Below are 56,241 nucleotides of genomic sequence, written 5' to 3'. Positions count from 1 at the left end.
TGCTCGTCGAAGACGATGCCGAAGAAGTCATACGTCTCACGCTCATGCCAGTCGACCGTCGGGTACACCGAAAACAACGACGGCACATGCGGATCGGAGTCGGGGCAGGCCACCTCCACCTGCACCCGGCGGTTGTGCGTGATCGACAGCAGCGGGTAGAAGGCGTGCAGCTCCCGGCCCGCATCCTGCGGGTAGTGCACACCTGAAACCCCGCAACACAATTCGAAGCGCAACCGCTCGTCGTCGCGTAACGCCCGGGCGACGGTCAGCAGGTGTGCACGGCGGACCTCGATGGTGAGCTGGTTGCGGAAGACGATGATGCGCTCGACGGCCGCACCGAATTCGTCGTCGCCCAGTACCTCGGCCAATCGGTCGACCACGTCGTCGAAATAACCGCCATAGGGCCGTGGTGTGCTGCCGGGCAGGGCGACTTCGCGGACGAGTCGGCCATACCCGGAGGTGTCGCCACTGCCACTGATGCCGAACATGCCCCGGCGCACACCGATGACCTCACCGCCACTGTCTGTCGCCGGGTCGCTTCGCTCCTGATCGCTCACCGCAGCAGACCCTTGAGCTCCAAGGTGGTCGGCGCGGCCAGCGCGGCCTTTTCGGCCGCGGCGACGGCCTCGGCGCGGTGCACCCCCAACGGCATCTCGGCGATCTTGGCGTGCAACGCCAGGATCGCGTTCAACAACATCTCCGGCCGCGGCGGGCACCCGGGGAGATAGATGTCCACCGGCACCACGTGATCCACCCCTTGGACCACCGCGTAGTTGTTGAACATGCCGCCGCTGGAGGCGCACACCCCCATGGCCAGCACCCACTTGGGTTCGGCCATCTGGTCATACACCTGCCGTAGCACCGGCGCCATCTTCTGCGACACCCGGCCGGCCACGATCATCAGATCGGCCTGCCGGGGTGTGGCCGAAAACCGCTCCATGCCAAACCGGGCGATATCGAAGCGCGGGCCCGCCGTCGCCATCATCTCGATGGCACAACACGCCAACCCGAACGTCGCCGGCCACAACGACCCCTTGCGCACGAACCCGGCGACCTTCTCCACCGTCGACAGCAGAATGCCGCCCGGCAGCTGCTCTTCTAATCCCATTCCAGACCGCCCCGGCGCCACACGTACCCGTACGCGACGAACACCGTCGCCATGAAGATCAGCATCTCCACCAGCGCGAACGTCCCCAATGAATCGAAGGAGACCGCCCACGGATACAAGAACACGATCTCGATGTCGAAGACGATGAACAACATCGCGGTCAGGTAGTACTTGATCGGGAAGCGCTGACCAGCCGACTCTCCGGCCACCGGTTCGATACCGCACTCGTAGGCTTCCAGCTTGGCCCGGTTGAACCGCCGCGGACCGATCACCAATGCGATCACCACCGACACGATCGCGAACGCGGCCGCGATGACACCCAACACCAGGATGGGCAGATACAAATTCATAGAGCTGTGTCACTCCTCGCTGGGCTGGAGATGTGAGCTACGACACAGCCTAGCGATCTTGAGACTCGCTGTCGCGATTTCGTTAGGATGGCTTGAATAGCTGAGCGCGGTCCATCTCTGGTCGAGAGGGCAAGGGCGACAGCGTATTTGGCGTTTAAGTCACTGCACGGATGTGCGCAGCAAACCTACGACCGCCTCGCCGAGTCGCACCGGGTCGATCGGGTGAGGCACTGCGGCCTCGGCGCGCGACCAGTTGGCCAGCCACGCATCGTCGGATCGGCCGGTCAGCACCAGCACCGGCGGGCAGTCGTCGATCTCGTCTTTGAGTTGTTTGGCAATGCCCATCCCGCCGACGGGCGCCGCCTCGCCGTCGAGGATCACCAGATCAAATCCGCCGGCGTCCATCAGCTGGATCACCATCGGTCCGGTCGCCACCTCGGTGTAAATGAGATCCGGGAGTTCGGGGTGGACGCGCTTCCCCAGAGCCAGGCGCACCTCATCACGGGTGCGGGCATTGCTGCTGTAGACCAGCACGTGGAGGGGCTGTGCGCCCGGGCGAGACACGCAGCCGATGCTACTGCCGCATCTGTGATTTCGGCGCGGAAACGTTCGCTGGGCGAACGAACGCGCGTCCAGGTCACTCTTTGGCGAAGACGACGTCGGCCAGCAGGGTGGTGGTCGGGGGCATCATCCCGATCATGTTGCCGCTGACACCGAGTTCGGTGCGGTCGACCGTCGCCGTGGTGGTCAGCTGCACCGAGCCGTCACCGAGCGGGGTGATCGTGACCGACAGCGGCAGTGCAGTGCTGACTCCTCGGACGGTGAGCGTGGCGGTGAGATCGGCCGTGTCCGCGCCGGTGGGTTCCAGCCCGGTCACCTCGACGCGGATCTCGGGATGGTTCTCGACGTCGAAGAAGTCGGCCGAGCGCAGATGCTCGTCACGTTTTCCGATGCCCGTCTTCAGCGACGACGCTCCGATCTCCAGCCGCCCCGAGACCGCGCCGTTCGCGCCGACCTGCCCGGTGCCGCTCACATCGCCGAATGTGCCGGTGACGGTGGCCAACCCCCAGAACGTCTTGTTCTTGAACCGCACCGAGGAGCGCGCGGGAACCAGTTGCCACACTCCGGCGGCCCCGGGGTCGTTGAGTAACGCGTGCAGTGCGGACATGTGATGTGCCTTCTCTCAGGACAGCAGCGGTGCCAGGTCGGCGGGATCGAGGTATTCGTCGATTCGCCGGATGAGGCCGTCGTCTCCGACTTTCACGATCAGGCATACCCGCAAGGCCACGTCTTCACCGCGGGTGTTGGTGCACCGCAGAATGTGCTGCTGGACGAATCCGCCGTCGAACACCTGCCGGTCGAGCACGTCGTAGTGCCGGTAGGTGGTGGCGCCGACGTACCACCGGATCACCTTGAGAGCGCGCGTCTTGTCGCTGTCGCGCTCATCGCCGGTGTGCCAGACGGTGACATCGTCGGCCCACAGCTCCGCCACCGCGGCGACATCGCCCTGCGTGATCGCGGCGAACAGCCGGTCGGCGGCCTGCAGGATCTGGCTTTCGGTGGTCATGCCGGTGAACCTCCCTCGGGTGAGTCGTATCCGGGGTGGGCGATGGCCACCCGGTGCTTGACCACGGCGCGAAGGCACCTCATCACCTCATCGCCGCGGCCGTCGAGGTCCCCGGCGCGGATCGCCGCGGCCAGTGCGGCTTCGTCCCGATAGCCGAGTCCCTCGAGTGCGGCCTGCGGTTCGGCGGCGGTCTCGTCGAGCAACTCACGTTCCACGGTGCGCAAGACGTTGACCGCGACCAGGGCGTGGAAATTGACCGACCCGGTGGTGCTGGACCGGACGTCACCGGCGAGGAATTCGGCGACGGCAGCGACGAGTTCGGCGGCGGTGGGCCGTCCGTTGAGTCCGGTCACGAGGCGCCCTCCAGTAGGTCGAGAACATCCCATTCTGTCTCGCAGACCCGCCGGCCGATCGCGGCCAGCTCGACCGACCGGGTCTGGCCGCTCAGGTGCCGTTCGGCCTGGAAACGGCAGATCACTCCCCAGCGAAGGGTGGCCAGCACCAGCCACCACCGCAAGGTCGCGCGGTCGACGGGCGCGCCGCCGGCCTCCTCATAGGCCGCGACGAAATCGTCGATGCTGCCCAGACCGCCGGCCGCCATGCTGGACGGGGCGCCGAACCGCCAGGCCCGAATGCAGAACCAGGCGAGGTCTTCGTAGATCTCGCCGATGTGGACCAGTTCCCAGTCCAGGACGGCCGCCAGGTGCGAACCGTCCACGATGAGGTTGCCCATCCGGAAATCGCCGTGCACAAGCCGCAGCGGCGACGGCGGTGGCCGGTGGGCCGCCAACCATCGGAACGCCCACTCGAATGTCGCTGTGGTGTCGCCCATTTCATCGAGGCGCTGGTGCCACTCCGTCATCTGGTCCTGCTCGGCCAGCCCGGGCGCGTCGGCCGCGCCACGGTGAATCGCCGCCAGCGCCTGTGCGCACTGCCGCAGCAGCTTCGCCCGGCCGTCGTCGTCGAGGTGGCGCTGGATACGGCGCACGATGGTCTCGCCGGCGATCTCACCGCAGATCAGAAACGGATTGCCCAGCGCCTCAACCGAATCGGACGCAACCAGGATGTCGGGCACCGGCGCACCGGCCGCGGCGGCGGCCGCCTGGACGGCTGCCTCCAGTTCCATTCCGGCGTGGACGTCATCGGGCGGCCCGGTGCGCAGAATCAGTGCACGGCGCGCCGATCCGGTCACCGCGTCGAACGCCCAGGTGGTGCGGCTGGCCCCGCCGGTCAGCGCGCGCAAGTTGTCCACGTCGGTCTGCGGACCGAGCAGCGGGCGCAACACGTCGGCCAGATCCGCGGCCAGTGTCTCGGCGGCCACGTCAGCGAGCCGGCTTGCCGAACTTGAACATCCGCTGGGCCACGCGGCGCATCTGGATCTCCTCGGCGCCCTCGGTGATGCGGTACCGGCGGTGGTGCCGGTAAATGTGCTCGAACGGTTCGTGGCGGCTGTAGCCGACTCCGCCGTGCACCTGCATGGCCCGGTCGGCCGCCTCGCACACCAGCCGGTTGGCGCGGTAGTTGGCCATCGACACCTTGTCGGACACCTCGAGGTGATGGTTGCGGTCGAGTTCGGTAGCCGCGTAGCGCACCAGCAGCCGCACCATCTGGGCCTCGGTCTGCAGCTCGACCAGCGGCCACTGGACGGCCTGGTTGACTGCCAGCGGCTTGCCGAACGTCACCCGCTTGCCCGCATAGTCGACGGCGCGGTCGATGCAGTACTGGGCGGCACCGAGGCTGCTTGCCGCTTGCCGAATCCTGTTCTCGTGCAGGAAGGTCTGGGCGACCTCCAGGCCGTGGTCCACTTCGCCGAGGACGGCATCGGCGGGGATCCGCACGTCGCGCAGAACGACCTCGGCGTGGTCGGTCGGCATGTTGAACGTCCACCAGTAGTACGGCACCTCGAACCCGTCGGCGTCGCACGGAACAAGGAATGCGGTGATGCCGCGCGCCTGCCCGGCCTCGCCGGAGGTGCGCGCGAAGACCAGGTCGTGGGTGGCGCGGTGCACACCGGTGTTCCACCGCTTGTTGCCGTTGATCACCCAGTCGTCACCGTCGCGAACGGCGCGGGTCTCCAGCCAGGTGGCGTCCGAGCCGTGGTCGGGTTCGGTCAGTCCGAATGCCATGGACCGGGTGCCGGTCAGCATCGCCTCGATCCACTCGCTCTTCTGATCGTCGGTGCCGAACCGGTCCATCATGATGACCTGTGGGAAGTTCCCAACGATCGAGGACTCGTCCTGCAGATCGTTGTGCAGACCAAGTCCCTTGTGCGCCAGGTGTTCCCGAATCACCGCCATATCGAGATTGGTGCCATCCCGGCCGCCGAATTTCGACGGCAGGCCGTACCGCAACCACCCCGCTTTTTCGGCTCGCCGGCGCATCTCGTCGAGCAGATCCTCCCACTCCCGACGGGGGATACCGCCATTCTCGACATCGGTGCGGGCAAACTCGCGACGCTGATCGAAATACTGGATGTGTTCACGCTCGAGGGGCTTGATCTCGGCTTCGATGAACGCATCCATTTCGTCCAGCAGAGTCGTAAGATGTTCGGGCAGAGAGAAATCCACGCTGATCTCCTAATCAATCAAAAGCCGTAGAGCGTTTTTTTCCAAATAGTAGACAGGGTCGTCACGGCGTCGTCGTCCGACAGGCGCAGACCCAGGCCCGCGCTGTCGGGACGCAGGCACACGGTGGTGAACTGTTCGAACAACAGCGCGATCGCCAAGGCGGTGTGCTCGGGTTGCAGGCCGGCCGCGTACCCGTGTTCCTGGGCGCGCAGCACCGACGCGGCGACGATGTCGATGCCGAACTGACGGAATTGGTTCTGCAGGGCGGCGAACCGGGGTTCCGTGGCGGCGAGTTGGTCGACAGCGACCATGACGCCGATGCTCTGCTTGAACATGTCCCAGTAGGCGCTGACGACGGTGACGAAAAAGTGGGTGTCGTCCGGGGATTCCGGGAGGTGCAGTCGCAGACCGGACGGCAGCACGACGTCGTGCAGGAACGAACCTGCCAATGCGGCCAACAGGTCCTCTTTGTCGTCGTAGTAGCGGTAGAACACCGCGGGGGATCTACCCGCGGCCGACGTGATGTCGACCAGGGTGGTGCCGTGGAAACCCCGTTCGGCAAACAGTTTTCGAGCGGCGTCCTCGATGGCTTGGCGGGTTTGGCGCCCCTTGGAGCTCAGTTCGCGCGGGCCGTCGGCGGCCCCGTCCGCTTTGCGCGAACGGCTGGACGGTTCCATGGGCTGGCCCCCGTGCTTTCGGAAGGGAAACTAAAGCTGACGTTACTTTTCGTTTTAACGGTTGGCAAGACCTCTCGCGACGGCGAATTTCGAGCTGACCTGCCCCAACGCCATTCCTGGCAACGACAACTTGACATCGTTGCGTACTCTTACGAGTGGTCGGGGAGGCTCTTGAGCAAATGGAGCTGCACGAATGTCAGCCGAAAAGTCAAAGGCCCTTCCTTGTCACACCCAGCAAGCACCACCTCACACCTGAAGCCGCACTTCGAGGACGTTCAGTCGCACTACGACCTGTCCGACGACTTCTTCCGGCTCTTCCTTGATCCGACGCAGACCTACAGCTGCGCCTACTTCGAGCGCGACGATCTGACGCTGCAGGAGGCGCAGCTCGCCAAGATCGATCTGTCGCTCGGCAAGTTGGGGCTGGAGCCCGGAATGACCCTGCTGGACGTCGGCTGCGGCTGGGGCGCCACGATGCGCCGTGCGATCGAGAAGTATGACGTCAACGTCGTCGGGCTGACCCTGAGCCGCAATCAGCAGGCTCACGCCGAACGTGCGTTCGCCGAGATGGACACGCCGCGCAGCCGCCGCGTCCTGCTCTGCGGCTGGGAGCAGTTCGACGAACCGGTGGATCGGATCGTGTCGATCGGGGCCTTCGAGCACTTCGGGGCGGACCGTTACAACGCGTTCTTCGACTTCGCCTACGACGTCCTGCCCGACGACGGCGTGATGATGCTGCACTCCATCATGCAGATCCCGCGGGCCGAGATGGAGGCACGCGGGCTGCCCATCACGATGAGCCTGCTGCGATTTTTCAAGTTCATCTCGGTAGAGATCTTCCCCGGCGGCCACCTGCCGACCCGCGAGATCGTCCAGGACCTGGCCGGCAAGGCCGGCTTCACAACCGAACGTGTCCAATCGCTGGAACAGCACTATGCAAAGACCCTCGATTTGTGGGCGGCCGCACTCGAGGCACGCCGGGATGACGCGATCGCGATCCAGTCCGAAGAGGTCTACGAGCGCTACATGAAGTACCTGACCGGTTGCGCGGACCTGTTCCGCAACCACTACACCGACGTCTGCCAGTTCACCCTGAGTAAGTAGCGCGGCGGCTCAGCTCACCACTGACTCGCACGCCACTTGTCGAGAGCTCGGCGGTCCCGCTTCGTCGGCCGGCCGGCTCCGCGATCACGCGCCGCCACCGGCACGGCGGGAACACTTGGCGGCTTGGGCGTGCGGTCCAGGTAGCAGGTGACGGCGTCGGCGGCCCCGACCCGCTTGGCGATAACCCTGACGACCTCGACGATCCTCGTCGTGTCGCCGACGCGTGCGCGCACCTCGTCACCGGGGGAGATGGTCGTCGAGGGCTTGGCCAACCGGTCGTTGACCCGGACGTGACCGCCTCGGCACGCCGCGGCGGCATCCGGGCGGGTCTTCGCCAGCCTGACCGCCCACAGCCACCGATCCACCCGAGTCGATTCCATGAGGCGGTGTCAGCTCAGCTCAGTATCCGGTCGCCGGCGCGCAGCAGTGCGCTGGGCAGATCGTGGCCGACCACCGACCTCGCGACGGCTGCCGCGCTGATCGCCGCAGGCAGGTCGATGTCGACACTGATTCCGCTGTCGCGCAACAGGTAGACGAGATCCTCGGTGGCGATGTTGCCGCTCGCCCCCGGCGCGAACGGGCAGCCGCCCAACCCGCCCACCGACGAGTCGAGCCGCGTCACACCGGCGGCGACCGCGGCGTACGCGCTGGCCAACCCGGCGCCGCGGGTGTTGTGGAAGTGAGCACCCAGCGGCAGATCGCCGATGCGGGGCTTCACCTGGTTCATCAGCGCGGTGACCCGCCCCGGCGTGGTGGTGCCGATGGTGTCGGCGATGGCCAGCCGGTCCGCACCGAATTCGCAAGCGGCGTCGACGATGTCGAGGACACGCTGCGGCGGGGTCGGCCCGTCGAAGGGGCAGTCCCAGGCGGTGGCGATGATGACCTCGACGCTGACTCCCGAGTCGTGGGCGATCGCGACGATGTCGGCGATCTGCGCGGTGGCGTCCGCACTGCTGCGGCCGACGTTGGCGTGACTGTGGGCGTCGGCCGCCGACACCACGTACTCAACGGAACGCAGCCCGGCGGCGATGGCCCGCTTGGCGCCGTTCGGACTGGCCACCAGGGCGGAGAATTCGATGTCGGGGTAGTCGCCGAGATGGGCGGCCAGCTCCGGCGCGTCGGCCAGGGCGGGCACCTTCGACGGCGATACGAAGGCCGTCGCCTCCACTTCTCGTACCCCGGTGGCGGCGATCGCCGCGAGCAATTCGAGCTTGGCGGACAACGGAATCGGATCTTCGATCTGCAGACCGTCGCGCAGGGCGACTTCGCGGATCGTGACGTGGCCGGGCAGCTGGCTCATAGCACTCCCTGGGACTCCAACTCAGCGATCTCCTCCGACCGCAGGCCCAGAAGTTCACCGTACACCTCACCGTTGTGCTGTCCCGGTCGCGACGAGCCCGCGGATCGGATGGTGCCGGGGGACTCCGACAACACCGGAACCACGCCGGGGCCCTTCACATTGCGCCCGATGCGCTCGTCCCAGTGGTCAGCGATCATGCCGCGCGACAGCAGCTGCGGGTCGGTGACGACCTCGGCGACGGTGTTGATCGGTCCGCTGATGACGCCCGCTTCACTCAGCGTCTCGATGATGTCGGCGGGCTCGCGGGCCGCCGCCCAGTCACCGATGATGGCGTCGAGCTCGTCCTGATTACGGCCGCGCGCAACATGATTGACGAAGCGGTCATCCTGGGCCAGCTCGGGCCGGCCCATGGCTGCGCACAGTCGCCGGAAGACGGTGTCCTGGTTGGCGGCGATCACCACCCAGCTGCCGTCGGCGCTGCGGTAGATGTTCGACGGGGCGATGCCCTCCAGTCGGGTGCCCGACGGTCCGCGGACCACGCCGCCGACGTCGTAGTCGGGGATCGTCGACTCCTGCACGGCCAGACAGGATTCGGTCAGCGCCGCGTCGACGATCTGTCCCTCACCGGTGACGGTCCGCCGGTACAGTGCGGCCAGCGCGCCCTGCGCGGCGAACATTCCGGCCAGGCTGTCGCCGAGCGACAGCGCCAGCCGCGGCGGCGGCCCGCCGGGGAAGCCGTTCATGTGCCGCAACCCACTGGCCGCCTCGGCGACCGAGGCGTAGCCGGCCTTCGTCGACTCCGGACCGGTCTGCCCGTAGCCGGACACCCGGACCAGGATGATGCCCCGATTGTGTTGGCGCAGAACGTCGTAACCGAGGCCCCACTTCTCCAGCGTGCCGGGCCGGAAGTTCTCGACGATGATGTCGGAGCGCTCGACCAGGTCGAGGAACAGCTCGCGGCCCCGGGCTTCCCGCAGGTTGAGGGTGACGGCCTTCTTGTTGCGGGCGTGCACCGTCCAGAAGAAGTGGTGGCCGTCGAGTTCGGCCTGCCCCCAGGTGCGCAACGGGTCGGGAGCGCCAGGAGGTTCGATCTTGATCACCTCGGCACCCATGTCGCCGAGCAGCCGGCCCGCGAACGGCCCTGAGATCAGCGTGCCGACCTCGATGACGCGAATGCCGTCCAGCGGACCTGTGACCCTTCCCGGGTCGCTGCGCTCCTGCCCTCCGGTAGGGGCCATCAATCAGCCTTTGCGAAGTCGTGCCGAACCAGCCAGTCCGTGACGATCCCGACGGCCTGGCGCAGCGTCTCCTTCTGGTCGGGCCCGGAGTAGTAGTGGTTGGCGCCCGGGATTTCGTGCATCTCCTTGTCGGGATGCCCGATGGCCTCGAAGAGCCGCCGGGTATGGCTGGGTGTGCAGGCGTCGTCGGCGAGATTGCCGATGACCAGTGCCGGCACCGCGATGTCCGGGCCGGCCTTCACGGCGTCACCGTTGGCGTCGTCATAGCTCCACTGTGACAGCCAGCTGCGCAGGGTGCAGAACCGTGCCAGCCCGACGGGGCTCATGTTGACCACCTGCGGGTCGCCCAGATAGCAGGTGCCGGGGGCGCGCTCGTTGGGGTCGACGGTCGGGTCGAGCCAGCGTGGGTCGGCCATCGTGCCGTGCACGACGAAGCAAAATTCGTCATCCGGCCGTCCGTCGGCCTTGAGGGCCGCCAGTTTTTCCTTGACCCACTTGGTGATTCGTCGGTTCCGGGCGATCTGCGCCTGGTGGTAGCGCTCCAGGAACTCCGGGGTGTACGGCGGCTGATTGGGGTTGTCCGGGTTGTACAGGTCGAGTTCGGGATCCCGCTTGGTCGGGTCGTTCTCGTCGAGGATGGAGGCGTCCATCCATTCGGTCATCGTGCCGTGCCTGCTGATGTGCGCGGCCAAAAGCATGATCCCGTCGGCGGGCAGCAGGCCCAGTGTGGTCAGATCCGGACCGTCACCGGACGGGCTGGCGGTGATCGTCGGGTGCTGCGCCTGCTGCTGATAGAACACCGACAGCGACCCACCGCCACTCCACCCCGCCAGGACCACTTTGGAGTAGCCCAGCCGATTCTTGGCGTCCTTGATGCATTCGCCGAGATCCTCGACCACCTTCTCCATCAGCAGCCCTGAGTCGGTGCCCCGGAAACGGCTGTTGCAGTAGATGACGTGATGCCCGGCGCGGGCCAGTGCGTTGATCATCGGCAGGTAGGCGCCGCCGCCGATCGGGTGCATGAAGACCAGCACGGTGTCCGACGGTGTGGTCGGCTTGAGCAGATAGCTTTCCAGCACCACCAGCTCCGCGACCCCGCCGTAGACGTCCCGGACAGCGGACGTGTTCTGGTAGGCGATCAGATACGGGATGCGCTCGTAGGCGCGCTTGACCGGCGTGACCATCAGTGTTGCCCCAAATCGTTGGCCAGAACTTCGGGTGACGGCACCAGACGCCTCCGGGTGTCGATCGCGATGACCTTCCAATCCACGCGGGTGAATTCGTCGAACTTTCGCCGCGCTCGTTCGCGGGCCTTCTCCGGCGCCCCGTGGTGCACGCCCTGCGGGGCGTGGCTGATCAGTCCGGGTGGCATCGGGATGCCGTAGAGCGAGCCGCCGTGGAAGAAAGCGATCTCGTCGAAGTCGACATTGCGGTGGTACCAGGGTGTGCGTTCGGTGCCGGGCACCGATTCGGCCGGCTTCGGCAGGAAGTTGCACACGTAGACACCCGTCGCCTCCATGAACAGGTGGACCATCGGCGGCAGGTGCACGCTGTCGGAGGTGATGACGTTGTAGTCGTCGATGTTGAAGGTGAAGGCGTAGTTGTCGCCGCGCCAGCCTTCGACATCGATCGGGTTGTGTGGATAGCGCAGGGTGGTGGTCTCCACGCCGTCGATCGGGCGGTGATATAGCCGCACCTCGTACTCACCGTCGGTGTGGGGACCGTCGCCGTCGTCGATGGGCTCAGGGTCCGGTACGACGGCCTGGGACGGGTCGAAGGGCCAGTGCCGGCCCAGTGGGCCGGCGGGTGGGACCCGGAACTCGTCGGTGGCCTCGATCATCAGCCAAGTGCTCTCAGCTGGTTCTGTCCCGGAGTCGGGCACCTGCCGCCACGTGCACGCCTTCGGGATGTAGATCCAATCGCCGGTGCGGTAGTCCAACGGGCCGAATTCGGTTTCCAGGCGACCGCTGCCCTGATGGACGAAGGACAGCAGGTCGCCGTCGACGTAGCGCGTATAGAACGGCATGGCTGCCGAGCGCCGGCTCAGTGAGACGCGGCAGTCGTCATTGGAGAAAAGCAGCAGGGGAGCGCCCGTGGGGTCGGTCGCATCGCTCGGTTTGAGCTCACTGGACAACACATCGAGCGGACGCAGGGGGCCGTTGGCCCGAAATGTCGTGGGATCGTTCCGGCGGTAGATGTTGGCGGTGCGGCCGGTGAATCCGCCCCGGCCCAATTCGTCGTCTTTGAGGCCGTCGAGATCGGCGTGGATTCGCCTCGGGGTTGTGCCTTTGCGCAGGTGAGTGAACGATTCCATGGAATCTCCCGAGATCGGCGTCGAGGTACGGGCAAGCGGAAAACTAAAAGTGACATTAGTTTTTGTTTGACCCCGTGGCAACCCCCAACCAACGAGTTGGGTAACGTGGCGGACTTTCACAGGTTCGAGACGACGTGTTTTACTCAACTCTGAATCCGATAACCGGGGTCATAGAAAGCTGGGGTGGATTGGTGAAGTCCTTGTTTGACAAGGTGCGCGGGTGGCCGCGTCGATTGGCAGTCGCCGCAGTCGCGGCGGCGGTTCTTCCGGGCTTGATCGGCCTGGTCGGAGAATCGGCAACGGCGAGCGCGTTCTCCCGTCCGGGGCTCCCTGTGGAGTACCTGATGGTTCCGTCGCCCTCGATGGGTCACGACATCAAGGTCCAGTTCCAAAGCGGCGGCGCGAACGCTCCGGCGGTCTACCTGCTCGACGGCCTGCGTGCGCAGGACGACTTCAACGGCTGGGACATCAACACCCCCGCGTTCGAGTGGTACTACCAGTCCGGACTGTCGATCGTGATGCCGGTCGGTGGGCAGTCCAGCTTCTACGCGGACTGGTACTCGCCGGCCTGTAGCAAGACCGGTTGCCAGACCTACAAGTGGGAGACCTTCCTGACGCAGGAGCTGCCGCAGTGGCTTGCCGCGAATCGGGACGTCAAGCCCACCGGTAGCGCCGTCATCGGCCTGTCGATGGCCGGCTCGGCCTCGCTGATCCTGTCGGTGTACCACCCGGATCAGTTCATCTACGCGGGCTCGATGTCGGGCTTCCTGAACCCGTCTGAGGGTTCGTGGCCGTTCCTGATCAACATCTCGATGGGTGACGCGGGCGGTTTCAAAGCCAACGACATGTGGGGTCCGACGCAGGATCCGAACAGCGGCTGGAAGCGTAACGACCCGATGGTGCAGATCCCCAAGATCGTCGCCAACGGCACCCGCATCTGGATCTACTGCGGTAACGGCACTCCCAACGAGCTGGGTCACGGCGACCTGCCGGCCACGTTCCTCGAGAGCCTGACGATCCGTACCAACATCACCTTCCGCGACAACTACCTCGCCGCGGGCGGTAAGAACGGCGTGTTCAACTTCCCCGACAACGGCACCCATGACTGGGCCTACTGGGGTCGTGAGCTTCAGGCGATGAAGCCCGACCTGCAGAAGTACCTGGGCGCCGCGTAACGCGGACGTACGTCAACGAAGCGGGCCACCGGTGAAAACCGGTGGCCCGCTTTGTTGTTCGGTTCAGAAGCCGTCGGCGACCCGCACCACCGCGCGGCCCGAGTACTTGCCGGCCCGCACCTGGTCGATCACGTCGATGACGTCCTTGACATCGACCTCGTGGGTGACGTCGTCGAGGTGGCGAGGCTTGCGCGCACCGCCCAGACGCTCCCACAACGCGCGGCGCGGACCGATGGGCAGCAGCACCGAGTCGATGCCCAGCAGTGACACCCCGCGCAGGATGAACGGCAGCACCGTCGTATTGAGCGCCGGGCCACCGGTCAGCCCGCTGGCCGCCACGGCGCCGCCATATTCCAGAGTGCTGATCACATCGGCCAGGGTGGCCCCGCCGACGCAGTCGACGGCACCCGCCCAGCGCGCCTTGCCCAGCGGGCGCGGCTTGGCGTCGGGGTCCTCGGGCAGCCGTGCGATGACGTCCGCTGCGCCGAGGGCCTTGAGATGGTCGGCCGCCTCGGCCTTGCCGGTGGAGGCCACCACCTGAAATCCGGCGGCGGCGAGGAGGTCCACACTGACCGACCCGACACCCCCGGTGGCGCCGGTGACGACGATCGGACCGTCCTGGGGGGTGATGCCGTGGGCGATCAGCGCCTCCACGCTCAGCGCGGCGGTGAAGCCCGCGGTTCCGATCGCCGCGCCTTCCCTCGGCGTCAGCGTCCCCAACGCGACAACCTGGTCGGCGGGCAGCCGGACATATTCGGCGTAGCCGCCGTGGTGGCCGGTGCCGATCGCGTAGCCGTGCGCCAGGACCTGATCGCCGACGGCGAAGTCGGGGGAGCCGGACTCCACGACCTCGCCGGTGAGGTCGATGCCGGGCACGATCGGATAGTCCCGGACGACTCCGCCGCGGGGGGTCAGCGCGAGCGCGTCCTTGTAGTTGACGCTGGAATAGGCGACCCGGATCGTCACGTCGCCGGGCGGAAGTTCGGAGGCGTCGAGTGTCTCGATCGATGCGGTGATCTGATCGCCGTCCTGACGGGCCAGCAGTGCCTGATAAGAATCCATGCCAAGACGGTAGCGCCCACCGATGGGCCACAGACGGGCTACCGACGGCTCGCCTCGTAGCCGGCGGTGAACCACCGGACCGTACGTTCGATGGTGGGCAGGATGTCGGTGATGGCGATCTCGCCGGCGGCAAAGCGTCCGGACAGGCCGAAAATCACAGTGGCCAAGACGGTGTCGAGATCGGCGACGAAGTCCTCGTCGACGCCGTCGAGCACTTCCATGGCCGCGGGGACGACGTTGTCGAGCCCGCGATGTAGCAACAGTTCGCGCCCGGTGGCCGATCGGGAGCGGTAGTAGGCCTTGAGCATCTCTGGATGTCGTTCCCACGGTTCGAAGATGGTCCCCAGGACGCGCATCATCCCGTCGTAGAGCGACTCGTCGGGATCGTGGTGCTGAACAGTGAGGCCCGCGTACCGGTGCTCGTCCATCCACGACTCGAGCGCGGCGAGGATCAGGTGATCGCGGGTCGGGTAGCGCTTGTAGATCGTCGTGAGCGAGGTACGCGAGCGCCTGGCGACCTCGCGCAGCTGGACGGCGTCGTATCCCTGCGTCTCGAGGATGTCGACGACGATGTCGATGATGCGGTCACGTGTGTCGACCGCGGTGTCGATCGTCTTCTCAGTCCTGTACACGAATGCCCTTGCCGTAGCGGAGTAACGCGGTTACTCTACCCCAGTAACACGGTTACTGGGTGGAGGCGGAACAAGTGGGATCTCTCGACGGCAAGGTCGCGTTCATCACCGGTGTTGCTCGTGGCCAGGGCCGCAGCCATGCGATTCGCCTCGCCGAGCAGGGCGCCGGCATCATCGGTGTGGACATCTGTGCCGACATCCCTTCCAACGGTTACCCGATGGCCAGTCGCGCCGAGCTCGACGAGACGGTCGAGTTGGTGGAAGCCAAGGGGGGCAGGATGATTGCCTCGGTCGCCGACGTCCGCGACTTCCACGCGGTGAAAGCTGCGCTGGATGCCGGCGTCGATCAGTTCGGCCGCCTCGACATCGTGTGCGCCAACGCCGGCATCGCCACCATGGCCTTCCGCGAGTTGACGATCGACGAAGAGCTCGAACAGTGGACCGATGTGCTGAACGTGAATCTGGTCGGTGCATTCCACACCGCCAAGGCCGCGATCCCGCACTTGATCGCCGGGCAACGGGGCGGGTCGATCGTGTTCACCAGCTCGACTGCCGGACTGCGGGGATTCGGCGGACTGCAAGGCGGCGGGCTGGGATACGCGGCCTCCAAACACGGGCTCGTCGGACTGATGCGGACGTTGTCCAATGCGCTTGCGCCGCACAGTATTCGGGTCAATACCGTGCATCCCACCGCGGTACGCACCATGATGGCCGTCAATCCCGCGATGACCGCCTTTCTGGAGAACTACCCCGAAGGCGGACCGCACCTGCAGAACCCCATGCCGGTGGACCTCCTCGAACCGGAGGACATCAGCGCGGCGATCGCCTACCTGGTCAGCGATGAGGCCAAGTACGTTACCGGCGTGACCTTCCCCGTCGACGCCGGATTCACCAACAAACTCTAGGAACACACGTGACAGATACTGGACGGGTCACCGGCAAACGGGTCCTGGTCACCGGGGCTGGCCGCGGCATGGGCCGCAGCCATGCTGTGCGGCTGGCCGAAGAGGGTGCCGACCTGCTCCTGGTGGACATCTGTGAGTCGTTGCCGGAGTTGGAGTATCCGCTGTCGACCCCGGAAGAGCTGGATGAGACTGTCCAGCTGGTCGAGAAATTCGGCCGACGCGCGGAGAGGTACGTCGTCGACATCCGGGATGCGGCGGCGCTGGCCGAGGCGGTCAACTGCGGTGTCGAGCAGCTCGGCGGGCTGGACGCCGCCGTGTCCAACGCGGGTGTGCTCACGGCGGGGACCTGGGACACCACCACGCCGGAACAATGGCGAACGGTCGTGGACGTCAACCTCATCGGAACATGGAATACCTGCGCCGCGGCGCTGCCGCACCTGGTCGATCACGGTGGGAGCCTGGTCAATATCAGCTCGGCGGCCGGGATTAAGGGGTCGCCGCTGCATCTTCCCTACACCGCAGCCAAACATGGTGTCGTCGGGCTGAGCCGAGCGCTGGCCAACGAGCTTGCCGCGGTTAGTGTTCGAGTCAATACGGTGCACCCGACCGGTGTGGAGACCGGCATGCAACCCGCGTCTCTGCATGGTCTGCTTCGAGAGGGCCGGCCCGACCTTGCTCCGATCTTCCAGAATGCCCTGCCCATCGTCATGGCCGAAGCGATCGACATCAGCAATGCGGTGCTCTATCTGGTCTCGGACGAATCCCGCTACGTGACCGGCACTGAGCTCAAGGTCGACGCGGGGGTCACGATCCGATGATCGACGCCGACCGGCGTGAGCGTGGCCGACGAGCATTCGCCGACGTGATGACCTTCGCTGCGCCGCAGGACGACTCACCTGCCGCGACCGGGCTGATCGACTTCGTCTACGGCGAGGTGTGGTCACGGCCGGCGCTGAGCCGGCGTGACCGGCGGTTCGTCACGCTGGCGTGTGTGGCGGCTGCCGATGCCGAGGCGCCGTTGCGTGACCACGTGTACGCGGCGCTCAACAGTGGCGATATATCGATCACCGAAATGCGAGAAGCAGTGCTGCATTTCGCGGTGTACGCCGGCTGGCCGAAAGCGTCGTGGTTCAACCAGGTGGTCGACGAGCAATGGGAGCGGATCCATCGAGCCCGTGGCCATGCTCCACCGCCGCCCGACCCGCTGCTGCCGTTGATCACGCCGAGCGATCCCGAGATCCGGCTGGTGGTCGGAGAGCAGTCCTTCAAGGAGATCAACTGCATTCCGTTCGCCCCCATCCGCGACAACCCATACTCCGGTGCGGGAATCCTGAACTTCGTCTTCGGTGAGATGTGGCTGCGCCCCGGACTCGGCATGAAGGAACGCCGACTGATCACGGTGGCGTGCGTGGCGTTCCAGGACGCGGTGATTCCGATCCTCAGCCACGTGTACGCCGCGCTGAAGAGTCGTGATCTGTCGTTCGCCGAGATGGACGAACTGGCTCTGCACTTCGCGGCGTACTACGGCTGGCCCAAGGCTTCCCACCTCAACCAGGCCATCGGTGAACAACAGCAACGTGTGCTCGACGAGTGGCGCAGCGAAGCCAGTTCGTCGTGAGCGGCGCGATCGCACCGGCCGGGTTGTTGATCGGCGGCGAACGCGTCGCCGACACCTCGGCGGGTACCCATCAACATATCTATCCGGCTACCGGGCGGCCCAATGTCGTTGTCTCACTGGCTGGCCCGCCAGAGATCGACCGAGCCGTGGCGGCGGCCAAGCGCGCACAGCGGGCGTGGGTATCGCTGACGGTGGACCGGCGCCGCGATCTGCTGATCGACCTGGCCGACCTGGTGCACGAACATCTGGACGAACTGGCCGAACTCAATGTTCGCGACTACGCGGTGCCGATCTCGTACGCCGGAACGGCGATGCTGCTCGAACGGTTCTTGCGCCACTATGCCGGCTACGTCGACAAGCCGCTCGGTGCGAGCACTCCGGTCAACGGCTCGTTCGACATTAACCTGATCGAGCGGGAGCCCTACGGCGTTGTGGGTGTCATCGCACCGTGGAACGGCGCGCTGGCTGTCGCGGCCTCGTGCGTCGCCCCGGCGATCGCCGCCGGAAATGGGGTCGTATTCAAGCCATCTGAACTGGCGCCCCTTGCGGCACTACGCTTCGGCGAACTCTGTCTGCTGGCCGGCTTGCCGCCCGGCCTGGTCAATGTGGTTCCCGCCGGAGCCGACGGAGGTGACGCTCTGGCGCGCCACCCCGATGTGCGCAAGGTGCATTTCACCGGCGGTGGGCAGACGGCCCGCAAGGTGATCGCCGCGGCCGCTACGAATCTGACACCGGTGGTCGCCGAGTTGGGCGGTAAATCCGCCAACCTCGTGTTCTCCGACGCCGACCTCCCGGCCGCCGCCGCACTGGCCGCCCACCAGGGCCCGCTGATGCAGTCCGGGCAGAGCTGTGCGTGCGCCAGCCGGATTCTGGTGCAGGACAGCGCCTATGACGAGTTCGTGGGCGCCTTCCTCACCCGCATTGCGGAAGCTAAGATCGGCGACCCCCTCGATCGCTCCGTCACCGTCGGCCCGGTGATCGGGGAAGGGGCCCTGCTGCGCATCCTCGCGACGATCGATGATGCGGTCGGGCAGGGGAGCGGTCAGCTGCTGGTCGGCGGCAACCGCATCGGCGGTGACCTGGCGGCGGGCTATTACATCGAGCCGACGGTTTTCGGCGATGTCGACAATGCGTCGGAGCTGGCGCAGATCGAGACGTTCGGGCCGGTGGTCTCCGTGATCCGATTCCGTGACGACGACGAGGCCGTCGCAATCGCCAACGACAGTGCCTACGGCCTCAATGCCTTTGTGCACACCCGGGATCTCGTGCGCGCACACAGTGTGGCCCGGCGAATGGAGTCGGGATCGGTATGGGTCAACCAGTTCAGTGACATGTCCCCGCAAGGACCCTACGGCGGCTACAAGCAGAGCGGGTTCGGCCGTACCGGCGGGCTGGAGGGCTTGCACGAATTCCTCCAGGTGAAGAACATCCGGATCGGAATGCGCTGACCGTGACACGGACACGTCCCGCTGCCTCAGTATTGATCGCGCGATCAAATTTGCGATCGAGATATCACCGGCAACGCGGCCCGTAGCAGCGCCGCGGAAACCGGCGTGATAACCCTCGATATGAATGCCGAAGATGCTGGTGCTCGGGTTCGATGAGATACGTGGTTCCCCGATTCGGATTCGCTCACAGAGTTGACGCTCCGGCCCGCGGTAGAGATGTCTGGTCAAGCGACCATAAATGTTATGGTGCCCCTGTGACCACCGCGGCGCGAAAGGGTCCGTCAGGCAAGGCGGGTCCTCGGCGTGCCACGGAAAGGCCGAAGGTCGATGACGGTGGGACCCGGCAGCGGCTCGTACAGGCAACGGCAGAAATCATGCACGACGAAGGCTATGCCGCAGCAACGTCGCGACGGGTTGCGACGAAGGCCGGCGTGAAGCAGGCGCTGGTTTATTACTACTTCCCGACAATGGACGATCTCTTCGTGGCGGTGTTGCGATCGGGAGCAGAGGCCGCGTTGGAGCAACTGCGCAAGGTACTCACCGAGGAAGATCCCCTTCGTGCACTGTGGCGGATCAACAGTGACCCACGCCAGACCGTGATGAGTACTGAATTGATGGCACTTGCCAACCATCGCAAGGTGATCGGCGCCGAGCTGCGGCATTTCGCCGAACGGGTCCGCGACATCGAGACAGCGGCGGTGACAATGTCGTTGCGGTCCTACGGCGTAGACCTTGAAGCGTATCCGCCGGTGGTGATATCGATGTTGGTTGCGCAGATCGCACGCAGCGTGGGCAATGAGACCGCCGTCGGCCTGACGCGCGGACACGACGAGCTGGAACACTTCATCGAGGCGCAGTTCGCGTTGTTGGCCAAAGGCAACCACTGACCTTTGCGCGGTAGGGCGATCCGGCTACCAAGTCATCGACGCGGTGAGGCCCGCCGCAGTCCTCGTTGGGCCGGTAAAAGTCTGTACTGCAACGTGTTCTGACCTCTGCTGTGTGATGCGCAAGTAGCTGAACTCTTCGGCACCCAATATCTGTCGATGTTCTTGACACGGCTTCACCCGCACTGTTATGAAGTTCATCACACCACATATTTGGTCGATCGATCAGCACATCACACCCTCGGAGGCAAGCCATGTCCGACGCAGCTGGCCGCGTCAACCCGTTGTTCGTTTCGGTCCCGTCGGGCGAGCCGCGCGAATCTGCACCGCACCGCAGTACCGCGCGCGCGGCTGTAAAGTTCGGCGGCTACGGCGGGATGGCGTTGGCGGTTTGGTTCTTTGGTGCACTGGCCGCGGGCTACGGGGTCGCATCGGCGGACACCGGGTCCGGCTCATCGGGCGGAACGTCGCCATCCGCATCGTCTTCCGATTCGTCGGGTGGCTCTGATTCGTCGTCGGCTCACTCCGCGCGCCGGTCGAACACCGGCGCGAAGCCCCGCAGCGGAACGGCGAAGTCGTCTATTGGTCAAGTGACCAGTACTGGCGGATCGAAGTCGAGCGCACCGGCGACGGCTCAGAAATCGCCGTCAGCCACCGTCGTGACGACGGCGGTGACCGTCGCAGCGACGTCGCAGTCGGCAACACGTGCAGTCGCAACCGAGCCGAAGCCCGTCACCGAGTCCGCCGCGGCCTCCCTCGACGCATCTTCGGTCATCGTGGTGCCAGCGCGGGTTGGCGCGGCGCACGCCCCTCTGGTCAACCATCCGAGCGCCGCGGGCGCGACATCGAACACCGCGGGCCTGACGCCGAACCCGGCGGCGCCCGCGGGGCCTATCGGGTTCCTCAACCACGTCATCACCTCATTGCTCAACCCGTTCCTGAACTCGCCGCCGGCTACTCCGGGACCGGTGGTACCGCTGGTCTGGGCAGTGCTGGGTGCGGTGCGGCGCGATCTGTTCAATCAGGCACCGATGATCGGGGACCCGACCACGACCGTGCAGACCGGGCAGACCGTGACTGGCAACATCGGCGCCACCGACATCGAAGGTGACGCGCTGAGGTACACCGTCACCCAGGGCCCGAAGTACGGCACCCTGACAATCGACCAGGCCACCGGCAACTATACCTACGTCCCGAATGACATCAATTACGATGCTGCACAGACTGATTCGTTCACGGTGGCGGTGTCCGACGGTAAGTTCAACATCCTAACCCCGCTCAGCTCCCATAGCGCTCAGGCCGCGGAGACTGTGACGGTCCTCAACCCCACTGTGCAGCGGGCCATTCTGGCCATGCCCGCCGGCGTGACCAAACCGGTCAACCCGCGTTACTCCGAGGATGGGCAGTCCATCTACTTCGCGGCCATCCCGGCAGGCGCGACCCGTCAGGAGATCTACCAGATCAACATCGACGGCACGAACGCCACATGTCTCACCTGTGGGGTCGCCCCCAGCGTGACCGCGAATCTGGGCAAGCCGGTGCCGTTCACCGACGGCTCAGGGCGGGTCGTGGTGCTCGTCGACAGCGGCGCCCAGTCTGGGCCGACGTATTCCGTTCTGCAACAGGGGGACAGCGGAGCCGAGCTGATCCCGATCGTCACCCCAGCCAGTGCTCCGGGCGTCATTGCCGTAAACGCCCAACGTGAGATGCGGATCTCGCCGGACGGTCAGCATGTGCTCTTCAGCCGGATCATGCTCAACGGCGCCACGGGCGTGCTGCAAATCGTTCCGGTGGTGGGCGGCTTAGAGTACAACTCCACCACGAACGAGTATGACGTGACCGACCCGAGGGTGGTGTTCCCCACCGGCGAGGGCAAGCAGTGGACGCCGGATGGCAAGGGTGTGGTCATCCTCGGCGGGTCTTACGACCAAGGCAACGCCGATGACATCGTGGTCGACCTGGCCACGGGCAACATCACCCGGGTGACCGCCAACCTCGACTACGACGAGGACATGGACTACTCGCCAAACCAGCAGTGGATCGCCATCGGCAGTACGCGCGGTCTGAACGCGCTGACGCCGATGACCAGAATCGTGCGGCAGAGCCTGCTTCCGGTGTACGTAGCGGCGCCGGTCTACGGCTACTACGCGACTCCGGTCAACGTCTCCAATCAGGAGTGGGCTGTCCAGGTCGGCGATGAACTCAACCGGGAGAACGGAATCCCGCTGTTCGACACCGGTGACGGATGGGCCGCCCGCAGCATGCCCAGCTGGAACACCGACGGAACTGCGGTCACGTTCTGGGAGTCCAGCGTCTCCGACCCGACTCAGTCACGATTGGTGATCGCAAACCTGAAGTACACCACCAGCGTTGGGTCGGTGGCGGCCGATCGCACCACCCCGGATTCGTCGTCGTGGGCACCGGCACTGAGCACGTACCATCCGAGCACCACACCGCTGGATCCGGTCGGAACCTACACCGGCAAGAACGGCGGGACCGCCGTGGTCGTCGAAGCCCCGGATCCGAACGATGCGACCAAGACGGTCCGCACGGTCACGTACACGGACTATGTGAACGAGGACGGGATGATCCTGAACGGCACCGAGTCGGCCGACTACCTGCCGAACCAGTCGTCCGTGCACTACCTGGCCAACATCACGGTGACCGGTGCGCACACCGGCTACCTGCACGCCGACGCGACGATCAACGCCTTCCAGCAGACGCTGACCGGCTACATCGTGTCAAACGTCGACGGTGACATCGAGGGCCTGCCGGATCCGGCCAAGGCCACCGACGCGCAGCAGAGCGCCTAGGAGTTGGGATCGTTAGACGGGTTGGGCGTCGCTGTGCTCAACACGGTCAGCCTCGCTACTTCCCTGAGTAGCAAGAACATCCAGATCTACATCCGTCGACCTTGACACCGCCAGCGCCGCTACGACACTATTGATCGATCGATCAAAGTGTGATCGCATGCCGTCCGGCGCGGTGCGCGCCAACGTTCTACGAGACGAGGGTTTCATGGCTGGAAGAGTTGAGGGCAAGGTCGCTTTCATTACGGGAGCTGCGCGGGGTCAGGGCCGCAGTCACGCGGTTCGGTTGGCCGAGGAGGGCGCCGACATCATCGCGATCGATGTTTGCAAGCGCATCAGCAGTAACGAGGACATTCCCGCGCCCACACCGGATGACCTCGCCGAGACCGCGGATCTGGTGAAGAACCTCAACCGCCGCGTCGTGACCGCTGAGGTCGATGTGCGTGACTACGCTGCCGTGAAGGCCGCGGTGGACAGCGGTGTCGAGCAGCTGGGCCGGCTGGACATCATCGTCGCCAACGCGGGCATCGGCAACGGTGGACAGACGCTGGACCTCACGAGTGAGGCTGACTGGAATGACATGATCGACGTCAACCTCTCTGGCGTGTGGAAGAGCGTGAAAGCTGCTGTACCGCATCTGATCGCCGGGGGTGGCGGCGGCTCCATCATCCTGACCAGCTCGGTTGGTGGACTGAAGGCATACCCGCACACGGGTCACTACATCGCCGCTAAGCATGGCGTGGTCGGTCTGATGCGCACTTTCGCCGTCGAGCTAGGGCACCACTCGATACGAGTGAACTCGGTGCATCCGACCAACGTGAACACCCCGCTGTTCATGAACGAGGGCACCATGAAACTGTTCCGGCCCGACCTGGAAAACCCGGGCCCCGACGACATGGCCGTCGTCGCTCAAATGATGCACGTGCTGCCGATAGGTTGGGTCGAACCGGTCGACATCAGTAATGCGGTGCTGTTCCTGGCCTCTGACGAATCCCGATTCGTGACGGGGCTGCCGATGACGGTCGACGGCGGGAGCATGCTCAAGTAGCTTGCGCCTGTTCGGTGGAGGAAAACCGAGCCAGCAAGCGCTCAACCAGTTCGCGCAATTCTGCGTGACCCTCCGTCATCCCGATTGCGCTCTCGTTGCACAGGCTGCGTGCGGTCTGTGCAACGAGCATCGAGATCGCCACGGGGGGAAACATGGTGAGGTCGACGCCGTGACCGCGCAGAGCGACTGTCGCGGCGGCGGTTTCGATGTCTCGGACCCGTTCGGCGTAGGACTTGAGCTCAGCGCTGATCACCTTCCGATGGTTGGCCAGCGCGACGAACTCGCTATACAAACTGGTCCATCGCGGGTCGGTGTTGATAGACCACAACGCCCGCAGTGGCTCGTCGGCGGTGATCGCCTGACGGATCTTCGCCAGCGATGCTTCAGATCCCGCTTGCAGTACGGCGACGAACAGATCGTCCATTGTCGGGAAGTAGTAGTACACCAACGCGGATCGGACCCCGGCTCGAGCCGCCACCCGCCGAGACGTCGCGGCGGCGTAGCCCTCCTCGCGCATGATGTGAGCAGTCGCCGCCATCAAGCGTTCGCGCGCGCCGGCGTCTTTGTCCTTGCTTTTTGGTGTCGACGCCATAGCGGCCATCTTGTCAGGAGTGTTGCGCGCTTGGCTAGACGGCCATGTGCACGACTCTTGACCCGTCAATTCCAGGCATGGTAAGCATGTCTTGCAAATTTGATCGATCGATCAAAAGAACAAATATGGAGGGATCGATGACGGCGGCTCATTGGCGCGTCCAGGTCGACCGTGACCTGTGCGAGGGCCATGCCCTTTGTGTCGAGTTGGCCGCCGAAGTCTTCGACGTCGGGTCCGACGATCTGGCGACCTGCCTCGCCGCACCCGCTGACGAGCTGCGCGAGCAGGTCGAGGCCGCGGTGGCGGCGTGCCCTCGCCAGGCCATCAGCATCGTGAAAGGCCCCCAAGAATGACCGATTTGGCAGCTGCCGACTATTTCTCCGACCAGGCCATCGCGCAGAACCCTTACGACTACCTGGACTACATCCGTTCGCAGAATCCCGTCTTCCGCGAGCCCAACTACGGAGTCGTGGCCGTCACCGGATACGACGAGGCCGTAGCGGCATTCAAAGATTACGAGAGCTTTTCGGCTGTCAACGCCATCGGCGGTCCTTTCCCGCCGTTACCGTTCGAGCCAGAGGGCGACGACATCTCAGCCCAGATCGATGCGCACCGACACCTGTTCCCCATCAACGAGATGATGGTGGTGATGGACCCGCCGGAGCACACCCGGGCCCGCTCGCTGCTCAGTCGGCTGCTGACCCCGGCCCGGCTGAAGGAGAACGAAGACTTCATGTGGGAGCTGGCCGACCGCCAGCTCGACGAGTTCATCGGCAACGGAAAGTGCGAGCTGCTGGCCCAATACGGCAAGCCCTTCGCCACGCTCGTGATCGCAGACCTGCTGGGTGTACCCGACGATGACCGCGCGGAGTTCCGGGCGAGCCTGGGGGCGGGCAAGGAACCCGGAAGTGCCGTTGGCGCGCTCGATCACACCCCGGTCGCGGTCAATCCACTGGAGTGGCTCGACGCAAAGTTCACCGGCTACATCAACGACCGCCGCCAGCACCCGCGGGAGGACGTGCTGAATTCGCTTGCCGCAGCGACCTACCCGGACGGTACGACACCAGACGTCGTCGACGTCGTGCGCGCCGCGACGTTCCTGTTCGCCGCGGGACAGGAGACCGTCGTCAAGCTGCTCAGCGCGTCGACCCGGGTGTTGGCCGAGCGCCCCGACCTGCAGGACAAGCTGCGCGCCGACCGCAGTCTGATCGGCAACTTCATCGAGGAATCGCTGCGTATCGAGAGCCCCACCAAGGTCGACTTCCGGCTGGCGCGCAAGACCACCAACCTCGGCGGCGTGGACATCAAGGCCGGGACCGTGCTGATGCTTTGCCTCGGTGCGGCCAATCGCGACCCACGGAAGTTCGAGAACCCCGACGAGTTCCATCTCGACCGCAAGAACGTCCGCGAGCACATCACGTTCGGTCGCGGCATCCACACCTGCGCCGGCGCACCGCTGGCCCGCGTCGAGGCGAAGGTGACGCTGAATCGGCTGCTGGATCGCATGAGCGACATCGGCATCGACGAGACACGGCATGGACCCGCCGGTGACCGGCGCTATCGCTACGAGCCGACGTTCCTGCTGCGCGGCCTGAGCGAACTGCATCTCACCTTCACGCCCGTCGCCTGAACCAAGGAAGTTTCCATGACCTTGCAGTCCGTTCTGGACGAGATCGCGCAGCGCCCCGGCGCCGGAGAGCGCATCCAGATCATCAACCCGGTCACCGAGGAGGCGATCGCTGACTTCGCCGACGGCGGCGCCGAGGCTGTCAACGAGGCGGTCGATCGAGCCAGGGACAGCTTCGACTCCGGGGTGTGGTCTCACTTGCCCGGCAACGAGCGCGCGAAAGTGCTGTGGCGCGTTGCCGACCTGATAGATCAGCACGCCGCTGACTTGGCCGAGATCGACTCGTTCAACACCGGCATGCCGTACATGCAGGCGAACATGATCACCTCGACCTGCGCGGAAATGTTCCGCTATTACGCCGGTTGGTGCACCAAGCTCGAAGGCATTGCCCACGATGTGCAGCAGACCGGCGGCATCACCGGTGCGTTCTCGAACATGCACGCCTACACCCTCAAGGAGCCCTACGGTGTGGTCGGCCTGATCTTCCCGTGGAACGGTCCGATCTTCAATTTCTGCGCCAAGCTCGCGCCGTCGCTGGCTGCAGGCTGCAGTAGTGTTGTCAAACCCGCTGAGGAGACACCGCTTTCGGCACTACTGCTGATCCGGATCCTGCAGCAGGCCGGTATCCCCGAGGGGGTGGTCAACCTGGTCACCGGGTATGGCTACACGGCGGGTGCGGCATTGGCCGAGCATCCCGGTGTCGACAAGATAGCGTTCACCGGATCGACCGAAATCGGCAAGCGAATCGTGCAGGCGTCGGCAGGCAATCTGAAGCGCGTGACCCTCGAGCTCGGCGGGAAATCGCCGGTGCTGATCTACGACGACGCCGACCTCGGCATGGCCACCACGATGGCGTCGATGGGCATCTTCATCCACTCCGGGCAGGGATGTATCTGCGGCTCAAGGATTTTCGCTCATCGCAAGGTGTACGACCAGGTCGTTGAGTCGGTGGCCGCCATGGCCAACTCGGTGCAGCTCGGCGGCCCGAAAGATGAAAATGCTCTGATCGGACCGCTGATCAGCGAGAAGCAACTGGGTCGCGTGGTGGGCTATATCGACGAAGGCAAACGCGACGGCGTCGAGGTGGTGACCGGGGGGCATCGCCTCGACCGAAGAGGATACTTCGTACACCCCACGGTGCTGACCGACGTGGACCCCGGGATGCGGCTGTATCAGCAGGAGATCTTCGGACCCGTCGTCGCGGTCCTACCGTTCGACGACGATGACGAGGTCGTCGCCCAGGCCAACAACTCCGACTACGGCCTGGCCGCTACCGTGTGGACCAAGGACATCTCCCGGGCGCACCGGCTGGCCAAGCGAATCCAATCGGGCACCGTCACGCTGAACTGCCAGATGGTCTTCGACCACTCGATGCCGTTCGGCGGCTACAAGCAGTCGGGCTGGGGTTACGAGTGGGGCCGCGCGGGTATCGAGAGCTACCTGCAGACCAAAACGGTCTACGCGCAGCTCTAAGGATTAGTGCACTATTAGTGCGATATAGTGCACTGCATGGATGGCAGTGCGGCAGCTCTCGCCACGGTGATCGGTACCCGCGTGAGGCGCGAGCGCCTGTCGCGCGCGTGGACTCTCGACCAGTTGGCTGAAACAGCGGGCGTGAGCCGGCGAATGGTGATCAGCGTCGAACAGGGCGAGGTCAACCCGAGCGTGGGCACGCTGCTTCGACTCAGTGATGCGCTGGGCATCGGCCTGCCAGCGCTGGTGGAGCCGCCCCATGTGGCGACGGTGAAGGTCACCCGGCGCGGGGAGGGCGCGACGCTGTGGAGCGGCGAACACGGCGGCCAAGGCGTGCTGGTGGCCGGTACGGCGCCTCCCGATGTCGTCGAATTGTGGGACTGGACCCTGGGGCCTAGTGACGCGCACATCAGCGATGCCCACATGCCGGGCACCAAGGAACTGATTCAGGTCCATCAGGGTTCGGTCACGGTCACTATCGGCGATCAGTCGGCGACCCTTCGCGTCGGCGACGCGATGACGTTCGGTGGCGACGTGTCGCATTCCTACGTCAATGCGGGCGGCCGGCCGGCGCGCTTCAGCCTGGCTGTCTTCGAGCCGGGCGTCGGCTCGGGCGCCGCGCAAACCAGCGGCGCGTGATGGCTGCGAACGCGACGCTCAGACAGACCCTGGCCGGTGCCCACGTCGAGGATGCGGTGTTCACCCTGCGACCCGATTACCGAGCCCTGCTCCTGGCCGTCGACGGGCTGTCACCGGGGCCGACGGATGATGCGAGCGACGCGCTATTGGCGTGCGCTGAAGCTGCTGTCCGTCAACGCCGTTGCGGAAGGCCGGTGGAGGAACTGGCGCATGTCGCTGCATGGCGGGAGGCATACCGAAGTTTCGGCGCAAAGCCACAACGTACCCGCAACAGTGTCGAGGCGTTGATTCGCCGAGCTGAGTCTGGCTTGCCGAGGGTCAACCGGCTCACCGATTTGTACAACGCGGTGTCGGTCATGCATCAGCTTCCTGTGGGCGGCGAGGACCTGACGCGGTACATCGGCGCGCCACGTTTGGTGCGGGCGCTGGGGACTGAACCGTTCGACACCGTGGCCGATGGCGGTCCTGTGATCGACCATCCGGAACCTGGCGAGGTGGTTTGGTGCGACGATGCCGGCGTGACATGCCGCCGGTGGAATTGGCGCCAGGCGCGGCGTACCCAACTGAGTGCGGACACCACCGCCGCGCTCTTCATCCTCGATGCTCTCGGGCCGATGTCGGACGTCGAATTGGTCGCTGCCGCAGACGATTTAAATGCACACCTCAACGAGTTGGGGCCTAATGTCCGCGTCGAGCGCCGACTCATCTCCGGCTCGGATAACAATCGAGGAGAATGACATGCTGATCCATCCCTGGGATGCCGCGCTGGACAACGCCGAATGGCGGGATTGGTTGGCCTCGACCGACCGGTTCGGCGTCCTCGCGGTCAACAACGTCGACCCCATGCAGGCCCCTGTGCTGGTGCCCACCCATTTCACGGTGGCAGGCGAGGAGTTGCTGATCCACCTCGCGCGGCCCAATCCGGTCTGGCCGCACCTGGAAGCGGCCGCACAGGTGCGGGTCGCGGTGATCGGTGACTATGCCTACATCCCGACCTACTGGCGTGCGAAGGCCGGCGGCCCTGACGAGGACGGAGTGCCGACCAGCTACTACGCCTCTGTCCAATTCGTCTGTCGCCCAACGATCATCGACGATCCGCAGGGCAAGGTGGGGATACTGCGGTCTCAGCTTGCCGACTTCCAGCCTGAAGGCCGCCATGCCGAGGTGGCCGAAGGGCAGCACCCCTACGGCCGGATGCTGCCGGGCATCCGCGGCGTGCGACTCACCGTCGAGCGGGTCGAAGCGAAGTTCAAGTACGACGACGGCAACCCCGTCGAGCATCGAGAGCGGGTGATCGACCGACTTGAGGAGCGCGATCGCGGTCTGGACGCCGGCGCCGCCGCCCAGCAGCGGCGGCGGCTGTCGGCGATCGGCGACTGGCGGGCTCGCCGGTCCGACTCCTGACCGTTGTGCCTGGCCCGTGCCCGCCCCTAACATGGACAGGTGTCCAGACAGAAGTCGGATGAGATCGACGGCGCCGTCCGCCGCGTGACGTGCCCGCTCTGCGAAGCCATGTGCGGGCTACGGGTCACCGTCGACGGCGACCGGGTCACCGACATCCGCGGCAACCCCGACGACGTGTGGTCGGCAGGGCACATCTGCCCCAAGGGCACGGTGCTCGGGCAGCTGCATGACGACCCGGACCGGTTGCGGTCGCCGCTGGTGAGGCAGCCGGACGGGACCCACGTCGCCGTCTCCTGGGACGAGGCGTTCGCCGAAGCGGAGCGGGTACTCCGACCGGTGCTGGACAGCGACGGTGCGCGGGCGGTCACGGTGTACGTCGGCAACCCGGTGGCGCACAACCTGGGCCTGAGTTCCTACATCGGCGCCCTCGTCGGGATGGGCGCCGCGGCCGGGATGGGCGCGTACTACTCGCCGGGCACGGTCGACCAGTGGCCGCTGAACGTCGTCGGCACCCTGCTCTTCGGCGGAATGTGGAACGCGCCGATCCCGGACCTGGCCCGCACCGATCACCTCGTCGTCATCGGCGCGAACCCCGCGGCCTCGCAGGGATCGATGCTCTCGGCTCCCGACGTCGTCGGCCACCTGACCGGCATCCGCAAGCGCGGCGGTCGGGTGGTGGTCATCGATCCCCGCCGCACCGAGACCGCGCAGCGCGCCACCGACTGGGTGCCGATCCGCCCGGGCACCGACGCCCTGGTGCTCTTCGCGGTGCTGCGGACGCTGGCCGCCGACGGATTGCTGCGCGCCCATCCACATCTCGACGGTCGGGTCCAAGGACTCGACGGGGTGATCGCCCTGGCCGAACCATTCACCCCGGAAGCCGTGGCAGCACCCAGCGGCATCCCCGCCGAGACCATTCGCGCACTTGCGCACGACCTGGCATCCGCGTCGAATCCCGTGCTGTACAGCCGGATCGGGGCCTGTACGCAGGAATTCGGCACCTTGGCCACCTGGCTGGTGTTCGTGCTGAACGCCGCGCTCGGTGCGGTCGACCGGCGCGGGGGAGCGGTGTTCCCCACCCCGGCGGTGTACTCGCCGATGTTCATGAAGCCGCCCGATCAGCCCGGCCCGCGCTGGGAGTTCGGCCGCTTCACCTCGCGTGTACGTGGCGTCGGGGAAGTGCTCGGCCAGTTCCCGGTGAGCTGCCTGGCCGAGGAGATCCTCACGCCGGGCGACGGACGTATCCGCGCGATGATCTCGGTCGCGGGCAACCCGGCGATCTCGGCGCCTGCGGCGGGCAGCCTCGACGAGGCGCTGGCCTCCCTGGAGGCCTTTGTCTGCGTGGACAATTGGCTCAACGAGACCACCAGGCATGCGCACGTCATCTTCCCCGGGCTCTCACCGCTGGAACGTCCGCACGCCGACGACCTGTACTGGATCTACGCTGTCGCCTCCTGCCTGAAGTGGTCGGAGCCGCTGTTTGCGCCGGATCCTTCTCGGCCGACGGAATGGGAAGTGCTGCTGCGTCTTTCGGGCGCCCTGCTGGGTACCCCCATTCCGGACGTCGACGTCCGGGCGATGGACGACCTCTACACCGGGGGCCTGGTCGCCACCATGTGCGCCCAGCCGGGGACCCCGCTGAGCGGACGCGACCCGGCTGAGGTGATGGGAGTGCTGAAAGGCCAAGGACCCGAACGCTTATACGACCTCTACATCCGGCTCGGCCCCTGGGGCGACGGCCTGGGCGCCACCCCCGGCGGCCTGACCCTCGACGAGGTGCGTGCGCACCCCGACGGCCTGCGACTCGGCGAATTGGAGGGCGGCCGGCTCGACTCGGCCGTCACCACGCCGTCGGGAGCCATCGAGCTGCTGCATGACCTGTTCGTCGACGACGTGCCTCGATTGCGGGCGCGGATGAACCGAGTCGAGGAGTCGCTGCTGCTGACCAGTCGGCGACATCTGCGGTCGAACAACTCGTGGCTGCACAATGTGCCCGCACTGATGCGAGGCCGCGACCGATGCACGCTGCTGATGCACCCGGACGATGCCCGCCGCGTCGGGGTCGGCGACGGCGAGCTGGCCGAGGTCAGCACGTCGGAAGGGAAAGTGGCTGTGCCCGTTGAGGTCAGCGACGACATGATGCCCGGGGTGGTGTCACTGCCGCACGGCTGGGGACACGGTGTGCCGGGCAGCCGGCTCGGCATCGCCAACGATCATCCCGGCGTGAACTCCAACCTGCTCAACCCGCCCGACCTGCTCGACGTCCCCAGCAACACTCAGGTCGTCAACGGGGTGCCGTGTCAGATTCGGGCAGCGGGTTGAGACTCAGCCGTCGATCGAGTCGGCAAGGCGCTGCAGCAGTACGGTAAGTGCCAGCTGCTCCTCGCCGGAGAGAATTCCGAACAGTTCCTCTGCCGCGGCGGTGTACGCGCCGGCCCAGGCTTGCGCCTGCTGGCTGCCGGTCGGGGTGGTCTGCAGCAGGGTCACCCGGCGGTCGGAGTCGTCGGCGCAGCGTTGGATCAAGCCTTCTCGGACGAGCGCGTCGGTCAGGGTGGAGGCGGTGCCCTGGGTGATGCCGACGGTGCGCGCCAGGTCGGTGAGCCGGACCGGTCCGCAGCGATCCACCTCGAACAGGACCTTGGATCGGGGGGTGGAGACACCGTGGTCACCGAGCCGCTCGTCGAGGGCGCGGACCAACGTCTTGCCCGCTCGACCGAAGGCGTCGGCGAGGTCGGTGGCGCGCTGACGGGATTCGGCGTCGTGTGCTGAGCGTGGAATGTGGCTTCACCTCCCTGGGTTGACAGGAAGCGTAGCGCGCCAGCAAGATAGTTTGAGATCAAACAATTTGATGTCAATCTATTCTCGGTGAGTGGAGGATTTCCCATGACACGTTTTGCGTTGGCCGGCTATCAGGTCCACCGCGTCGGATTCGGCGCCATGCAGCTGCCCGGTCCCGGCGTATTCGGGCCGCCCAAGGATCGCGAGCAGGCGCTGGCGGTGTTGCGCCGCGCCGTGGACGCCGGTGTCGATCACATCGACACCTCGCAGTTCTACGGGCCCGATGTGGCCAACGAGCTGATCCGCGAGGCGCTGCACCCGTATCCCGACAATCTCGCGCTGGTGAGCAAGGTGGGCGCACGGCGCGACGATCAGGGGGCGTGGCTTCCCGACGCCGAGCCGCACCGGTTGCGCGCCGCCATCGAGGAGAATCTGCGCACCCTCGGTGTCGAGCGGCTGGCCGCGGTCAACCTGCGGGTGATGGAGTCAGAACCCGATGCGCTGTTCACCGATCAGCTCGGTGCGATGATCACCGCCCGCGACGACGGCCTGATCGCCGGTGTCGGACTGAGCAACGTCACTCACGAGCAACTGCTGCACGCGCTGGAGCTCACCGACGTCGTGTGCGTCCAGAATCCGTTCAACCTGGTGGACCGGTCCTCGCAGCCCGTACTCGACGAATGCGTGGCCCGCGGTATCGCGTTCGTCCCGTTCTTTCCACTCGGCTCGGCGTTCCATGAGGTGAATCCCGTGCTGTCGCATCCCCTCGTCACCGGCGCGGCCGAACGGCTCGGTCACACGCCCGCGCAGATCGCACTGGCGTGGACACTGGGCATCGCCGACAACGTGCTGCTCATTCCCGGCACGTCCTCGCTGGACCACCTGGAGGAGAACCTCGCCGTCGCCGGTATCGAACTCGACGAGCAGGCCCAGCGAGAGCTGACCGCTGTCGCGTGACTACTTGAGTTCGGTCGAGGACAGCCCGAGCAGTCGGCGGGCGACCACCAGCTGTTGGATCTGCTGCGTGCCCTCGAAGATGTCCAGGATCTTCGAGTCGCGAGCCCACTTCTCCAGCAGCGTCTGCTCGGAATAGCCTGCTGTACCGGCTAATTCGACAGCTTTGAGAGTGACGTCGCTGGCGACGCGGGCGGCCTTGGCCTTGCCCATGGACGCTTCCTTGGAGTTCGGGATCGCATTGTCGGCTTGCCACGCTGAGCGCACGGTCAACAGGTAACCGGCCTCCCAGTCGGCTTCCATGCGAAGGAATTCCGCAGCAGCGGCACTCTGGGCGTGGGCGGGCTTGTCGTAAGAGATCTCCACACCGGCCTCGGTCAGGATCGTGCGCAGTTCCTCGAGGGCGGCGCGGGCCACCCCGACCGCCATCGCGGCCACGATCGGCCGGGTGTTGTCGAAGGTCTCCATGACCCCGGCAAAACCCTTCTCCACCTCGATCTCCGGGCTCCCCAGCAGGTTCTCCTTGGGGATGCGGGCGTTCTCGAACCGGATGGCCGCGGTGTCGGAGGCCTTGATGCCGAGCTTGTGCTCGAGACGCTCGACGGTGACCCCAGGGTGCTCGCGCGGCACGATGAACGACTTGATCGCCGCCCGGCCCTTGGACTTGTCCAGCGTCGCCCACACCACGATGTGGGTGGCGCGCGAGCCGGCAGTGACGTAGATCTTCTCGCCGTTGATCACGTATTCGTCGCCGTCGAGCACCGCCGTCGTCGACACCGCCGCCGAGTCTGAACCGAACGACGGCTCGGTGATCGCCATGGCGGCCCAGACGTTCTTGCCCAGCCGCTCCAACTGCTCGTCGGTGGCCACTCCGGAGATCGCAGCGTTGCCGAGGCCCTGGCGGGGCACCGACAGCAGCAGAGCGATGTCACCCCAGGAGATCTCGAGGGCATTGAGCAACGCGGACATGTTGCCGCCGTTGATGTTTCCCTTCGGGCCGTCGTCGCTGTCGCGGAATGCCTCCGTGCCCGCGAACGAGATCGTGTTGGCTTCGGAGATTCCCTCGAACAACGTCGCCAGGGTGTCCAATTCGACGGGGTAGGCGTGTTCGGCGACGTCGTACTTGCGTGAGATCGGCCGCAACATCTCCGCGGCGCCCTGGTGCGCCTTCTCGATCACGGCTTCCAGCTTGCGCGGCAGTTCGAGATTGATTGCCATGTCAGTCTTTTCCGTTCGTTGGCCGGCGGGCGGTTAGAGGACGACGACACCCTCGGCGACGCCGATGGCCCGCAGATCGCGGTACCAGCGTTCCACCGGGTGCTCCTTGGTGAAGCCGTGGCCACCGAGTAGCTGCACCCCGTCCAGGCCGATCTGCATGCCCTTATCGGTGCCCAGCTTCTTGGCCAGTGCGGCCTCGCGGATGAACGGCAGGCCACGCTCGGCCCGGGCGGCGCCGCGCCAGGTGATCAACCGCAGGCCATCGAGCTCGATGGCGATGTTGGCGCACATGAACGCGACGGCCTGGCGGCGGGCGATCGGCTCGCCGAATGCCTCGCGCTCTTTGACGTAGGGGATGACATAGTCGAGCACCGCGTGTGAGGTGCCGACCGCCAGCGCTGCCCAGCCCAAGCGGGACAACGCGATTGCTTCGGAATAGTCCGCGTCGGACGCCCCGTCCTCGCCGAGGCGGGCCGACAGAGGCACCGACACCTTGTCCAATGCCACCCGGCCCAACGCCGCGGCCCGGATCCCCATGCTGGGGTCGGCGGTGACGGTCAGGCCGGCAGCCGAGGCCTCGACGATGAACAACGCCGGCTTGCCGTCGAGTTGTGCTGCCACGATGAACAATTCGGCATCGGCGGCGGCGGGAACCAGCGATTTCACGCCGTCGAGGCGGTAGCCGCTCGGAGTCCGTACCGCGGTGGTCTTCAGCGCGGTCGGATCGAAGAGGGCGTGCGGTTCGGCGATCGCCACGCAGGCCTGCGGCACGTTCTCGCCGGCGAATTCGCGGAGGTACGTGGCCTGCTGGTCGGCGCTGCCCCAGTGGGTCAGTGCCGAGGCCACGCCACCGGGCGCCAGGATCGGCAGCGCAAGGCCCATGTCGCCGTAGGCGAGCGCCTCGGCCACCAACGCGTTGGTGACGGTGGTGCGCTGCTCGGCGATGCCGTCGAAGTCTTCGGGGATGTTGATGGCCGTGATGCCGAGCTCGGCCGCTTTGGCGATCAGATCGGCGGGATAGGTCGCGGCGTCGTCGGCGTCGTGAGCGGCCGGACGCAGAATTTCCTCGGCGAACTCGTCGACGGTCGCGACGATCATCTTCTGGTCGTCGTCGGGGGTGAGGTCGAAATAGTCTGCGCCGCTGGGTCGCAGCCGGGCCGGCGCCTTGCCGATGCCCTGGACCTTCTTGAACTGCCGGGTGGCCGCGCCCGCGGTGGAGAACGCCTGCTTGACCCCGTACTTCAGGCCGCGGTTCAGCGGGTCGCGCAGGTGATAACGGTCCAGGAAGTCCTGCCCCATCAGTGGGGTGACCAGCGCCAGGCCGATGTCGGTCAGGGAGCGCTTGTGTTTGTACTGCCCGACCGCGCTGTCGCGGGCGCGTGTGCTGGCGGATTTGGGGGGAAGGGTGTTGGTCATGGTGGCAGCCTCGTCGATGGTGGGCGTGCTGGTCAGATCTCGCTGGAGCCTATCTTACTCCAAAGTAAGGTAGATATCGGAGCCCCGGCGAGCCGCGGCTTGTGTTGGGTCGGTCACACCGGCTCGAGATCGGGTAGCGCTCTACTCGCACAGTGGACGCGCCGCGGATGCCGAGTGTGTTCGATGCCGGGTTGCCGTCGATCGACTACGACACCAATTCCGCTGCCGCCAACCGGGATTCGAGTGTCTGCGAGGATCCGGATCGCCTGGAGATCACCCGTGCCACGGTGCTGCCGATGCAGGTTGGGTGGGCTCAGCGGACCCGCGACGCTGCCCGTCGAATTCGACGCCGGCTGCTAACGCCTGGCCAGACTCGCCAGGGTCGCGTCGTGCAGCAGGCCGTTGGTGGCCACGGCATGGCCGCCGTGCGGGCCGGGCTGTCCGTCGAGGTTGGTGAAGCGGCCGCCGGCCTCGCGGACCAGGATGTCCAGCGGCGCCAGATCCCACAGCTTCACCTCGGGTTCGGCGGCGATATCGACAGCGCCCTCGGCGACCAGGCAGTAGGAGAAGAAGTCGCCGTAGCCGCGCACCCGCCACACGGCGTCGGTCAAGCCGATGAACTGGTCCCGCAGCCCGATGTCGGCCCAACCGGACAGGCTGGAGAACGACAGGCTGGCCGATCCCAGTTCGGCAACCCCGGAAACCGACAACGGCCGGGCCGGCCCGTCCCCGGTGCGCGCGAAGGCGCCCAGTCCCCGACCGGCCCACCACCGCCGGTTCAGGGCTGGGGCGCTGACCACACCGACGACCGGCACGCCGTCGGAGAGAAGCGCGATCAGGGTCGCCCAGATCGGTACGCCGCGAACGAAGTTCTTGGTCCCGTCGATCGGGTCGATCACCCATTGCCTGCCCTGGAATTCGGCGGTGCCGCCGTACTCCTCGCCGAGCACCGCGTCGTCCGGGCGCTCGCGGGACAGCGCCGCCCGCACATCGGCCTCAACCGCCTCGTCGGCGTCGGTGACGGGCGTGAGGTCCGGTTTGGTGTCGACGCGCAGATCCAGCGCCCCGAATCGGTCGAGGGTGATCGCATCGGCACGCTCGGCCAGCTGCAACGCCACCGTCAGGTCTGCCTGTACATCCCGGCCGCTCATGCATGCAGTCCTACCATGGCCGCATGTGGGAATTTGCGGTGATATTGCTCATCGTCGGTGCGCTGGTCCTGGTTTTGGCTCCGCGCCTGATGCGCCGCGGCCCGCGCGGCGAGGTCTTACAGGGCACGCTGCTGGTGACCGGGGTCAGTCCGCGCCCGGACGCCACCGGCGATCAGTTCGTCACGATCAGCGGGGTGATCAACGGCCCCACGGTCAACGAGCACGTGGTGTACCAGCGGATGGCGGTCGACGTGAACAAATGGCCGACCATGGGCCAACTCATCCCCGTGGTGTACTCGCAGAAGAATCCGGACAACTGGTCCTTCGCACCGCCCGACCAGCCGCCGCCCCTGCAGCCCCCGAGTTAGGAATTCGATGTCCCAACCGCTTCCCGACGGGTTGCTCGCGCTGTTACAGCGCCCCAGTCCCTGCTTCGTGGCAACGCTGATGCCCGACGGCTCACCCCAGCTGACCGAGACGTGGGTGACCACCGACGGCGAGCACATCGTCATCAACATCGTCGATGGCATGCAGAAGGCGCGAAATCTGTCCCGCGACCCTCGCATCGCCGTCAACGTCGTCGACCCCGACAACGTCACTCGGTACTACGCAGTTCGAGGTCGTGTGTTGTCGACGACGACAGTCGGTGGTCGCGCAAGCATCGATGAGATCTCACAGAAGTACCTCGGCATCCCTTATCCGAACTTCTCCGGTAATCCCGACGAGACTCGCGTGATCGTCACCATCGCCGCCGAATCGATCACCCCACCGGCCCGCGACTGACTAGTTCTGCGCCGGCGCCTTGGTCTCCGGGACCGCGGCAACGTAGAGAACCAGCCCGGCGACCGCGATGGCGGACAGCGTGATGAAGGTCGTGTGATAGCCGGCGGCGACGATCAACGCCCCGGCCAGTCCGGCGCTGATCGCGGCGCCCGCGCCCTGAACGGTGGCGAGAGCGCCCTGGGTCGCGTTGAAGTGACCCGTGCCCGCGGTCAGGTCGGCGATTACGACCGGGAACAAGGCCCCGAAAATGCCGGCGCCCACGCCGTCGAGGGTCTGCACCGCGACCAGCCACACCGGGTTGTCCGAAACCGTGTAGAGCACGCCGCGCACGGCCAGCACGGCGAAACCCGCGACGAAGATCGGCTTTCGGCCCCACGAGTCGGCGGTGCGCCCGACGGCGAGCGCGACCGGAACCATGACGAGCTGCGCGGCGAGGACGCACAGCGCGGTCAGCGACGTCGCGCTGTTCTTCCCCGCGACCCGAACGAGGAGCTGGCTGACCGAGGTCAGCATCGCCGCGTTCGACAGGTGGAACACGAACACGACGGCGGCGAAGGCCCCCAGGCTTCGGCTCTTGAACAACACCGACCAGCCGCTGGCGTGGCTGTCGATCGTGTGGTCGGCCGACAGGCCTCGCGCCAGGCTTTCGTCGATCTCCGAATCCTTGATGCGTGCGGCCGAGGCCACGCTGAGCAGAGCGAGCACCGCCATCAGCCAGAACACCACGACCGGACCGAACTGGATGGCCAGCAGGGCGGCGACGCCCGCAGATGCGGCATTGCCCGCATGGTTGAACGCCTCGTTGCGCGCGATCCTCGGTGTCAGCAGCTTGGCGCCGACGAGTCCGAGGCTGATGGCCGCGATGCCGGGGCCGAAGACGGTCGCGGCGGCGGCCGCGGCTGACTGGGTCACGGTCACCGCAACGTAGCCGTGCACCACCGGCAGGCACAGGCAACTGGCCGTCACCACGACGGCCGCGACGATGAGAACCATTCGGCGGTGCGGGATTCGGTCGATCAGCGCGCCCGCGGGCGTCTGGACGACGAGGCCGACCAGACCGGCGATGGTGATCACGCTGCCGACCGTGGCCTCGTCCCAGCCGTGTGCGGGGCCGCGGGTGGCGAGCAGGTAGATGGCCAGATACGGGCCGAGGCCGTCGCGCACATCGGCGAGGAAGAAGTTCAGCCCATCGAGCGCGCGCAGCGACCGTGTCGATGGTCGCCGATCGGTGCTCGCCATTGAGTCACATTCTGCCGACCGTGCCTGTGCGGCTCCCGGTACTCAGGCTCGCGGCGCGTCCGAACTCGAGTCGATGAGCCGATCGATGACCGCCAGCAGTCCCTCGTCGAGTTCCGTGCGCGGTGGTCCGCCGAGCACGCTGAACAGCGCGTGGTGGTACAGGCCGTCGCCGATGAGCTTGACGGTGCGCGCGACGTCACGGTCGCCGAGCGCCTCGGTCAGCACGCTCAGCCACTGATCGGAGATCATCTCGATGGCCGCCCGCGCGCGCGGGTCACCGGCTTGCTGCAGCCGGGCCACCGCGACCAGGGTGCGGTCCAGCGGGGTGTTGGCGTAATGCGACGTGCGGATGTAGTGGCGAGCCGGCCCGTCCGCGGCGTTGCGCATCTTCTCGACGTCGTCAGCGGCCAGCGCGATCAGCCGCTCACACAGTGCTTCGGCGAGTTGGTCCTTGGACGGGAAGTGATACAGCAGTCCGCCCTTGGAGACTCCGGCCTTGGCGGCCACCGCGTCGAGCGTGGCGAGACGCTCGCCGTCGACGGCCAGCGCGTCGGCGTAGGCATCGAGGATGCGCTCGCGCGAGGTCGTCATCGGCCGAGTTTATCGACTTTCGAACTGTACCGTCCGGACGGTACAGTTGAGGAGCTCAAACCACTAGACCTCATTCGATGGAGAGATAACCGTGCGCGCCTACGTAGAGCTCATTCGAGTTCCAGGCGTGGTCAATGTGACCGCCTCACAGCTTTTCGCGCGGCTGCCGCTGGGCATGCTGTCGCTGGCGATCCTGCTGCACGTACAGGCCCGGACCGGGTCGTACGCGGTGGCAGGCGCCGTCGTGGCGTGCACGAGCATCGGTGAAGCGGTGGCCATGCCCATGACGGCGCGCCTCCTCGGCCGGATCGGGATGATGCCGACGCTGGTGTCGGCTGCCCTGATCAACGGCGTCAGCATGTTGGCGCTGGCCTTCGTCCACGTCCCCGCGACCTTCCTCATGGTGCTGGGGTTCCTCATCGGCGCCTCGGTACCGCCGCTGCTGCCTGCGGTGCGTGCGCTGTACCCGCAGATGGTCCCCGGCCAAGGCCTGCGGGCGCTGTTCGCGCTCGACACCACCGCCCAGGAGCTCATCTGGGTGATCGGCCCGGTCGCCGCGACGTTCCTGGCGTCCGCGATCTCGACGGCGATTCCGCTGTTGTTCTCCGCCGCGGTCACGATCGTCGGGACCGTGTGGTTCCTGCTCAGCGCCCGCCAGTTCCGGCCGACGATCGTCAGCAGCACGGTCGCGTTCGGCAAGGTACTGGCCAACCATGCGGTCATCCTGGCCATGGTCGCCAGCCTCGCGCTGGTGGCGTCGTTCACGGCACTGGAAGTGGGCGTCCTCGCCCTGTACGGCAACCACAACCTGTCGGCGGGCATCGCGCTCGCGGCAACCGGCGTCGGGTCGCTGCTCGGCGGCGTGCTGTTCGGCCACCGCCACCTCGGTGTCCGCGGCCTGTCCCTGTCGATGGCGACTGTCGCCGCCGGCACCGTGCTGTTCGGTCTGGCCGACGGCTACGGCCTGCAGCTCGCCGCGTTGTTCGCCTCGGGGCTCGGCTTCGCGCCTGCGCTGGCGGCGCTCTACGTCATGGTCTCCAACCAGATCGCCGCGCATTCGACCGCCGAAGCATTCGGCTGGCTCAACAGCGGTGCCCTCGTCGGCGGAGCCATCGGCACCGCGATCGGCGGCGTCGTGGTGGACGGCTACAGCCCCTTCGCGGTGATCATGGTGTCGGCCGCACTGGCGATGTCCGCCGCCATCACACCGCTGATCGCGCGCACCGCAGGCCCGGTCGGCGGGCTGTCCCGGGAGCGTGAGCCGGAGACCTGCGCCCTCTAGCCGTGCCCGATGCGCAGCAGTTCGGCAACACTGGTGAGCTTCACGCGCGGGCGGCCGTGGGGTTCGCCCGCGCCGCGCTCGTGCGCGTCGATCAGCTTCCAGTGGTCGTCGGTGACCAATATCGGCTGACGCGACAGCAGCCACTCGACGAGCGTGTCGCCGTGGTCGTCGGCGAACGCGCCGAGCTCGCGGCCGTCGAGGTCGGCTACCAACGTCGCAACCGTGTCCGCCGAGTCTTTCTTGTTGCTCCCGATGACGCCCGACGGGCCACGCTTGATCCAGCCGACGACGTACTCGTTGTCGCTGCCTTCGACACGGCCGTCGGTGTGCGGGATGGTGCCTGAGCGCTCATCGAACGGCAGGCCCGGAGTCGGGATGCCGCGATAGCCGACAGCGCGGACCACCAGCTGGGCGGGCAGCTCCTCGCGCACGCCCGTGTCCTTGGCGACGATGCGGCCGCCCTCGTCGACCAGCTCGTTGCGGCCCAGCACCACCGACTCGACACGGCCGTCACCCTTGATCTCGATCGGCGAGGTGCGGAACCGGAACACGATGCGCCGCTTGGCTCCTCGCGGTTCGGTCTCCGCGTAGCCGCGCAGCACCTTGACGTTCAGCTTCACGGTCTTTCCCGCCGCCTCGAGCTGTTCGTCGGTGATGGAGTCGAAGTCCGCGGGGTCGACGATGACGTCTACGTCGGCCATGGCTTCCAGATCGCCCAGCTCGCGCAGCTCCATCGTCGTGAAGGTGGCCTGCAGGGGGCCGCGGCGGCCGATGACCACGACCTCGTCGACACCCCGTGCGTGTAGCAGTTCCAGCGCGTGGTCGGCGATGTCGGACTTGGCGAGCTCGCCGGGATCGCTGACGAGGATCCGCGCGACGTCGAGGGCCACATTGCCGTTGCCGACCACGATGGCGCGCCCGGTCGAAAGGTCCGGCGTCATCTCCTCGAAGTGCGGGTGCGCGTTGTACCAACCGACGAAGTCGACGGCGGCGACGCTGCCCTCGAGTTCCTCGCCGGGAATCCCCAGCGGACGGTCCGACTGCGCGCCGGTGGCGTAGACGACGGCGTCGTAGCGCTGCTTGAGCTCGTCGGCTTGTACGTGCTGACCGACTCGGATGTTGCCGAAGAAACGGAACCGCTCGTCGAGCGAAGTCTTCTCGAACTGGGCGCTGATGGTTTTGATCTTCGGATGATCGGGTGCCACTCCGGAGCGCACCAAACCCCAGGGAGTGGGCAACATTTCGAGCATGTCGACGTGGACATCCGGACCGCCGGCGGCGACGGAACTGTCGGCGAACTTCAGCAGCGACGCCGCCGCGAAGTATCCGGAGGGGCCTGCACCAACGATCGCGACATAGTAAGGACGCATCCTCGCGCTTTCTGTCCGGACCCGGCTGCGCGCAAGGGGCTGTCGCGTCGCAGTCGAGCAGCGTCGCTCTGGGCTGTGCGACGCCACATCCTGGTTACGAAAGTGATGTTAGACGCGCAACGGCGGGGCAGCCCCAGAAGTCTCAGGAGTCGCCGTGGATCACAACGTGTCGCGACGCCGGTACCCTGAGGACCCGTGGACCTCGATCGTCAGTCAGATATCGCCGCACTCGACACCACCCTCACCACGGTGGAGCGAGTGCTCGACGTCGACGGTCTGCGCGCCAAGATCGAGAAACTCGAACACGAAGCCGCCGACCCGAATCTGTGGAACGACCAGAGCCACGCTCAGCGCGTCACCAGCGAGCTGTCCCACGCCCAGGGCGAGCTGCGCCGCGTCGAAGGCTTGCGCAGCCGTCTCGAGGATCTGCCGGTGCTCTACGAGCTCGCCGCCGAAGAAGGTGGCGAGGACGAGGTGGCCGAAGCCGACGCCGAACTGAAGGCGCTGCAAGCCGAAGTCGAACAGCTTGAGGTCCGGACCCTGCTGTCCGGCGAGTACGACGAACGCGAGGCGCTGGTGACCATCCGGTCCGGCGCCGGTGGTGTGGATGCCGCCGACTGGGCCGAGATGCTGATGCGGATGTACATCCGCTGGGCCGAACAGCACGACTACGGCGTCGAGGTCTTCGACACCTCCTACGCAGAAGAAGCCGGCATCAAGAGCGCGACCTTCGCGGTGCACGCCCCCTACGCCTACGGCACCCTCTCGGTGGAGCAGGGCACCCACCGGCTGGTGCGGATCAGCCCGTTCGACAACCAGAACCGGCGCCAGACGTCGTTCGCCGACGTCGAGGTACTCCCCGTCGTGGAAACCACCGACCACATCGACATCCCCGAGCAGGACGTGCGCGTCGACGTCTACCGCTCCAGCGGGCCCGGCGGTCAGTCGGTCAACACCACCGACTCGGCGGTCCGGCTGACCCACATCCCGACCGGCATCGTCGTCACCTGCCAGAACGAGAAGTCGCAGCTGCAGAACAAGGTGTCGGCGATGCGCGTGCTGCAGGCCAAGCTTATGGAGCGCAAACGCCAGGAAGAACGCGCCGAGATGGACGCCCTCAAGGGCGACGGCGGTAGTTCCTGGGGCAACCAGATGCGCTCGTACGTTCTGCACCCCTACCAAATGGTCAAGGATCTGCGCACCGAGTACGAGGTCGGCAATCCCGCGGCGGTACTGGATGGGGACATCGACGGATTCCTGGAAGCGGGGATCCGGTGGCGCAACCGGCGAGATGACGACGACTAACACCTACCTGGCACTGGGCGTGGCCGAGCACTGGAGCAGCTTCTGGCACGGCCAGTACGGCGTGTGGATCGTGACCAGAGGCGTCCGCATCGCGCTGCTGCTGATCGGCGGGCTGTTGGCCGCACGTTTCATCAACTGGCTCGCACGCCGGATCACCCGGCGCATCGACGCCCAATACCAGCAGACCGACCAGATCGTCCGCACCGAGAGCGCCAAGCATCAGCAAGCCGTGGCCTCGGTGGTGTCCTGGGTATCGATCGCTCTGCTGTTCGTGATGGTCGTCGTCGAGATCGGTGACGTCTTGTCGATACCGGTCAGCTCGCTCGCCGCCCCGGCCGCGGTGCTGGGCGCGGCCCTGGGCTTCGGTGCGCAGAACCTGGTCAAGGACATGCTGGCCGGCTTCTTCATCATCACCGAGCGCCAGTACGGCTTCGGTGACCTGGTGCAGCTGAGTATGGTCGGCGCCCCGAAAGACTCGCTCGGCACCGTGGAGGAGGTCACCCTGCGGGTGACCAAGCTCCGAACGCCGGAAGGCGAGATGTACACCGTGCCCAACGGGAACATCGTCAGATCCCTCAACCTGTCGAAGGACTGGGCGCGAGCGGTCGTCGATGTCCCGGTGCCCACCTCCGCTGACCTCAACCGCGTCAACGACGTGCTGCACACCGTGTGCAACGACGCGATGCTCGACGAGGATCTGCGAAAGCTGCTGCTGGACAAGCCGGCCCTGATGGGCGTCGAGAGCCTCGAGGTCGACTCGGTCAATCTGCGGATGGTGGCCCGAACCCTGCCCGGCAAACAGTTCGACGTCGGCCGCCGACTGCGGGTCATGGTGATCGCCGCCCTGGCGCAGGCGGGTATCACCACCCCGGCGGAGAAAACCCCGACACTGGGCGCGATGACTCCGTCGGGCACCAGCGACGATGTAGCGCGCAGTCAGGACAAAGCGCAGTGACGAATCAATCGAGCAAGTCCAAGCGTGACGACCGCGGTTGGCCGAAATATCTTCCGGGCGGGCGCCTTCGCACGTCCACCGCGGTGCTGCTGGTGGCATTCATCGCGCTGTTCTGGGTGTATCAGAACTTCCAGCCGCCGGCCCAGCAGCCGGTTCCCGCGAACCAGGTGGTGCCGCCGGGCTACGTTCCCGATCCGTCGTACACCTGGGTCCCGCGCACCGATGTGCGGCGCACCACGACGACACCGCCGACCACCACGACCACCACGACCACCACCACCGAGACCACGTCGCCGACGGAAACCACGACGCCGACGGAGACGACGAGCCCGACCAGCCCGACGACGTCGACCACCCCGCCTGGCCCGCTGCCGTTCCAGATCCCCGGGCTGCCCACTCCGACCCCGTCACCTGCCCCGGTTCCCACGCCGGCACCGGGTCAGGGGCCGATGGTCACACCCGCGGCTCCGACGCAGTAACCGGGTCCCGCCCGCCGGACGGCTACACTGGCGTGCCGTGATGATCACCCTCGACCATGTCAGTAAGCAGTACAAGTCGTCGGCACGGCCAGCCCTCGACAATGTCAGCGTCAAGATCGACAAGGGTGAGTTCGTCTTCCTCATCGGCCCGTCCGGCTCCGGCAAGTCCACGTTCATGCGGTTGCTGCTGGCTGAGGACACACCCACGTCCGGTGACCTGCAGGTGTCGAAGTTCCACGTCAACAAGCTCTCGGGCCGGCAGGTCCCCAAGCTGCGCCAGGTGATCGGCTGCGTGTTCCAGGACTTCCGGCTGCTGCAGCAGAAGACGGTGTTCGAGAACGTCGCCTTCGCCCTGGAGGTGATCGGCAAGAAGCCCGACACCATCAATCGCGTGGTGCCCGAGGTCCTGGAGATGGTGGGCCTGTCCGGCAAGGCCAATCGGCTGCCTGCCGAGCTGTCCGGCGGCGAGCAGCAGCGCGTGGCGATCGCGCGCGCGTTCGTCAACCGGCCGCTGGTGCTGCTGGCCGACGAGCCCACCGGCAACCTGGACCCTGAGACCAGTAAGGACATCATGGATCTGCTCGAGCGGATCAACCGCACGGGAACCACCGTGTTGATGGCCACCCACGACCACCACATCGTCGACTCCATGCGCCAGCGTGTGGTGGAGCTGTCCCTGGGCAGGCTCGTTCGCGATGAGCAGCGTGGTGTCTACGGAATGGATCGTTAAGTGCGCTTCGGCTTTCTCATCAACGAGGTCTTCACCGGACTTCGCCGCAACGTCACCATGACGGTGGCCATGATCTTGACGACGGCCATCTCGATCGGCCTGTTCGGTGGTGGCCTGCTGGTGGTTCGGTTGGCGGACCACTCGCGCAACATCTACCTCGACCGCGTCGAGACCCAGGTGTTCTTGACCAACGACGTATCGGCGAACGACCCGACCTGCGACGCCGACCCCTGTAAGGCGTTGCGCGCCAAGATCGAAGCCCGCGACGATGTCCGGTCGGTCCGGTTCCTGAACCGCGACGACGCCTACAACGACGCGATCCGTAAGTTCCCGCAGTACAAGGACGTCGCCAGTAAGGATTCGTTCCCGGCGTCGTTCGTCGTCAAGCTGGACAACCCCGAGCAGCACAAGGACTTCGACGCGGCCATGACCGGCCAGCCCGGTGTGCTCAATGTGCTGAACCAGAAGGAGCTGATCGATCGGCTCTTCGCGGTGCTCGACGGGCTGTCCGCGGCGGCGTTCGCGATCGCGATGGTGCAGGCGATCGGTGCGATCCTGTTGATCGCCAACATGGTTCAAGTCGCCGCGTACACCAGACGCACGGAGATCGGCATCATGCGAATGGTGGGTGCCACCCGGTGGTACACCCAGCTGCCGTTCCTGTTGGAGGCGGTGCTCGCGGCGACGATCGGTGTGGTGATAGCGATCGTCGGGCTGATAGTGGTGCGGGCGGCGTTCCTGGAGAACGCGCTCAACCAGTTCTACCAAGCCAATCTGATCGCCCGGATCGACTATGCCGACATCCTCTACATATCGCCGATCATGTTCGGCGTCGGCGTGTTGATGGCCGGTCTCACCGGCTACGTCACGCTGCGCCTGTACGTCCGGCGGTAGCGGTGGCCAAGAATCCGGACAAGAAGCCCGACCACAAGGTCGTCGCCACCAATCGCAAGGCGCGGCACAACTATTCGATCCTCGACACCTACGAGTGTGGTGTCGTCCTGCAGGGCACCGAGGTCAAAAGCCTGCGGGAGGGCCACGCGTCGCTGGCCGATGCGTTCGCCACCGTCGACGACGGCGAGATCTGGTTGCGTAACCTGCACATTCCGGAGTATCACCACGGCACCTGGACCAACCACGCGCCGCGGCGCAACCGCAAGCTGCTGCTGCACCGCAGCCAGATCGACAACCTGGTGGGCAAGATCCGTGACGGCAACCTGACCCTGGTGCCGCTGTCGTTGTATTTCTCCGACGGCAAGGTCAAGGTCGAACTGGCGCTGGCCCGCGGTAAACAGGCGCACGACAAGCGGCAGGACCTGGCCAAGCGGGACGCGGAGCGAGAGGTCATCCGGGAGCTGGGCCGCCGGGCCAAGGGCAAGCTCTGATCGGGATCCTGCTCGCGCTGGCATCGGCAATCGGTTACGGCGTCAGCGATTTCGTCGGCGGTATTGCCGCGCGACGGGTCGCCGCTCTGCGGGTGGTCTTGGTGTCCTACCCGGTGGCGATGGTGCTGCTCGGCATCCTGGCAGTGGTGTTCGGCGGCACGATATCGACTCCGGCGGTGGTGTGGGGTCTGCTGTGCGGCGTGAGTCAGGCGTTCGGGGTGTGGTGGTTCTACGCCGCGCTGGGCTCCGGACCGATCTCGGTGGTCTCGCCGTTGACCGCGGTTCTGGTGGCTGCAGTGCCGGTCAGTGTGGGACTCGCGATGGGGGAGCAGCCCGGTGTGATCGCCGGGGTGGGGACGGTGCTGGCGTTGATCGCCGTGGTCCTGGTCAGCAGGCAAGCCACCGACGAAGACGTCCGGCCGCACAAGTTCACCGCGGCGGTGGCGTGGTTGACGGTCGGCTCAGGTCTGGCGTTCGGCTTGAATTTCGTTCTGCTGCACCAGGCTCCGGCCGACGCTCACCTGTGGCCACTGTTCTTCGCCCGAGTCTCGGCGACCGCGATCGTCCTGCTGGTCGCCGCGTTCAGCGGTAATTTTCATGCGCCACGGGGATTTCCGCTCAAGATGGCGGTGTTTGCCGCGCTGCTGGACACCGTCTCCAACGTCGCGACGCTACTGGCGCTGCAGGCGACGATGCTGTCCGTGGCCAGCGTGCTGATGGCGCTCTACCCGGCGGCCACAGTGCTGCTGGCGATCGTCGTGCTGCGTGAGCGGGTCACCCGCTGGCAGGTGCTGGGCATGGTGATGGCCTTGGTCGCCGTCGGGATGATCTCGGTCCGATAGTTCTCGTCCGTCCCGACCTCTGCCCGCACCTTCCAGACGTGTGGTCCCTTCCGGGCCGCCCCTGATCGCCCACTTGCAAGAAGTGCGCTTCCGATAGGGGAAATCGTGCCCGGCGCCGGCCGCGTTACACGCGACCGCTACCGCAGCGTCTCGCTCGGCACGTCGTAGCGCTCCTGGTAGGCCCGGACCCGCTCCCGTAATTCGGCCGCATCGAGTCCGGTATCGGCCCAGGTGTAGCGGTTGCCGCCGCCGTCGCCGGGGTTCGCCGCAAGATGGGCGCGCATGCGCTGTTCGGCGACCGGGGTCAGCTCGCGGCCCAGGCGCTCATAGACCGCGCCGATCGTGGCGAACGGGTCCTGCATGAAATCGGCGAACCGCACATTGACGACGCGATCCTGGCTGATCACGCCGTCGTCCACCCACTTCATCAGGCGGTCGAGTCCCAGAATGTTCTCCGCCGCGCACTGTGCGGCCGCGCGCTGGACAGTCGCGTTGTCGCTGGCCAGTTTCTGTAGGTGAGCGATCAACGCGCTGATCGAGGAGATCACCACCAGCGGGTCGCGATGGGTCTGCACCAGGATCGCGTCCGGATACTCGGCCAGCAGCGTGTCGAGGGTCCACAGGTGGGCGGGGCTCTTCAGCAGCCACTGGCCCGGCACCCCGGACTGCAGGTGCTGCAGATACTGACGGTGGTAGCGGTAGGCGGGCGCATGGTCGGCCTCGTACATCAGCCAGTGCTGGTAGTTCGGCAGGCGGTACTGGGTGGGGAAGATCATGCTGCAGAACGTGCCTGCGGTGATCCGGACGCATTCCTGGCCGCCGCGCGCGCTCATCGGATGGAACTTCATGAAACCGGGCATCAGTTGCTCGGTCATTTCCAGCTGGGCTTGGGTCTCGTCGATGCGCGGGTCGGTCAGATAGGTCTCCGGCTGGGGGACCGGGAAGGGGTGATCGACCTCCCACGTCAGCGGCGCCCGCAGGTCGGGATCCTGGCTGAGCAGGTCGTAGAGGATCGTCGTGCCGGTGCGGGGCTGGCCGAGGATGAAGATGGGTTGGGTGATCCGCTCCTCGGCGATCTCGGGATGTTCGGCCCGCCACGCGGTGATCTGCAGGCGGTTGCGCAGCGGCACAATCACATCGGCGGCCGCGATCTCCACGCCGAGCGGCGAGAGGTCCGCTTCGGTGACCAGGTCGTCGACCATCCGCGACAGGTTCTCCCGCCAGCCGTCGTCGGCGCCGAAGTCGTCGCTGCCGGCCAGTTCGCAGGCCTGCTCGATCAGTTTGGCGGGGTCAAGGCGGGCTTGCACCGCACTCGTCATTTCTGAATCTCCTTGTCCAGCAGACGAACTGTCACATCCGGGGCATTCGGGTTGTCCAGCCAGCGAACGACGATGAAACCGCGTCGACGTCCACCGGTGTCCAGCCAATGGCCCTCGCCGGAGTCGTGCGCCCCGATCGTGAGCCGGACGTATCCGTCGGGATCGGGGGAGACGCCCTTGTTGGTCACCGAGCTGGAGCGTAGCAGCGGCTCCAGGCATTCATGCCAGATACTTTCCAAAGTAACTGACCAGTAACGGGTTTCGGGTGGGAGGAAGGTCAGCTGCAGGTTCTGATGTGGTTCCAGCTCGAACATGCCGAGCATGTAGAGGTTGTCCGGTGTGGTGTTCTCGCCGCCCAGGTTCTCCGCGCCGGAGGTGATCAGGATGTTGGGGGTGTCCAGCAGGTCCGGGCGCACCGTGCGGTGCAGGGTGGTCAGCTTGACGATGGTCCAGCCCATCGCCGTGAGCTGGCCGGCCAGGGTCTCGTCGCTCAGTGGCGCCGGCGGGGGAGCCTCGCCGAGCAACGAGATATCAAGCTGCACAGGGATTTCAGTGGCCGGATCCGCGATGTAGTCCCGTACCACGATCGACGTCGCGTCCTCGGGTACCTCGATGAACTGTGCTCCGGCGAGGTCGTCGTCGGTCGGGCGGGTGGCGGCGAAGACGATCTTGAACCGGCCGTGGGCGTCGAGAACCAGATCGCGGTCGGAGAGGTAGTTGCTCATCCGGCGTGGATTCATCCCGGTGCCGGCCAGGACCTGGATGCCAAGGTAGGTCGACGTGCCCCTGGTGCCGGTGACGCGGTAGGCCCGGTCACCGCTGATCATGGCCAGCGGATAGGCGCCGTGCGGGTTGGGCCCGCCGACGAAGCGCGAGGGTGTGCACATGTCGACGAAATGCGGATGGTCCGGGTCGATGTCCACCGACAGCTCGGTGCACAGCGCGGTCACCCGGTTGAGCGCGCGCAGTCCCTCGAGCATTTCACGCTCGTCGCGGGCGTCCTCGGTGATCTGGGCGGTCAGATCGTCAAGAACTTTTCGGACGAATCCCCATGCTTCCAGCGACTTTTCGGCACTCATGCGGTCCTCAATTCTTGATCGGGCACGGGGTCATGGAGTTGACCGCGCGGGAGATTCGGTCTGATAGCGATCCGCCGTCGCGCAGCCAGTCGTCGATCGAGATCCGCACCGACGCCATCGCCAGGGCGCCGATCAGACGCGGGCGCGGGTCGTCGACGGTTAGGTCGGGCAGCCGGGGCGCGATCGCTTCGGCGATGGCCGTTTCGAAGTTGAGGTAGCACAGCAATGTCCAGGCCCGCAGGGTCAGCGAGTCGCGGGTCTGGCGTTCGATTTCGGCGATGCTGCTCTCGACGGCGCTGAAGCCGGGGGTGAGTTCGGCGAACGCGGCGCTGAGTGCGTCGTTGACGGACAGGTCGGCGGGTTGGCGGCGCAAGGCGTCGGTGATCGCCGCGATCCAGGTCGAGGTGAAGCCCTCGGCGACCGCGTACTCCTTGGACTCGAAGTACCGGAAGAACGTCGCCCGGGCCACGTCGGCGGCTTCGGCGATCTGCTCGACGGTCGTCGCGCTCAGCCCGTTGTGCATGACCAGCTGGGCGGCCGAGGTGGCGATTCGCTCCCGGGTGCGCTGCCGTTTGCGGACCCGCAGACTTTCAGACATCGTCTCACTGTAGACAAAGTCTCATTTTCTGTTCGCCCAAACCGACAAACCGCCGGCGAAGTGCGAGTAGATCGCCGCAGAACGTCGATCTGGACGCGGGATTAATGCACTTCAGTTCGGGGTTACACCTCGCGTAACATGGATTGTCCGGCCGTACCTCGGCCGGGGTGCGAGGGGCTGATCGGTTTCGACTTCGCGCATCGAATCAAGGGAAGCGTGCCGGTGCAGGCAAGAGACCACCGTAAGCGTCGTTGCAACCAATTAAGCGCCGATTCCAATCAGCGCGATTACGCTCTCGCTGCCTAAGCGAAGCTAATCCGTCAGACCGGGACTGCCCTCGACCCGGACCCTGGCGTCATCTAGAGGGACCCACCCACGGGTTCGGTCGCGGGACCTGTGGGGACATCAAACAGCGACTGGGATCGTCATCCTGACTTGTTCGCGAGATCAGGAGATCCAAGTAGAGACATAGCGGACTGCGCACGGAGAAGCCTTGAGGGAATGCCGTAGGACCCGGGTTCAATTCCCGGCAGCTCCACCGAGAAGATGGGGAAGGCCCCCAAGTTGGGGGCCTTTTCCACGTCTAGATTTTCACTCCGCGCATGGCGATAGTGCGACTCCGCGAGCGTGAGGATGCCAGCAACGACTGTCAGGTCCGGTTCCGCGCTGACGTAAGGAATCTCCGAGGCCCTCGACAATGAGGCCGACGCCGACCTCTTCACCCCTCGAACTGCGGGTCCACGACCTGCGCCAGCCGGCTCATCCAAGCCGGCATCCCGCTCCTAGTCGTGCAACAGCACCTCGGCCACGAATCGATCGAAGTGACCGTCGGCGTCTACGGTCACCTGGCCTGTCGGTCAGCGCAGGCCGCTGCCGATGTCATCGCCGCCTTGTTTGGCTACTTGTTTGGCTAGTTGATGTACACAATCAGGAGCGTGCCTTGGGCGTTGACGCCGGAGCATCGCTTAGATCCCGGCCACACATTTGTCGCGTTCACGAAGCACGTCATCAGGTAGGACTGGTGGGTCACCGGGCTGTAGGCGACAACGGTGGTACCGGGTTGGGAGTACCAGGCCGCCCGCACGCTGTCTGCGAACGCGCAACTGGTGTCGTCGGTGGCGACACCAGTTAACCCTGATGGGCAAATCCTGAAGTTCTCCACCGTGCTGGGGACCTGGACCGGGACTGGGCGTGGGGCGGGCGCCGGCGGTGGCGGTGCTGCCCGGGTGGGCGTCGGCATGTCTTGAACCGCGAACAGAAACGCGCCGGGCGCGGCCTCCCATAACGTTTTGTCGCCATCTGAAGTGACATCAATCGGCACGTCGTGACTCGTCCCGCGCGACGTCTTCACCCGCGCGATGCCCTTGAATTCGTTGCCCGCCTTGTTGACTAGGTCGACGTGAACCACCTTGAGGTGTAACGGCGAAAGGTCGGGGTCGGTGTCCAGTTTCGACTGCATGGACGACTGCACTTCCACAGCGACCCGGTCGGCCTTGGGCACGCTCGGGGTGGGCGTCGTCGTCGGCGTGATGGTCGACGCGGACGACGGAGACTCCCCGGCGGGGCGAGTCAACACGAATACCGCTGCACCGATGGCGATTACGACCGCAGCACCCAGTGCCCATAACGGCCACAGGCGACGCGATTTCTCCGCCACGGGCGGTGGCGGTAGCTCTGGGAACTCCTGCGCAGCTAGGGGACCGGTCGGGGGCCCGGGCTGAATGGCGCCATCCCACTGGGTGCCGTCCCAATAACGCGCTCCCTGACCGCCGAGCGGATCGGGATACCAACCAGGCTCAGTCGCCATCGCCGTCCGACCTCCCCCACGTCATGAGCGGATTTTAGCCCGTTTCTGGGACTTTCCTGAGCGGATCCGCTGCAGCCGGTTCGTCGGTGCCGCGGCGTACGCCAGTGTCTGACTCGGGCGCGACAGGCTTCGTGCGGCGAATTAGCTGAGCCGTGTCGTGACGCACCGGAGGCGTCAACGAGCACGCTATTCCACTATCGCCGGTGTCATGGTCCGGACGCGATAGCTGGTTCCCTGAATGTCTCGCCAGTCCCAGTGGTGATCGTCAATCCACTGAGTGTCACGGCGTACTGGGTTCCATCGGAAGGGTTGGTTGCTATGAAACCATTCACGGAAGGAACTGCAGACAAGGTGATCTCTCCACCATCAGAGAGCCGTAATCCATTGTAGAAGTAGAGATTTGGGCCATCCCCTCGGCAGACGACTGCTTCGGATTGGGTTGTCCGCACAATCATCGCGGCCACATCGAGGCGGGAGCATCGAGGCCCGTCGAAGAACCCAAACTCATCGGCGCCGGGGACTGCGCCGGCTCGCGGCGCTGCCGTTGATGTCGGGGTGAAGTTCAGCTTGTCGGAGTCGATCTCCCACATGATGTTTGACCCGTCTGCGGTGACATCGACAGCGGTTTGCAGTGTCCCGCCGGGTCCGCTGATGGTCGCGGTGCCGCGGTATTCGTTGCCGACTTTGTGGACCAAGGAGACGTCGACGATCTTCAGTCCGAATGTTCGGAGCTTGGGGTCGGTGTCGAAATGGTCCTGCATCAACGTTTTCACTCGGCGGGCTACGTCACCGGCGGGTGGAGATGTGGGGGTCAGGGGCGTCGCAGATGCAGCGGCCGAGGTCGCTTGGGTCGTCGGCGTCGCGGGCGCGGATTTCGGAATGTCCCTGGCGGGGCGCGTCAACACGAAAAGGGCAGAGCCGACCGCGATCGCCACGGTCACACCCATGCCAACCCATAGCGGCCATAGGCGCCGCGACTTCTCTGTCTTCGGCGCAAGCCCTGGGCATTCTTGCGGAGCTGTCGGTGGCCCGGACTGAATCGCGCCATCCCACCGGTTGCCGTCCCAGTAGCGGGCGCCCCGACCACCCAATGGGTCGGGATACCAGCCAGGCGCGCTCACCGTGCCCCCTTCACCTGGGGAATCGTACCCATTACCTGCGTAAACGCGGACCGAATCTCGACAACCTGTGGACCCTCCCGCGTTGCCCGTGGGCAGAATTATGCCGCTGCGTAGACGGCTATGGCGGAGTTCTGCGGGTCTCGGCACGCCTGTGTGGACCGCGTCCACAGATTGCCAAGTTTCGCCAGGTCGCAGCAGGTCGGGAGATGCATAGTTCCAGTTCGGTGCGAATTTTGCGCTACGGCACGTCGGCAGGACCCGGACCGTGTCGCGGGTGGCCAAGTGCGTTACCGAGGTGTCGCCAGGACCGGCTCCGGGCGCCCGAGGAGGTACCCCTGCAGCTGATCGATCCCGAGTTCGACCAGGCGGTTTCGGGTCTTCGCGTCTTCCACGCCCTCTGCGACAGTGAGTAACCCGAATTCCCTGGCGACGGCCACGATCGCCCGGATGACCAATTCATCCTGCACGTTGCGCAGCATGCCGGAGACAAAGCTCTTGTCGATCTTCAACTTGGACAACATCATTCCGCGCAATTCGGTGAGCGACCCGAACCCGGTTCCGAAGTCGTCGAGCGCCAGTCGACAGCCCATCGCCCCCATCTCGTCGGAGAATCGCTCGGCCAGATCCGTCGAGGCCAGGGCCGCGTGTTCGGTGATCTCGAAGGACACTCGGCGCGCGGCGTCCCCTGCTTGGCGTAGGTGCTCCAGGATCGCCGAACTTGTCGCCGTGTCGTTGATCGAGGCGCTCGAAATGTTCACCGCGACGGGACGACCCGCCTTCGCGCACTCGATACCCTGCGCCACCATGAATTGATCGATGGTCGGCATCAAGCCGAACTGTCGGGCCTGTGGCAGGAATTCATCAGGCACCATCGCGTGACCGTCGGCTGCAATCATCCGGACTAGCAGTTCCTCCTCGACCACCTGGCCCGTGCGGGCATCCACGATCGGCTGGGCGTAGGCGACCAGGCGCCCCTCGGTGATGGCACGCGACAAGAGGTTCTCGAACTCCCGGCGGTCCCGCGATGCGGTTCCGGTCAGCGCGGCGTCTGTGCCGCGTTTGGCGGCGTGCATCGCCGCGTCGGCCCGCACGATGACCGCCTCGGCCAGGTCGCCACCGCGAACGGTTGCCGATCCGCAGTTCGCGCCGACCGTGACACTCCCCGCGCTGGTGCCGACAGGCTTCTTTAACTCGGCGGCAAGGCGTTCGCACAAGGTCCGCGGTTCAGCGGGAGGCGACGAAGCCAACAACGCGGCGAACTCGACACCGCCTAGCCGTGCCGCAAGGCCCTGGGGCGGGCAGGTGCTCGAGACACGGCGACCGACTTCCCGGAGCACCTCATCGCCAGCGGCTTGCCCGAATGCGTGATTGATCTGCGTCAACCCGTCCAAACCGGCATACAGCACAACCGCCACGGTGTGGGCGCTTGCTGCAGCTGAGGCGATCCAGTCGTTCAAAGCAGCCAGGAATGCTGCGCGGTTGGCCAGCCCAGTCAGCGAGTCGCTGGCCAACTCGCGGGTCTTCTCGTCGATGAATGCCGCTCGCTGTAGCGCCCGGCCGATGAAATGCGCCAACTGCTCGAGCAAGCTCATGGTGGCGTCACCGAAGGCGTTGGGCTGGCCGGAAATAACCTTGAGCACGCCTTGGACACGGTCTTCGGCGATCAGCGGTACCACGATCATGGATCGCGCGCCCACGCGCCGGCACGCTCCGGTATCGACTCGGGTATCAGTTTCGGTGTCGCCGGAGATCAGGGCCTTGCCCAGGCGTGTCGCCTCACCCGACAAGCTGCCGTACCGGGCCAGTCGCAGGCCTTCGGTGCCGCACAGGGAACCCGAGGTGACCGTGTAGACCATGTCGTCGCCGTCGGCGAGTTCGATCACGGCGCCGGGGGCGTCGGTGGCTTGGCGTGCTTGGTCCACCACGATCTGCATCACGGCGCGGCCGCTCAGGTCGGCGTCGTTGATCGCATCCTGGACTCTGATGATGGTCAGCAGGGTGGCTGGGTCCGTATTACCCATCACGGCCGAGAATGTTACGTGAACCGACGTACCCATACGGGCATCCGACGTGTCGAACTTGAAGACGGAAAGGGTTTGGCCTGGCCAACTTTGTTGACTACATCTTGAAGCTCGGCACCAGCCGGGTCAGATTCCACAACTGGTTGCGACGTGCCGCCAGCGAGGTCAGCAGAATCGATCCCAACCACAGGCCCGCCATGAAGATCAACGACTGCCATAGCCTGCCGTCGATGCCGCCGAGGATCAACTGGCGTAGTCCGTTGACGCCGTAGGTCA

59 protein-coding genes, 1 other RNA gene and 2 pseudogenes (2 of these 62 cut by a window edge) are annotated in these 56,241 nt (G+C 65.9%); 29 read left to right on the top strand and 33 right to left on the bottom strand.

Annotated features, from left to right (window positions below):
- The 10 genes from AB4879_RS16500 to AB4879_RS16455 all read right to left on the bottom strand — a co-directional run.
- A protein-coding gene (locus AB4879_RS16500; protein WP_102807479.1) for an NADH-quinone oxidoreductase subunit C crosses the window boundary here: on the bottom strand, nt 1-557 show its 5' portion. The gene continues 139 nt to the left of window position 1, outside the view; the window shows 557 of its 696 coding nt (coding positions 1-557); the start codon lies at nt 555-557; its stop codon lies off the left edge, out of view.
- Entirely contained in the window at nt 554-1,108 is a 555-nt protein-coding gene (locus AB4879_RS16495) for an NADH-quinone oxidoreductase subunit B family protein (RefSeq protein ID WP_036339917.1), read from the bottom strand. Before AB4879_RS16495 ends, AB4879_RS16500 begins: the two co-directional genes overlap by 4 nt.
- Nucleotides 1,099-1,458: an NADH-quinone oxidoreductase subunit A gene (locus tag AB4879_RS16490; RefSeq protein ID WP_102807480.1), complete on the bottom strand. Its 360-nt coding sequence runs from the start codon at nt 1,456-1,458 to the stop codon at nt 1,099-1,101. Before AB4879_RS16490 ends, AB4879_RS16495 begins: the two co-directional genes overlap by 10 nt.
- Nucleotides 1,459-1,617: 159 nt before the next feature.
- On the bottom strand, nt 1,618-2,022 hold the full coding sequence (locus AB4879_RS16485; protein WP_370508443.1) for a hypothetical protein: 405 nt from the start codon (nt 2,020-2,022) through the stop codon (nt 1,618-1,620).
- A 73-nt stretch (nt 2,023-2,095) separates the two neighbouring features.
- Nucleotides 2,096-2,626, bottom strand: a complete 531-nt coding sequence (locus AB4879_RS16480) for a YceI family protein (protein WP_370508442.1) — start codon at nt 2,624-2,626, stop codon at nt 2,096-2,098.
- Nucleotides 2,627-2,641: 15 nt separating this feature from the next.
- On the bottom strand, nt 2,642-3,025 hold the full coding sequence (locus tag AB4879_RS16475) for a nuclear transport factor 2 family protein (protein ID WP_102807483.1): 384 nt from the start codon (nt 3,023-3,025) through the stop codon (nt 2,642-2,644).
- Nucleotides 3,022-3,378: a DUF6285 domain-containing protein gene (locus AB4879_RS16470; RefSeq protein ID WP_370508441.1), complete on the bottom strand. Its 357-nt coding sequence runs from the start codon at nt 3,376-3,378 to the stop codon at nt 3,022-3,024. The genes AB4879_RS16475 and AB4879_RS16470 overlap by 4 nt, the downstream gene beginning before the upstream one ends.
- Nucleotides 3,375-4,346 (bottom strand): phosphotransferase family protein, encoded by a 972-nt coding sequence (locus AB4879_RS16465; protein ID WP_370508440.1) that lies wholly within the window; start codon nt 4,344-4,346, stop codon nt 3,375-3,377. Before AB4879_RS16465 ends, AB4879_RS16470 begins: the two co-directional genes overlap by 4 nt.
- A gap of 1 nt (nt 4,347) precedes the next feature.
- Nucleotides 4,348-5,592: an acyl-CoA dehydrogenase family protein gene (locus tag AB4879_RS16460; RefSeq protein ID WP_370508439.1), complete on the bottom strand. Its 1,245-nt coding sequence runs from the start codon at nt 5,590-5,592 to the stop codon at nt 4,348-4,350.
- A 17-nt stretch (nt 5,593-5,609) separates the two neighbouring features.
- Nucleotides 5,610-6,269: a TetR/AcrR family transcriptional regulator gene (locus tag AB4879_RS16455; RefSeq protein WP_370508438.1), complete on the bottom strand. Its 660-nt coding sequence runs from the start codon at nt 6,267-6,269 to the stop codon at nt 5,610-5,612.
- Nucleotides 6,270-6,491: 222 nt separating this feature from the next.
- Between AB4879_RS16455 and AB4879_RS16450 the strand changes: the two genes are divergently transcribed.
- Nucleotides 6,492-7,373, top strand: a complete 882-nt coding sequence (locus AB4879_RS16450) for a cyclopropane mycolic acid synthase family methyltransferase (protein ID WP_370508437.1) — start codon at nt 6,492-6,494, stop codon at nt 7,371-7,373.
- 14 nt (nt 7,374-7,387) lie between these two features.
- Here the strand turns inward: AB4879_RS16450 and AB4879_RS16445 are convergent, their stop codons facing one another.
- Genes AB4879_RS16445 through AB4879_RS16425 form a run of 5 tightly spaced genes read right to left on the bottom strand, consistent with a single transcriptional unit; the run spans nt 7,388 to nt 12,225 of the window.
- Nucleotides 7,388-7,753 carry an RNA-binding S4 domain-containing protein gene (locus tag AB4879_RS16445; RefSeq protein WP_102807488.1) on the bottom strand — a complete coding sequence of 122 codons (366 nt, stop codon included), beginning with the start codon at nt 7,751-7,753 and terminating at the stop codon, nt 7,388-7,390.
- A 14-nt stretch (nt 7,754-7,767) separates the two neighbouring features.
- Entirely contained in the window at nt 7,768-8,673 is a 906-nt protein-coding gene (locus AB4879_RS16440) for a hydroxymethylglutaryl-CoA lyase (protein WP_370508436.1), read from the bottom strand.
- Nucleotides 8,670-9,911: a CaiB/BaiF CoA transferase family protein gene (locus AB4879_RS16435; protein WP_370508435.1), complete on the bottom strand. Its 1,242-nt coding sequence runs from the start codon at nt 9,909-9,911 to the stop codon at nt 8,670-8,672. Before AB4879_RS16435 ends, AB4879_RS16440 begins: the two co-directional genes overlap by 4 nt.
- On the bottom strand, nt 9,911-11,095 hold the full coding sequence (locus tag AB4879_RS16430; protein ID WP_102807491.1) for an alpha/beta fold hydrolase: 1,185 nt from the start codon (nt 11,093-11,095) through the stop codon (nt 9,911-9,913). The genes AB4879_RS16435 and AB4879_RS16430 overlap by 1 nt, the downstream gene beginning before the upstream one ends.
- Nucleotides 11,095-12,225 (bottom strand): homogentisate 1,2-dioxygenase, encoded by a 1,131-nt coding sequence (locus AB4879_RS16425; protein WP_370508434.1) that lies wholly within the window; start codon nt 12,223-12,225, stop codon nt 11,095-11,097. Before AB4879_RS16425 ends, AB4879_RS16430 begins: the two co-directional genes overlap by 1 nt.
- A 191-nt stretch (nt 12,226-12,416) precedes the next feature.
- Between AB4879_RS16425 and AB4879_RS16420 the strand changes: the two genes are divergently transcribed.
- The gene (locus AB4879_RS16420; RefSeq protein ID WP_199189892.1) at nt 12,417-13,400 is read left to right on the top strand and encodes an esterase family protein; all 984 of its coding nucleotides are present in this window, start codon (nt 12,417-12,419) and stop codon (nt 13,398-13,400) included.
- Nucleotides 13,401-13,463: 63 nt separating this feature from the next.
- On the opposite strand, the gene AB4879_RS16415 is transcribed toward AB4879_RS16420, so the two are convergent.
- Nucleotides 13,464-14,462 carry an oxidoreductase gene (locus tag AB4879_RS16415; RefSeq protein ID WP_370508433.1) on the bottom strand — a complete coding sequence of 333 codons (999 nt, stop codon included), beginning with the start codon at nt 14,460-14,462 and terminating at the stop codon, nt 13,464-13,466.
- 38 nt (nt 14,463-14,500) lie between these two features.
- Entirely contained in the window at nt 14,501-15,094 is a 594-nt protein-coding gene (locus tag AB4879_RS16410) for a TetR family transcriptional regulator (RefSeq protein WP_370508432.1), read from the bottom strand.
- Between the two features lie 74 nt (nt 15,095-15,168).
- On the opposite strand from AB4879_RS16410, the gene AB4879_RS16405 reads away from it, so the two are divergent.
- The 7 genes from AB4879_RS16405 (at nt 15,169) to AB4879_RS16375 (ending at nt 23,807) form a co-directional block, all read left to right on the top strand.
- Entirely contained in the window at nt 15,169-15,999 is an 831-nt protein-coding gene (locus AB4879_RS16405) for a mycofactocin-coupled SDR family oxidoreductase (protein WP_370508431.1), read from the top strand.
- Between the two features lie 8 nt (nt 16,000-16,007).
- Nucleotides 16,008-16,817 carry a mycofactocin-coupled SDR family oxidoreductase gene (locus tag AB4879_RS16400; RefSeq protein WP_370508430.1) on the top strand — a complete coding sequence of 270 codons (810 nt, stop codon included), beginning with the start codon at nt 16,008-16,010 and terminating at the stop codon, nt 16,815-16,817.
- Nucleotides 16,814-17,617, top strand: a complete 804-nt coding sequence (locus AB4879_RS16395) for a carboxymuconolactone decarboxylase family protein (RefSeq protein WP_370508429.1) — start codon at nt 16,814-16,816, stop codon at nt 17,615-17,617. Before AB4879_RS16400 ends, AB4879_RS16395 begins: the two co-directional genes overlap by 4 nt.
- Nucleotides 17,614-19,065, top strand: a complete 1,452-nt coding sequence (locus tag AB4879_RS16390; protein WP_370508428.1) for an aldehyde dehydrogenase — start codon at nt 17,614-17,616, stop codon at nt 19,063-19,065. Before AB4879_RS16395 ends, AB4879_RS16390 begins: the two co-directional genes overlap by 4 nt.
- Before the next feature lie 254 nt (nt 19,066-19,319).
- Entirely contained in the window at nt 19,320-19,952 is a 633-nt protein-coding gene (locus tag AB4879_RS16385) for a TetR/AcrR family transcriptional regulator (protein WP_370508427.1), read from the top strand.
- Between the two features lie 587 nt (nt 19,953-20,539).
- The gene (locus tag AB4879_RS16380; protein WP_370508426.1) at nt 20,540-22,762 is read left to right on the top strand and encodes a hypothetical protein; all 2,223 of its coding nucleotides are present in this window, start codon (nt 20,540-20,542) and stop codon (nt 22,760-22,762) included.
- Nucleotides 22,763-22,967: 205 nt separating this feature from the next.
- Nucleotides 22,968-23,807: a mycofactocin-coupled SDR family oxidoreductase gene (locus AB4879_RS16375; RefSeq protein WP_370508425.1), complete on the top strand. Its 840-nt coding sequence runs from the start codon at nt 22,968-22,970 to the stop codon at nt 23,805-23,807.
- Here AB4879_RS16375 and AB4879_RS16370 read toward each other — a convergent pair.
- On the bottom strand, nt 23,800-24,399 hold the full coding sequence (locus AB4879_RS16370; protein ID WP_370508424.1) for a TetR/AcrR family transcriptional regulator: 600 nt from the start codon (nt 24,397-24,399) through the stop codon (nt 23,800-23,802). The genes AB4879_RS16375 and AB4879_RS16370 overlap by 8 nt on opposite strands.
- A 137-nt stretch (nt 24,400-24,536) precedes the next feature.
- Between AB4879_RS16370 and AB4879_RS16365 the strand changes: the two genes are divergently transcribed.
- The 7 genes from AB4879_RS16365 to AB4879_RS16335 are packed head-to-tail and all read left to right on the top strand — an operon-like array spanning nt 24,537 to nt 31,864.
- Nucleotides 24,537-24,752 carry a ferredoxin gene (locus tag AB4879_RS16365; protein ID WP_370508423.1) on the top strand — a complete coding sequence of 72 codons (216 nt, stop codon included), beginning with the start codon at nt 24,537-24,539 and terminating at the stop codon, nt 24,750-24,752.
- Nucleotides 24,749-26,029, top strand: coding sequence for a cytochrome P450 (locus AB4879_RS16360; protein WP_370508422.1), 1,281 nt, complete (start codon nt 24,749-24,751; stop codon nt 26,027-26,029). Before AB4879_RS16365 ends, AB4879_RS16360 begins: the two co-directional genes overlap by 4 nt.
- 15 nt (nt 26,030-26,044) lie before the next feature.
- Complete coding sequence (locus AB4879_RS16355) at nt 26,045-27,499, top strand: aldehyde dehydrogenase (protein ID WP_370508421.1); 1,455 nt, start codon at nt 26,045-26,047, stop codon at nt 27,497-27,499.
- A gap of 36 nt (nt 27,500-27,535) precedes the next feature.
- Nucleotides 27,536-28,138: a helix-turn-helix domain-containing protein gene (locus AB4879_RS16350; protein WP_370508420.1), complete on the top strand. Its 603-nt coding sequence runs from the start codon at nt 27,536-27,538 to the stop codon at nt 28,136-28,138.
- The gene (locus tag AB4879_RS16345) at nt 28,138-28,875 is read left to right on the top strand and encodes a B3/4 domain-containing protein (protein WP_370508828.1); all 738 of its coding nucleotides are present in this window, start codon (nt 28,138-28,140) and stop codon (nt 28,873-28,875) included. Before AB4879_RS16350 ends, AB4879_RS16345 begins: the two co-directional genes overlap by 1 nt.
- Before the next feature lies 1 nt (nt 28,876).
- Nucleotides 28,877-29,542, top strand: a complete 666-nt coding sequence (locus AB4879_RS16340) for an FMN-binding negative transcriptional regulator (RefSeq protein WP_370508419.1) — start codon at nt 28,877-28,879, stop codon at nt 29,540-29,542.
- A gap of 39 nt (nt 29,543-29,581) precedes the next feature.
- A complete protein-coding gene (locus tag AB4879_RS16335; RefSeq protein ID WP_370508418.1) occupies nt 29,582-31,864 on the top strand; it encodes a molybdopterin-dependent oxidoreductase in 2,283 nt (760 codons plus the stop codon).
- A 3-nt stretch (nt 31,865-31,867) separates the two neighbouring features.
- Here the strand turns inward: AB4879_RS16335 and AB4879_RS16330 are convergent, their stop codons facing one another.
- A complete protein-coding gene (locus AB4879_RS16330) occupies nt 31,868-32,239 on the bottom strand; it encodes a MarR family winged helix-turn-helix transcriptional regulator (RefSeq protein WP_370508417.1) in 372 nt (123 codons plus the stop codon).
- A gap of 186 nt (nt 32,240-32,425) precedes the next feature.
- Between AB4879_RS16330 and AB4879_RS16325 the strand changes: the two genes are divergently transcribed.
- Nucleotides 32,426-33,277, top strand: a complete 852-nt coding sequence (locus tag AB4879_RS16325) for an oxidoreductase (RefSeq protein WP_370508416.1) — start codon at nt 32,426-32,428, stop codon at nt 33,275-33,277.
- Here the strand turns inward: AB4879_RS16325 and AB4879_RS16320 are convergent, their stop codons facing one another.
- From AB4879_RS16320 to hisN, 3 genes are all read right to left on the bottom strand, one after another.
- Nucleotides 33,278-34,492, bottom strand: coding sequence for an acyl-CoA dehydrogenase family protein (locus AB4879_RS16320; protein WP_370508415.1), 1,215 nt, complete (start codon nt 34,490-34,492; stop codon nt 33,278-33,280).
- 33 nt (nt 34,493-34,525) lie between these two features.
- Entirely contained in the window at nt 34,526-35,908 is a 1,383-nt protein-coding gene (locus AB4879_RS16315; RefSeq protein ID WP_370508414.1) for an acyl-CoA dehydrogenase family protein, read from the bottom strand.
- Nucleotides 35,909-36,264: 356 nt separating this feature from the next.
- Nucleotides 36,265-37,059, bottom strand: coding sequence for a histidinol-phosphatase (gene hisN, locus AB4879_RS16310; protein WP_370508413.1), 795 nt, complete (start codon nt 37,057-37,059; stop codon nt 36,265-36,267).
- Nucleotides 37,060-37,082: 23 nt separating this feature from the next.
- Between hisN and AB4879_RS16305 the strand changes: the two genes are divergently transcribed.
- The gene (locus AB4879_RS16305; protein ID WP_370508412.1) at nt 37,083-37,427 is read left to right on the top strand and encodes a hypothetical protein; all 345 of its coding nucleotides are present in this window, start codon (nt 37,083-37,085) and stop codon (nt 37,425-37,427) included.
- A gap of 7 nt (nt 37,428-37,434) precedes the next feature.
- On the top strand, nt 37,435-37,842 hold the full coding sequence (locus AB4879_RS16300) for a PPOX class F420-dependent oxidoreductase (protein ID WP_036339837.1): 408 nt from the start codon (nt 37,435-37,437) through the stop codon (nt 37,840-37,842).
- On the opposite strand, the gene AB4879_RS16295 is transcribed toward AB4879_RS16300, so the two are convergent.
- Both AB4879_RS16295 and AB4879_RS16290 read right to left on the bottom strand, forming a co-directional pair.
- Nucleotides 37,843-39,081, bottom strand: a complete 1,239-nt coding sequence (locus AB4879_RS16295) for an MFS transporter (protein WP_370508411.1) — start codon at nt 39,079-39,081, stop codon at nt 37,843-37,845. It abuts the gene before it with no gap.
- 42 nt (nt 39,082-39,123) lie between these two features.
- Nucleotides 39,124-39,672, bottom strand: a complete 549-nt coding sequence (locus AB4879_RS16290; RefSeq protein WP_370508410.1) for a TetR/AcrR family transcriptional regulator — start codon at nt 39,670-39,672, stop codon at nt 39,124-39,126.
- Between the two features lie 91 nt (nt 39,673-39,763).
- On the opposite strand from AB4879_RS16290, the gene AB4879_RS16285 reads away from it, so the two are divergent.
- Nucleotides 39,764-40,954: an MFS transporter gene (locus AB4879_RS16285; RefSeq protein ID WP_370508409.1), complete on the top strand. Its 1,191-nt coding sequence runs from the start codon at nt 39,764-39,766 to the stop codon at nt 40,952-40,954.
- Here the strand turns inward: AB4879_RS16285 and AB4879_RS16280 are convergent.
- Nucleotides 40,951-42,324, bottom strand: coding sequence for an FAD-dependent oxidoreductase (locus AB4879_RS16280; protein ID WP_370508408.1), 1,374 nt, complete (start codon nt 42,322-42,324; stop codon nt 40,951-40,953). The genes AB4879_RS16285 and AB4879_RS16280 overlap by 4 nt on opposite strands.
- Nucleotides 42,325-42,519: 195 nt before the next feature.
- Between AB4879_RS16280 and prfB the strand changes: the two genes are divergently transcribed.
- The 7 genes from prfB to AB4879_RS16245 are packed head-to-tail and all read left to right on the top strand — an operon-like array spanning nt 42,520 to nt 48,020.
- On the top strand, nt 42,520-43,629 hold the full coding sequence (gene prfB, locus AB4879_RS16275) for a peptide chain release factor 2 (protein WP_102807504.1): 1,110 nt from the start codon (nt 42,520-42,522) through the stop codon (nt 43,627-43,629).
- Nucleotides 43,616-44,584 carry a mechanosensitive ion channel family protein gene (locus AB4879_RS16270; protein ID WP_370508407.1) on the top strand — a complete coding sequence of 323 codons (969 nt, stop codon included), beginning with the start codon at nt 43,616-43,618 and terminating at the stop codon, nt 44,582-44,584. Before prfB ends, AB4879_RS16270 begins: the two co-directional genes overlap by 14 nt.
- Nucleotides 44,581-45,063 (top strand): hypothetical protein, encoded by a 483-nt coding sequence (locus AB4879_RS16265; protein WP_370508406.1) that lies wholly within the window; start codon nt 44,581-44,583, stop codon nt 45,061-45,063. Before AB4879_RS16270 ends, AB4879_RS16265 begins: the two co-directional genes overlap by 4 nt.
- 40 nt (nt 45,064-45,103) lie before the next feature.
- Nucleotides 45,104-45,793, top strand: coding sequence for a cell division ATP-binding protein FtsE (gene ftsE, locus AB4879_RS16260; RefSeq protein ID WP_036339815.1), 690 nt, complete (start codon nt 45,104-45,106; stop codon nt 45,791-45,793).
- Nucleotides 45,794-46,687: a permease-like cell division protein FtsX gene (gene ftsX / locus AB4879_RS16255; RefSeq protein ID WP_102807507.1), complete on the top strand. Its 894-nt coding sequence runs from the start codon at nt 45,794-45,796 to the stop codon at nt 46,685-46,687.
- Between the two features lie 2 nt (nt 46,688-46,689).
- Nucleotides 46,690-47,178, top strand: coding sequence for an SsrA-binding protein SmpB (gene smpB, locus AB4879_RS16250; protein ID WP_102807508.1), 489 nt, complete (start codon nt 46,690-46,692; stop codon nt 47,176-47,178).
- On the top strand, nt 47,175-48,020 hold the full coding sequence (locus tag AB4879_RS16245; RefSeq protein ID WP_370508827.1) for an EamA family transporter: 846 nt from the start codon (nt 47,175-47,177) through the stop codon (nt 48,018-48,020). The genes smpB and AB4879_RS16245 overlap by 4 nt, the downstream gene beginning before the upstream one ends.
- Nucleotides 48,021-48,157: 137 nt before the next feature.
- Here AB4879_RS16245 and AB4879_RS16240 read toward each other — a convergent pair whose 3' ends face one another.
- Genes AB4879_RS16240 through AB4879_RS16230 form a run of 3 tightly spaced genes read right to left on the bottom strand, consistent with a single transcriptional unit; the run spans nt 48,158 to nt 51,016 of the window.
- On the bottom strand, nt 48,158-49,339 hold the full coding sequence (locus AB4879_RS16240) for a sulfotransferase (RefSeq protein ID WP_370508405.1): 1,182 nt from the start codon (nt 49,337-49,339) through the stop codon (nt 48,158-48,160).
- A complete protein-coding gene (locus AB4879_RS16235) occupies nt 49,336-50,418 on the bottom strand; it encodes a DUF1214 domain-containing protein (protein ID WP_370508404.1) in 1,083 nt (360 codons plus the stop codon). The genes AB4879_RS16240 and AB4879_RS16235 overlap by 4 nt, the downstream gene beginning before the upstream one ends.
- Nucleotides 50,419-50,425: 7 nt before the next feature.
- On the bottom strand, nt 50,426-51,016 hold the full coding sequence (locus tag AB4879_RS16230) for a TetR family transcriptional regulator (protein ID WP_370508403.1): 591 nt from the start codon (nt 51,014-51,016) through the stop codon (nt 50,426-50,428).
- Between the two features lie 173 nt (nt 51,017-51,189).
- On the opposite strand from AB4879_RS16230, the gene ssrA reads away from it, so the two are divergent.
- Together ssrA and AB4879_RS16220 are read left to right on the top strand one after the other, a co-directional pair.
- Nucleotides 51,190-51,557: a transfer-messenger RNA gene (ssrA, locus tag AB4879_RS16225) on the top strand.
- Nucleotides 51,558-51,771: 214 nt separating this feature from the next.
- Nucleotides 51,772-51,930: pseudogene (locus AB4879_RS16220) on the top strand (site-specific integrase); the annotation flags it as partial.
- Here the strand turns inward: AB4879_RS16220 and AB4879_RS16215 are convergent.
- From AB4879_RS16215 to AB4879_RS16195, 5 genes and pseudogenes are all read right to left on the bottom strand, one after another.
- A complete protein-coding gene (locus AB4879_RS16215) occupies nt 51,927-52,823 on the bottom strand; it encodes a DUF2510 domain-containing protein (RefSeq protein ID WP_370508402.1) in 897 nt (298 codons plus the stop codon). The pseudogene AB4879_RS16220 and the gene AB4879_RS16215 overlap by 4 nt on opposite strands.
- A 206-nt stretch (nt 52,824-53,029) precedes the next feature.
- The gene (locus AB4879_RS16210) at nt 53,030-53,758 is read right to left on the bottom strand and encodes a hypothetical protein (protein ID WP_370508853.1); all 729 of its coding nucleotides are present in this window, start codon (nt 53,756-53,758) and stop codon (nt 53,030-53,032) included.
- 90 nt (nt 53,759-53,848) lie between these two features.
- Nucleotides 53,849-53,944, bottom strand: a pseudogene (locus tag AB4879_RS16205) (DUF2510 domain-containing protein); the annotation flags it as partial.
- Nucleotides 53,945-54,231: 287 nt separating this feature from the next.
- On the bottom strand, nt 54,232-55,965 hold the full coding sequence (locus tag AB4879_RS16200; protein WP_370508401.1) for a putative bifunctional diguanylate cyclase/phosphodiesterase: 1,734 nt from the start codon (nt 55,963-55,965) through the stop codon (nt 54,232-54,234).
- A gap of 97 nt (nt 55,966-56,062) precedes the next feature.
- Nucleotides 56,063-56,241, bottom strand: the 3' end of a protein-coding gene (locus AB4879_RS16195; protein WP_370508400.1) for a YhgE/Pip family protein. 1,768 nt of this gene lie beyond the right edge of the window; 179 of the gene's 1,947 nt are visible here — the last part of the coding sequence; its start codon lies off the right edge, out of view; the stop codon is at nt 56,063-56,065.

Source organism: Mycobacterium sp. SA01, from assembly GCF_041287105.1.
Lineage (GTDB): Bacteria > Actinomycetota > Actinomycetes > Mycobacteriales > Mycobacteriaceae > Mycobacterium.
The sequence above is the reverse complement of the archived record's forward strand: the minus strand, read 5'-3'. Positions and strand labels throughout refer to the sequence as shown.

Bases quoted from the DNA above. Each gene is read 5' to 3' on its own strand.
- AB4879_RS16290 (WP_370508410.1), bottom strand. From the start codon at position 39,672: ATGACGACCTCGCGCGAGCGCATCCTCGATGCCTACGCCGACGCGCTG.
- AB4879_RS16480 (WP_370508442.1), bottom strand. From the start codon at position 2,626: ATGTCCGCACTGCACGCGTTACTCAACGACCCCGGGGCCGCCGGAGTG.
- hisN (WP_370508413.1), bottom strand. From the start codon at position 37,059: ATGAGCGGCCGGGATGTACAGGCAGACCTGACGGTGGCGTTGCAGCTG.
- AB4879_RS16455 (WP_370508438.1), bottom strand. From the start codon at position 6,269: ATGGAACCGTCCAGCCGTTCGCGCAAAGCGGACGGGGCCGCCGACGGC.
- AB4879_RS16280 (WP_370508408.1), bottom strand. From the start codon at position 42,324: ATGCGTCCTTACTATGTCGCGATCGTTGGTGCAGGCCCCTCCGGATAC.
- AB4879_RS16425 (WP_370508434.1), bottom strand. From the start codon at position 12,225: ATGGAATCGTTCACTCACCTGCGCAAAGGCACAACCCCGAGGCGAATC.
- AB4879_RS16325 (WP_370508416.1), top strand. From the start codon at position 32,426: ATGACACGTTTTGCGTTGGCCGGCTATCAGGTCCACCGCGTCGGATTC.
- AB4879_RS16495 (WP_036339917.1), bottom strand. From the start codon at position 1,108: ATGGGATTAGAAGAGCAGCTGCCGGGCGGCATTCTGCTGTCGACGGTG.
- AB4879_RS16320 (WP_370508415.1), bottom strand. From the start codon at position 34,492: ATGGCAATCAATCTCGAACTGCCGCGCAAGCTGGAAGCCGTGATCGAG.
- AB4879_RS16395 (WP_370508429.1), top strand. From the start codon at position 16,814: ATGATCGACGCCGACCGGCGTGAGCGTGGCCGACGAGCATTCGCCGAC.
- AB4879_RS16365 (WP_370508423.1), top strand. From the start codon at position 24,537: ATGACGGCGGCTCATTGGCGCGTCCAGGTCGACCGTGACCTGTGCGAG.
- AB4879_RS16230 (WP_370508403.1), bottom strand. From the start codon at position 51,016: ATGTCTGAAAGTCTGCGGGTCCGCAAACGGCAGCGCACCCGGGAGCGA.
- ftsE (WP_036339815.1), top strand. From the start codon at position 45,104: ATGATCACCCTCGACCATGTCAGTAAGCAGTACAAGTCGTCGGCACGG.
- AB4879_RS16475 (WP_102807483.1), bottom strand. From the start codon at position 3,025: ATGACCACCGAAAGCCAGATCCTGCAGGCCGCCGACCGGCTGTTCGCC.
- AB4879_RS16375 (WP_370508425.1), top strand. From the start codon at position 22,968: ATGGCTGGAAGAGTTGAGGGCAAGGTCGCTTTCATTACGGGAGCTGCG.
- AB4879_RS16440 (WP_370508436.1), bottom strand. From the start codon at position 8,673: ATGAGCCAGCTGCCCGGCCACGTCACGATCCGCGAAGTCGCCCTGCGC.
- AB4879_RS16235 (WP_370508404.1), bottom strand. From the start codon at position 50,418: ATGAGTGCCGAAAAGTCGCTGGAAGCATGGGGATTCGTCCGAAAAGTT.
- AB4879_RS16355 (WP_370508421.1), top strand. From the start codon at position 26,045: ATGACCTTGCAGTCCGTTCTGGACGAGATCGCGCAGCGCCCCGGCGCC.
- AB4879_RS16215 (WP_370508402.1), bottom strand. From the start codon at position 52,823: ATGGCGACTGAGCCTGGTTGGTATCCCGATCCGCTCGGCGGTCAGGGA.
- AB4879_RS16415 (WP_370508433.1), bottom strand. From the start codon at position 14,462: ATGGATTCTTATCAGGCACTGCTGGCCCGTCAGGACGGCGATCAGATC.
- AB4879_RS16435 (WP_370508435.1), bottom strand. From the start codon at position 9,911: ATGGCCCCTACCGGAGGGCAGGAGCGCAGCGACCCGGGAAGGGTCACA.
- AB4879_RS16240 (WP_370508405.1), bottom strand. From the start codon at position 49,339: ATGACGAGTGCGGTGCAAGCCCGCCTTGACCCCGCCAAACTGATCGAG.
- AB4879_RS16270 (WP_370508407.1), top strand. From the start codon at position 43,616: ATGACGACGACTAACACCTACCTGGCACTGGGCGTGGCCGAGCACTGG.
- AB4879_RS16445 (WP_102807488.1), bottom strand. From the start codon at position 7,753: ATGGAATCGACTCGGGTGGATCGGTGGCTGTGGGCGGTCAGGCTGGCG.
- AB4879_RS16315 (WP_370508414.1), bottom strand. From the start codon at position 35,908: ATGACCAACACCCTTCCCCCCAAATCCGCCAGCACACGCGCCCGCGAC.
- AB4879_RS16490 (WP_102807480.1), bottom strand. From the start codon at position 1,458: ATGAATTTGTATCTGCCCATCCTGGTGTTGGGTGTCATCGCGGCCGCG.
- AB4879_RS16305 (WP_370508412.1), top strand. From the start codon at position 37,083: ATGTGGGAATTTGCGGTGATATTGCTCATCGTCGGTGCGCTGGTCCTG.
- AB4879_RS16340 (WP_370508419.1), top strand. From the start codon at position 28,877: ATGCTGATCCATCCCTGGGATGCCGCGCTGGACAACGCCGAATGGCGG.
- AB4879_RS16295 (WP_370508411.1), bottom strand. From the start codon at position 39,081: ATGGCGAGCACCGATCGGCGACCATCGACACGGTCGCTGCGCGCGCTC.
- AB4879_RS16300 (WP_036339837.1), top strand. From the start codon at position 37,435: ATGTCCCAACCGCTTCCCGACGGGTTGCTCGCGCTGTTACAGCGCCCC.
- AB4879_RS16360 (WP_370508422.1), top strand. From the start codon at position 24,749: ATGACCGATTTGGCAGCTGCCGACTATTTCTCCGACCAGGCCATCGCG.
- AB4879_RS16370 (WP_370508424.1), bottom strand. From the start codon at position 24,399: ATGGCGTCGACACCAAAAAGCAAGGACAAAGACGCCGGCGCGCGCGAA.
- AB4879_RS16350 (WP_370508420.1), top strand. From the start codon at position 27,536: ATGGATGGCAGTGCGGCAGCTCTCGCCACGGTGATCGGTACCCGCGTG.
- AB4879_RS16345 (WP_370508828.1), top strand. From the start codon at position 28,138: ATGGCTGCGAACGCGACGCTCAGACAGACCCTGGCCGGTGCCCACGTC.
- AB4879_RS16200 (WP_370508401.1), bottom strand. From the start codon at position 55,965: ATGGGTAATACGGACCCAGCCACCCTGCTGACCATCATCAGAGTCCAG.
- AB4879_RS16430 (WP_102807491.1), bottom strand. From the start codon at position 11,095: ATGGTCACGCCGGTCAAGCGCGCCTACGAGCGCATCCCGTATCTGATC.